This window comes from Pseudolactococcus piscium (assembly GCF_002441695.1).
Classification (GTDB): Bacteria; Bacillota; Bacilli; order Lactobacillales; family Streptococcaceae; genus Pseudolactococcus; species Pseudolactococcus piscium.
This window is the reverse complement of the sequence record NZ_JXJW01000010.1, coordinates 1-57,671: the sequence shown is the minus strand read 5'-3', so window position 1 is coordinate 57,671 and position 57,671 is coordinate 1. Positions and strand designations below refer to the sequence as shown.

General features: G+C 39.7%; 54 protein-coding genes and 1 pseudogene (1 of these 55 running past the window's edge). 47 read left to right on the top strand and 8 right to left on the bottom strand.

Annotated features, from left to right (window positions below):
* The 5 genes from RU86_RS06005 to RU86_RS05990 all read left to right on the top strand — a co-directional run.
* Positions 1-89: the 3' portion of an EpsG family protein gene (locus RU86_RS06005; protein WP_096814514.1), read on the top strand. Its footprint begins 1,057 nt before the window's first position; 89 of the gene's 1,146 nt are visible here — the last part of the coding sequence; the start codon falls outside the window, past its left edge; the stop codon is at positions 87-89.
* 15 nt (positions 90-104) lie between these two features.
* Complete coding sequence (locus tag RU86_RS06000; RefSeq protein ID WP_096814513.1) at positions 105-1,004, top strand: glycosyltransferase family 2 protein; 900 nt, start codon at positions 105-107, stop codon at positions 1,002-1,004.
* A 22-nt stretch (positions 1,005-1,026) separates the two neighbouring features.
* Positions 1,027-1,140: a glycosyltransferase gene (locus RU86_RS12495; protein ID WP_143468096.1), complete on the top strand. Its 114-nt coding sequence runs from the start codon at positions 1,027-1,029 to the stop codon at positions 1,138-1,140.
* Positions 1,115-1,606, top strand: a complete 492-nt coding sequence (locus RU86_RS05995) for a glycosyltransferase (protein WP_096814512.1) — start codon at positions 1,115-1,117, stop codon at positions 1,604-1,606. Before RU86_RS12495 ends, RU86_RS05995 begins: the two co-directional genes overlap by 26 nt.
* Positions 1,607-2,226: 620 nt before the next feature.
* Positions 2,227-3,129 (top strand): phosphodiester glycosidase family protein, encoded by a 903-nt coding sequence (locus RU86_RS05990; protein ID WP_096814511.1) that lies wholly within the window; start codon positions 2,227-2,229, stop codon positions 3,127-3,129.
* 202 nt (positions 3,130-3,331) lie between these two features.
* Here the strand turns inward: RU86_RS05990 and RU86_RS05985 are convergent, their stop codons facing one another.
* Positions 3,332-4,234, bottom strand: a complete 903-nt coding sequence (locus RU86_RS05985) for an LCP family glycopolymer transferase (RefSeq protein ID WP_096814510.1) — start codon at positions 4,232-4,234, stop codon at positions 3,332-3,334.
* Between the two features lie 215 nt (positions 4,235-4,449).
* Here RU86_RS05985 and RU86_RS05980 point away from each other — a divergent pair, with 215 nt between their 5' ends.
* The 9 genes from RU86_RS05980 to RU86_RS12315 all read left to right on the top strand — a co-directional run bounded on the left by RU86_RS05980 (position 4,450) and on the right by RU86_RS12315 (position 13,673).
* Complete coding sequence (locus RU86_RS05980) at positions 4,450-6,564, top strand: penicillin-binding transpeptidase domain-containing protein (RefSeq protein ID WP_096814509.1); 2,115 nt, start codon at positions 4,450-4,452, stop codon at positions 6,562-6,564.
* Positions 6,565-6,668: 104 nt separating this feature from the next.
* A complete protein-coding gene (gene recR, locus RU86_RS05975) occupies positions 6,669-7,268 on the top strand; it encodes a recombination mediator RecR (protein WP_096814508.1) in 600 nt (199 codons plus the stop codon).
* 231 nt (positions 7,269-7,499) lie between these two features.
* Positions 7,500-8,549 carry a D-alanine--D-alanine ligase gene (locus RU86_RS05970; protein ID WP_096814507.1) on the top strand — a complete coding sequence of 350 codons (1,050 nt, stop codon included), beginning with the start codon at positions 7,500-7,502 and terminating at the stop codon, positions 8,547-8,549.
* A gap of 53 nt (positions 8,550-8,602) precedes the next feature.
* Positions 8,603-9,370 (top strand): MurR/RpiR family transcriptional regulator, encoded by a 768-nt coding sequence (locus RU86_RS05965; RefSeq protein WP_096814506.1) that lies wholly within the window; start codon positions 8,603-8,605, stop codon positions 9,368-9,370.
* 148 nt (positions 9,371-9,518) lie between these two features.
* Positions 9,519-10,823 (top strand): PTS sugar transporter subunit IIC, encoded by a 1,305-nt coding sequence (locus RU86_RS05960; protein WP_096814505.1) that lies wholly within the window; start codon positions 9,519-9,521, stop codon positions 10,821-10,823.
* A 54-nt stretch (positions 10,824-10,877) separates the two neighbouring features.
* Positions 10,878-12,302: a 6-phospho-beta-glucosidase gene (locus RU86_RS05955; RefSeq protein ID WP_096814504.1), complete on the top strand. Its 1,425-nt coding sequence runs from the start codon at positions 10,878-10,880 to the stop codon at positions 12,300-12,302.
* A 12-nt stretch (positions 12,303-12,314) separates the two neighbouring features.
* Entirely contained in the window at positions 12,315-12,629 is a 315-nt protein-coding gene (locus tag RU86_RS05950) for a PTS sugar transporter subunit IIA (RefSeq protein ID WP_096814503.1), read from the top strand.
* Positions 12,630-12,840: 211 nt separating this feature from the next.
* Positions 12,841-13,119 carry an ATP-binding cassette domain-containing protein gene (locus tag RU86_RS12320; protein WP_245810485.1) on the top strand — a complete coding sequence of 93 codons (279 nt, stop codon included), beginning with the start codon at positions 12,841-12,843 and terminating at the stop codon, positions 13,117-13,119.
* Between the two features lie 53 nt (positions 13,120-13,172).
* Entirely contained in the window at positions 13,173-13,673 is a 501-nt protein-coding gene (locus RU86_RS12315; protein ID WP_245810484.1) for a hypothetical protein, read from the top strand.
* A 67-nt stretch (positions 13,674-13,740) separates the two neighbouring features.
* Here RU86_RS12315 and RU86_RS05940 read toward each other — a convergent pair whose 3' ends face one another.
* A complete protein-coding gene (locus RU86_RS05940) occupies positions 13,741-14,685 on the bottom strand; it encodes a phosphatase PAP2 family protein (RefSeq protein WP_096814502.1) in 945 nt (314 codons plus the stop codon).
* Positions 14,686-14,965: 280 nt separating this feature from the next.
* On the opposite strand from RU86_RS05940, the gene RU86_RS05935 reads away from it, so the two are divergent.
* The 7 genes from RU86_RS05935 to RU86_RS05905 all read left to right on the top strand — a co-directional run bounded on the left by RU86_RS05935 (position 14,966) and on the right by RU86_RS05905 (position 22,256).
* Positions 14,966-16,324, top strand: a complete 1,359-nt coding sequence (locus tag RU86_RS05935) for a UDP-N-acetylmuramoyl-tripeptide--D-alanyl-D-alanine ligase (protein WP_096814501.1) — start codon at positions 14,966-14,968, stop codon at positions 16,322-16,324.
* Between the two features lie 249 nt (positions 16,325-16,573).
* Complete coding sequence (locus tag RU86_RS05930) at positions 16,574-17,626, top strand: phosphate/phosphite/phosphonate ABC transporter substrate-binding protein (RefSeq protein ID WP_079505026.1); 1,053 nt, start codon at positions 16,574-16,576, stop codon at positions 17,624-17,626.
* A 213-nt stretch (positions 17,627-17,839) separates the two neighbouring features.
* Positions 17,840-18,580 (top strand): phosphonate ABC transporter ATP-binding protein, encoded by a 741-nt coding sequence (phnC, locus tag RU86_RS05925; RefSeq protein WP_047914895.1) that lies wholly within the window; start codon positions 17,840-17,842, stop codon positions 18,578-18,580.
* 1 nt (position 18,581) lies between these two features.
* A complete protein-coding gene (gene phnE, locus RU86_RS05920) occupies positions 18,582-19,397 on the top strand; it encodes a phosphonate ABC transporter, permease protein PhnE (RefSeq protein ID WP_096814500.1) in 816 nt (271 codons plus the stop codon).
* Between the two features lie 10 nt (positions 19,398-19,407).
* Complete coding sequence (phnE, locus tag RU86_RS05915; RefSeq protein ID WP_079505030.1) at positions 19,408-20,217, top strand: phosphonate ABC transporter, permease protein PhnE; 810 nt, start codon at positions 19,408-19,410, stop codon at positions 20,215-20,217.
* A gap of 16 nt (positions 20,218-20,233) precedes the next feature.
* A complete protein-coding gene (locus RU86_RS05910) occupies positions 20,234-21,736 on the top strand; it encodes a bifunctional metallophosphatase/5'-nucleotidase (RefSeq protein WP_179296219.1) in 1,503 nt (500 codons plus the stop codon).
* A gap of 229 nt (positions 21,737-21,965) precedes the next feature.
* Complete coding sequence (locus RU86_RS05905; protein ID WP_143468095.1) at positions 21,966-22,256, top strand: hypothetical protein; 291 nt, start codon at positions 21,966-21,968, stop codon at positions 22,254-22,256.
* 255 nt (positions 22,257-22,511) lie between these two features.
* Here RU86_RS05905 and RU86_RS05900 read toward each other — a convergent pair whose 3' ends face one another.
* The 3 genes from RU86_RS05900 to apf form a co-directional block, all read right to left on the bottom strand.
* On the bottom strand, positions 22,512-23,192 hold the full coding sequence (locus tag RU86_RS05900) for a hypothetical protein (protein ID WP_096814497.1): 681 nt from the start codon (positions 23,190-23,192) through the stop codon (positions 22,512-22,514).
* Positions 23,193-23,195: 3 nt separating this feature from the next.
* Positions 23,196-23,462, bottom strand: coding sequence for a PadR family transcriptional regulator (locus RU86_RS05895; protein WP_096814496.1), 267 nt, complete (start codon positions 23,460-23,462; stop codon positions 23,196-23,198).
* 195 nt (positions 23,463-23,657) lie between these two features.
* A complete protein-coding gene (gene apf, locus RU86_RS05890) occupies positions 23,658-24,287 on the bottom strand; it encodes an aggregation-promoting factor (protein WP_096814495.1) in 630 nt (209 codons plus the stop codon).
* Between the two features lie 182 nt (positions 24,288-24,469).
* Here apf and RU86_RS05885 point away from each other — a divergent pair, with 182 nt between their 5' ends.
* The 15 genes from RU86_RS05885 (at position 24,470) to RU86_RS05820 (ending at position 46,114) form a co-directional block, all read left to right on the top strand.
* A complete protein-coding gene (locus RU86_RS05885) occupies positions 24,470-26,026 on the top strand; it encodes a peptide chain release factor 3 (protein WP_096814494.1) in 1,557 nt (518 codons plus the stop codon).
* Between the two features lie 132 nt (positions 26,027-26,158).
* On the top strand, positions 26,159-26,617 hold the full coding sequence (locus RU86_RS05880; protein ID WP_096814493.1) for a LytTR family DNA-binding domain-containing protein: 459 nt from the start codon (positions 26,159-26,161) through the stop codon (positions 26,615-26,617).
* The gene (locus RU86_RS05875) at positions 26,614-27,018 is read left to right on the top strand and encodes a hypothetical protein (RefSeq protein WP_096814492.1); all 405 of its coding nucleotides are present in this window, start codon (positions 26,614-26,616) and stop codon (positions 27,016-27,018) included. Before RU86_RS05880 ends, RU86_RS05875 begins: the two co-directional genes overlap by 4 nt.
* 152 nt (positions 27,019-27,170) lie before the next feature.
* A complete protein-coding gene (locus tag RU86_RS05870; protein ID WP_096814491.1) occupies positions 27,171-28,064 on the top strand; it encodes an ABC transporter ATP-binding protein in 894 nt (297 codons plus the stop codon).
* Positions 28,061-28,921 carry an ABC transporter permease gene (locus tag RU86_RS05865; RefSeq protein WP_096814490.1) on the top strand — a complete coding sequence of 287 codons (861 nt, stop codon included), beginning with the start codon at positions 28,061-28,063 and terminating at the stop codon, positions 28,919-28,921. The genes RU86_RS05870 and RU86_RS05865 overlap by 4 nt, the downstream gene beginning before the upstream one ends.
* Before the next feature lie 273 nt (positions 28,922-29,194).
* On the top strand, positions 29,195-30,772 hold the full coding sequence (gene cshA / locus RU86_RS05860) for a degradosome RNA helicase CshA (RefSeq protein WP_096814489.1): 1,578 nt from the start codon (positions 29,195-29,197) through the stop codon (positions 30,770-30,772).
* Positions 30,773-30,900: 128 nt separating this feature from the next.
* On the top strand, positions 30,901-31,800 hold the full coding sequence (gene era / locus RU86_RS05855; protein ID WP_047914906.1) for a GTPase Era: 900 nt from the start codon (positions 30,901-30,903) through the stop codon (positions 31,798-31,800).
* Positions 31,801-31,815: 15 nt separating this feature from the next.
* Positions 31,816-33,441: a putative polysaccharide biosynthesis protein gene (locus RU86_RS05850; protein WP_096814488.1), complete on the top strand. Its 1,626-nt coding sequence runs from the start codon at positions 31,816-31,818 to the stop codon at positions 33,439-33,441.
* A 37-nt stretch (positions 33,442-33,478) separates the two neighbouring features.
* Positions 33,479-33,625 carry a hypothetical protein gene (locus tag RU86_RS12045; protein ID WP_179296218.1) on the top strand — a complete coding sequence of 49 codons (147 nt, stop codon included), beginning with the start codon at positions 33,479-33,481 and terminating at the stop codon, positions 33,623-33,625.
* Positions 33,622-34,221, top strand: a complete 600-nt coding sequence (gene nrdG, locus RU86_RS05845; protein WP_079505056.1) for an anaerobic ribonucleoside-triphosphate reductase activating protein — start codon at positions 33,622-33,624, stop codon at positions 34,219-34,221. The genes RU86_RS12045 and nrdG overlap by 4 nt, the downstream gene beginning before the upstream one ends.
* 196 nt (positions 34,222-34,417) lie before the next feature.
* Complete coding sequence (locus RU86_RS05840) at positions 34,418-35,449, top strand: Gfo/Idh/MocA family oxidoreductase (RefSeq protein ID WP_096814487.1); 1,032 nt, start codon at positions 34,418-34,420, stop codon at positions 35,447-35,449.
* Entirely contained in the window at positions 35,442-37,325 is a 1,884-nt protein-coding gene (pepO, locus tag RU86_RS05835; protein ID WP_096814486.1) for an endopeptidase PepO, read from the top strand. The genes RU86_RS05840 and pepO overlap by 8 nt, the downstream gene beginning before the upstream one ends.
* A 547-nt stretch (positions 37,326-37,872) precedes the next feature.
* Entirely contained in the window at positions 37,873-41,457 is a 3,585-nt protein-coding gene (gene rpoB, locus RU86_RS05830; protein WP_096814485.1) for a DNA-directed RNA polymerase subunit beta, read from the top strand.
* A 204-nt stretch (positions 41,458-41,661) separates the two neighbouring features.
* On the top strand, positions 41,662-45,288 hold the full coding sequence (rpoC, locus tag RU86_RS05825) for a DNA-directed RNA polymerase subunit beta' (protein ID WP_179296217.1): 3,627 nt from the start codon (positions 41,662-41,664) through the stop codon (positions 45,286-45,288).
* 214 nt (positions 45,289-45,502) lie between these two features.
* Positions 45,503-46,114: a superoxide dismutase gene (locus tag RU86_RS05820; RefSeq protein ID WP_096814484.1), complete on the top strand. Its 612-nt coding sequence runs from the start codon at positions 45,503-45,505 to the stop codon at positions 46,112-46,114.
* A 179-nt stretch (positions 46,115-46,293) separates the two neighbouring features.
* Here RU86_RS05820 and cysK read toward each other — a convergent pair whose 3' ends face one another.
* Complete coding sequence (gene cysK, locus RU86_RS05815; protein ID WP_096814483.1) at positions 46,294-47,220, bottom strand: cysteine synthase A; 927 nt, start codon at positions 47,218-47,220, stop codon at positions 46,294-46,296.
* A 104-nt stretch (positions 47,221-47,324) separates the two neighbouring features.
* On the opposite strand from cysK, the gene RU86_RS05810 reads away from it, so the two are divergent.
* A complete protein-coding gene (locus RU86_RS05810; protein WP_096814482.1) occupies positions 47,325-48,329 on the top strand; it encodes a 4-hydroxy-3-methylbut-2-enyl diphosphate reductase in 1,005 nt (334 codons plus the stop codon).
* Positions 48,330-48,436: 107 nt separating this feature from the next.
* Here RU86_RS05810 and RU86_RS05805 read toward each other — a convergent pair whose 3' ends face one another.
* Positions 48,437-49,279, bottom strand: a complete 843-nt coding sequence (locus RU86_RS05805) for a MurR/RpiR family transcriptional regulator (RefSeq protein ID WP_096814481.1) — start codon at positions 49,277-49,279, stop codon at positions 48,437-48,439.
* Positions 49,280-49,596: 317 nt separating this feature from the next.
* Between RU86_RS05805 and gnd the strand changes: the two genes are divergently transcribed.
* Both gnd and RU86_RS05795 read left to right on the top strand, forming a co-directional pair.
* Positions 49,597-50,493: a phosphogluconate dehydrogenase (NAD(+)-dependent, decarboxylating) gene (gene gnd, locus RU86_RS05800; protein ID WP_096814480.1), complete on the top strand. Its 897-nt coding sequence runs from the start codon at positions 49,597-49,599 to the stop codon at positions 50,491-50,493.
* Between the two features lie 116 nt (positions 50,494-50,609).
* Positions 50,610-51,449: a PTS mannose/fructose/sorbose/N-acetylgalactosamine transporter subunit IIC gene (locus RU86_RS05795; protein ID WP_179296224.1), complete on the top strand. Its 840-nt coding sequence runs from the start codon at positions 50,610-50,612 to the stop codon at positions 51,447-51,449.
* Here the strand turns inward: RU86_RS05795 and RU86_RS12490 are convergent.
* Positions 51,411-51,518: pseudogene (locus RU86_RS12490) on the bottom strand (hypothetical protein); the annotation flags it as partial. The gene RU86_RS05795 and the pseudogene RU86_RS12490 sit on opposite strands and share 39 nt — an antisense overlap.
* Here RU86_RS12490 and RU86_RS05790 point away from each other — a divergent pair.
* The 8 genes from RU86_RS05790 to RU86_RS05755 all read left to right on the top strand — a co-directional run bounded on the left by RU86_RS05790 (position 51,475) and on the right by RU86_RS05755 (position 57,316).
* Complete coding sequence (locus RU86_RS05790; RefSeq protein ID WP_096814546.1) at positions 51,475-52,350, top strand: PTS system mannose/fructose/sorbose family transporter subunit IID; 876 nt, start codon at positions 51,475-51,477, stop codon at positions 52,348-52,350. The pseudogene RU86_RS12490 and the gene RU86_RS05790 overlap by 44 nt on opposite strands.
* A 27-nt stretch (positions 52,351-52,377) precedes the next feature.
* Complete coding sequence (locus RU86_RS05785; RefSeq protein WP_079505111.1) at positions 52,378-52,887, top strand: PTS sugar transporter subunit IIB; 510 nt, start codon at positions 52,378-52,380, stop codon at positions 52,885-52,887.
* The gene (locus tag RU86_RS05780) at positions 52,884-53,336 is read left to right on the top strand and encodes a PTS sugar transporter subunit IIA (protein WP_096814478.1); all 453 of its coding nucleotides are present in this window, start codon (positions 52,884-52,886) and stop codon (positions 53,334-53,336) included. Before RU86_RS05785 ends, RU86_RS05780 begins: the two co-directional genes overlap by 4 nt.
* Positions 53,323-54,018 (top strand): HAD family hydrolase, encoded by a 696-nt coding sequence (locus RU86_RS05775; protein WP_096814477.1) that lies wholly within the window; start codon positions 53,323-53,325, stop codon positions 54,016-54,018. The genes RU86_RS05780 and RU86_RS05775 overlap by 14 nt, the downstream gene beginning before the upstream one ends.
* 363 nt (positions 54,019-54,381) lie before the next feature.
* Positions 54,382-55,809, top strand: a complete 1,428-nt coding sequence (locus tag RU86_RS05770) for an NADP-dependent glyceraldehyde-3-phosphate dehydrogenase (RefSeq protein ID WP_425435914.1) — start codon at positions 54,382-54,384, stop codon at positions 55,807-55,809.
* Between the two features lie 143 nt (positions 55,810-55,952).
* Positions 55,953-56,549, top strand: a complete 597-nt coding sequence (locus RU86_RS05765) for an ATP-dependent Clp protease proteolytic subunit (protein WP_047914926.1) — start codon at positions 55,953-55,955, stop codon at positions 56,547-56,549.
* An 85-nt stretch (positions 56,550-56,634) separates the two neighbouring features.
* Positions 56,635-57,021 carry a hypothetical protein gene (locus RU86_RS05760; RefSeq protein ID WP_096814475.1) on the top strand — a complete coding sequence of 129 codons (387 nt, stop codon included), beginning with the start codon at positions 56,635-56,637 and terminating at the stop codon, positions 57,019-57,021.
* Complete coding sequence (locus RU86_RS05755; protein ID WP_047914928.1) at positions 56,993-57,316, top strand: DUF2129 domain-containing protein; 324 nt, start codon at positions 56,993-56,995, stop codon at positions 57,314-57,316. The genes RU86_RS05760 and RU86_RS05755 overlap by 29 nt, the downstream gene beginning before the upstream one ends.
* Positions 57,317-57,671 lie beyond the last annotated feature (355 nt).

The following is a 57,671-nucleotide window of genomic DNA, read 5'->3' as shown; positions in this document are numbered from 1 at the left end:
TCGTTTTTATTAACTCAACACTTCATCAGCCAATAGGAGGAAGTGGGTATGGCATTTATCCATATAGTTCTATATTGTTTGCTCATTAATTAGGAGAGGAAAAAATGAAAATAGGGATAGTTATACTTAATTATATTGTTTATAAGGATGTCTTTGGATGCGTAGATTCGCTAACAAATCAGTCATTTAAAGACTATGAAATAGTGATAGTTGATAATGGTTCTCCTAATGACTCTTTTTACCAGTTAAAAGAAAAATACAAAGATAGAACTAATATTAATGTCATAAAAACTGATGGAAACATTGGTTTTGCAAGAGGCAATAACGCAGGTATTAAATATTTGAAAAATAAAAATATTTTTAATATTTTCGCGATAAATGCAGACACTTTCATTGAAGATGAAAAATATCTTGAAAAATTGGTTAATATGCCTATTGATAATAACTGTGCATTTATTGGAACATCAATTATCGGAAATGATCTGAATAACCAAAATCCTTATAATGTAATGGGAGAAGCGTTTTCAAATATAAAAAAAATAAGAAGATACTATATTAAGAATACGATTTACCTATACCTTATTCCTTTGAGAATGTGGGATAGGATTAAAAGTATCAAATCTTTATTTATAAAGAAAAAACCAGAAAAAAAAATAACTAGTAAAAGTGTCTATTTAGATTTACAAAAAAATGGACTACACGGAGCAGCTATTTTTTTTACTGAAACATATCTAAAGACATATAAAGGATTTTATCCTGACACATTTCTTTATACAGAAGAAGATTATTTAAATTTAATTTGTAGAAGATTAAATTTTTCTCAATTATATATTCCAGAATTGGAAATTTATCATAAAGAGGGAAGTTCCAATTTTGCAGCACAAGATAAATCTGAAAAAAAAGCTCAACTAATAAAGAATAAGAGAATATTGAAAGCAATTTCCAATTATAACGCAGTAGTCAAAAAGGAAACTGATTTTATTGTGAATAAAATAATTGACTGAGTTATAGAAATGAGAGAAAAGAATGATTAGTGAAAATAGTTTGGTTTCAGTAATAATACCATTATATAACAGGGAAACTACCATCATAGAAGCAATTCGTAGTGTATTAAATCAAAAAGAATGGAAAACGATTTAATATCGAATTAGTAATTGTGGATGACTGTTCAAAGGATAAATCTATTGAAGAGGTAGAAAAATTAGATGATAGCAGAGTAACACTTATTAAGCTTCATCAAAATTATGGGGCAAATTACGCAAGTAATATTGGAATTAAAGAGTCTTTAGGAGACATAATTGCATTCCAGGATAGTGATGATTTATGGAGAGAAGGCAAGCTTTTAGCTGAAATTATTAAGATGATTGAAGAAAAAGCTGACTTAGGAATTAAAAAAGTAGTCATTTTTCGTGAGGAAGGCTGGATTAATATTAAAGATTTACTATACGTCAATATAATAAGTACTCAGACGATTGTTTCTAAAAGAGAAGTATTTGAGCACAACAAGTTTAAACTAAATCTATCAAGATTCCAAGATTGGGAATTTGCATTGAGAATATCAGATAAGTATAATTTTTTTTACCTCTCTGACGTTTTAGTTGATTAAAGAATTCAAAAAAATAGTATTTCAAAGAGTGATCATTCAGCAAAGATGGAGCCCATTTACTTAGCATGTTAGGAGTTTCAAGTTATTCCTCTAGCTACTATTGTAGTGATTACCTAAAAGATTCACTGAAGTATCGTTTTAATGTTAAGGAATTTATTGAATATATTTGGGAAAAAATTAAGATTAGAAAAGTATTAGGTCCTTTAGAAAATAAATAATACAAAATAAAATCCTAAAAATTCTTTTAATAGTCGGCAGTAATTAGGATTATTTAGTAAGAGAAACTGATTTGAGTTACTATTAATCTTGGAAATATGTCGATTGAAAATTAGTTTATATATATTTTTTCAAAAATTTACAAATTGAGTTAGTAAAGTAGATCAGATAAAAAATTTAGTTTCATATTTTGTGTGAATAAAATTTTTATAAAGACTCTCGTGAATAACTAAGTTTTTTTCAAATATTGATTAAAAATAATATGATTAATCAATAGAAATATCAATTTGATATCAAAAGAATTTAAAACATTTACCGATATGCCAAAGAACTAGAAGATGTTAAAGCAAAGGTTTATACGAGAGATATATTTGGTCTTGATTAAAGAATAGGTGGAGGTTAAGTTGGAACGCACAAGAAAGAAAAAGAAGAAGAGTTGGCCAGTTTACCTGGCAATAATCATTATTTTAATAGCTATTGGTGCAGGTGCATATGTCCTTAAAGGGAAGTTTTCGTCTGCTGATAAACCAAGGATAAGTAGCGCTGATCAGCCTAGTAAAACGTCAGCTTCAAATGGCTATATCGAGCAAAAGGGGGCACCAGCAGCGGCTGGCAGCATGGAAGTGGTAGATGATGCCGAAGATGCAGCATGGGTCAAAGTGCCATCAAAGGTAAAATTAGATAAATTTACAGACATGTCAGCAAATAAGATCACGATTTATCGGATCAATAATCCTCAAGTCCTCAAAACAGTGACCAATCTTACTGATCAACGGATGAAGATGGCTGAAGTTATCGCTAAATATCCAAATGCCTTAATTATGAATGCCTCAGCATTTAACATGCAAACAGGTCAGGTTCTAGGCTTCCAAATTAATAATGGCAAGTTGATCCAGGATTGGAGCGCAGGTACAACCATTCAGTATGCTTTTGTGATCAATAAAGATGGCTCATGTCAGATATATGATTCAAGGACGTCTGCTGCTACCATTATTAAAAATGGTGGGCAACAAGCCTATGATTTCGGGGGAGCGATGATTCGAGATGGCAAAGTGCAACCGAATGATGGTTCAGTAGACTGGAAAATTCATATTTTTATTGCGAATGATAAAGATAATAATCTCTATGCGATCATGAGTGATACAGGTGCAGGTTACGATAATATTATGAATACGGTATCAAAATTGAATCTCCAAAATATGTTGTTGCTGGATAGTGGTGGGTCAAGCCAACTTGCAGTAAATGGTCAAACAATTATTGCAAGTCAGGATGATCGTGCAGTGCCAGACTACATTGTGATGAAGTAAGTAATCAAGCAAAATGGTACTATGGTCTACGGTGGGGAAGCAATTCCATCATCGTTTTTTTACAGCAAAAAAAGCCATGAATCAACTAAAATGGATGAGTACACAACACATTTTATCGATTTATGACTGTGCTTACAGCCTTGCTTAACTTAAAAACTGGACCTGTTTACTGCTTACTTAGCATGATAAGTTTTTTGAGCCCTTATTTTAATGATTTCTCAAAAAGTGATTTAACAGTATCTAGTTCAGCCTGAGATACACCTTCTTTACCAGCTACATCTGTTGTATGGAGATTTAGCTTGCTTGTATGCATGAGTGCTTGATTATATTTCAGGCCAATCGTTTTTGCATCGTCAAGAGTCACATTTGTTTTGGACATATTTGTAAAAGCATGGAGAATGTTACGATAGTAATTGATATTTTCGATTTTTGTGTTACGTAACCCATTTTGAACGTTGCCGTAAAGTGCCATCGAGACATTTTGGATACGTGTAATCGATGCATCAAGATCGTTATCGCCAAGTTGTGTCAGATAAGCTTGGACTTGGTCAGCGGTCTTTAAACTGATCGTGCCTTGCTTGAATTGATAGCCTTCTGCATTGAAGGCTCTGGGATTTTGCATCGATACGCCACCTGTTGCTTCTATTAGCGAGCCAATTTTATCAATATCAATTTGAATGACTTTATTAACTGAAACATGCATCAAGTCTTTGATCGATTGGATAATACCAACAGTACCTTCGCTACTATAGATATCGTTGATCGTCTTTGTATTAGGCAATGTTGCAAAAACTGGGAAATTCATAAAAGTCGTTTGCTTTGTTGCTTTATTTGTAGAAGCTAAAACAGCAGCATAAGCGATGTTTTTTGAATTATTTGTCCCCGTTTCAATGATGAGTGTTGTAAACGGTTGTGCATTTTTAAAATCAACCTGCGTTGTTTTTGGAAAACGCGTGTATGAATTTGAAAATGTTGTGTCAACATTTTTATAGAGTGTATAGGCGATTGCTGAAATAGCAATGATAAGTAATGCAACTAGAATTAAAATCACTTTTAACACAGGATGCTTTTTCTTACGATCCGGCTGTCTTCTTTTTTTACTCATAATATGCTCCAATTGTTTAATAAATATGTTCATATTATATCATGTTTTATGAAAAAAAATTAGAGTATGTCTGACTGAATATAGGAAACAAGAGCTTTTCTACAGGATTTATTGTCAATAAAAAAAATAAACAACTACTCATCTGCTTTTGAAAAAGATCGGCTTATCGAGATTAGCAGTTTTTTTTTACTATAAATTATCGTATAATGGTACTAATGAAATCGAAAAAAAAGTTAAAAAATAATAAAACTCCCCAAGTGTTAGAGAATCCATCAAAAGCTATATTGAAGCGTATAAATGTCCTGTTCTTTATCATTTTTGCCCTATTTTTAGTATTAATTGGTAGACTTTATCAGATGCAAATCGCAGATAAAGGCTTTTATGATAAGAAACTTGCGACGTCGGGTTCTATGTCGACTGTGACAGAAGGGACAGCAAGAGGACAAATCTTTGATGCGACTGGCAGCCCCATGGTCAGCAACAAGTCAGTTCAGACGATAAACTTTACACGTACAAATATGATGTCGGCAGAAACGATGCGCCAGGTTGCCATCAAGTTAGTCAGTGTGATTCCAGAGTCTGTCTCAACAGACAGCTTAACTGAGCGTGATCGGATTGATTTCTTCCTAGCGGATCCAGAGAACTTTGCTAAAGTACAAAGTCGTGTCCCTGATAAAGAGCTTATCGACAAGAAAACTGGCGAGAGATTAGATGAAGGCAAACTTTATGCAAAATATGTAAAAAAAGTGACACAAGCAGAGAGTACATTTGATTTGAATACCCAGATTGCTGCCATGCTCTATAAAAAAATGAATGCGACATCTAATTTTGCGACGACGATCATCGCATCAGGTGATTTTACAGCTGAACAGCAAGCCAAAATTGCTGAAAATGAACGTTACTTTAAAGGCATCTCAGTCGGTAGCACTTGGGAAAGAGAATACCATGACTCAACGCTGACCAGTATTTTAGGTACGGTGACAAGTGAAAAGACAGGGATTCCAGCTGAAGATTTAGCGGCTTACCTTAAAAAAGGTTACTCACGTAACGATCGTGTAGGGACCTCTTATCTGGAAAAAGGCTATGAAGATGCCTTACATGGAACGAATGCTGTTAAGCGCGTCATAGTAGATAAACAAGGGAATGTTAAGAAAGAGGAGACGCTTGTAAAGGGTGAGGCAGGTAGTAATCTCAAACTAACACTTGATTCAAAATTTCAGCAAGGTGTACAAGATATCTTGAAACGTAATTTTGATGCCTTACAGCGTGAAGGCTACGGTGCACTTTCTCAAGGTGCCTATGCAGTGGTGATGAATCCCTCAACAGGTGGTATTTACGCCATGGCAGGGATTGCGCATGACAAAAAAACGGGTCAAATTACCGACGATGCACTAGGGACAATTCAAAGTGGCTTTCCACCGGGTTCTGTGGTCAAAATGGGTACAATTACTGCGGGATGGGAAAACAATGTCCTGTCTGGTAACCAAGTCCTGAACGACCAACCGATTAATATACTAGGCTCTCCATCCAAACAGTCTTGGTTTACAAACGGCCGAGTAACACCCATTACCGCTGTTCAAGCCCTAGAGTATTCTTCTAATACCTATATGATTCAAACAGCGTTAAATATAATGGGTCAGCCTTATCAACCAGGTATGACAATATTTACCTCTAAACTAGATGACTCATTTAAGAAAATGCGGACAACTTATGGAGAGTATGGGCTAGGTGTGACAACGGGTATTGATATACCAGGGGCCTCAAATGGTTTTATTGGACAAGATGCAGATGCAGCCAACTATCTGGATGAAAGTTTTGGACAGTATGATACGTATACACCGATGCAATTAGCACAGTATGCTGCAACGATCGCAAACGATGGCAAACGCGTTACCCCACGTCTTGTCGATGGGATTTATGGGAGTACAACAGCTGGCCCATTGGGCAAATTAGAGAAAACAATTGCCTCAAAAACGCTCAATACCATTCCTATCTCTCAGGATAATATTAAATTACTGCAACAAGGGATGTATCAAGTAACCCATGGTGGTAGCATGGCAACTGGTAAAGATGTCATGAATGGTGCTAGTGTGAGTATTAATGCTAAGACAGGGACATCAGAGACCTTCACATTAGATGCAGCTGGCAACCAAGTTTATACATCAGTCAATAATGTGGTTGCCTATGCCCCATCAGATAAGCCACAAATTGCGATTGGTGTCATGATTCCAGATACAATCATCAAAGACGGTGGGGTAACTACCCATGCCAATCAAGATGTGACAAGAGACATCGTTAACCTGTACAATACAATGTATGGGTTCAAATGATAGGTAACGCAGCTAGTGTATGACTAAGGCGTGCAAATATTTAGCGACTAATATTTTGAAAGAAAAAATTTCAGCAGATGTGTTTGAAATTTAAGAGGACAAGGATGGCTTATTATCCAGAACCAATTGCTAAGCTCATCGAGTCTTATGCAAAACTGCCAGGTATTGGTCAAAAAACAGCGACTAGACTGGCATTTTATACCATAGGGATGTCAGATGATGACGTAAATGCCTTCGCGGCAAATCTCTTGTCAGCGAAGCGAGATCTTCATTTTTGTAGTATCTGCGGTAATCTGACGGATGCGGATCCTTGTAATATCTGTACGGATGATGCAAGAGATAAGACGACTATTTTTGTAGTAGAGGAATCAAAAGACGTCCTTGCTATGGAAAGAATTAGGGAATATACTGGTCTATATCATGTCTTACATGGCACGATTAGCCCCATGAATGGTGTGAGTCCAGATGATATTAACGTCAAAACTTTGATTACAAGGCTAATGGATAGTGAGGTAGCAGAGATTATTATCGCGACAAATGCAACTAGTGATGGTGAGGCTACGGCCATGTATTTGGCTCGGATGATCAAGCCTGCAGGGATTAAAGTGACACGCTTGGCAAGAGGGTTAGCTGTTGGGAGTGATATCGAGTATGCTGATGAGGTGACGCTAAGCAAGGCAGTTGAAAATCGTCAGGAAATATAAGCTGTTTAGGCAAGTCTCACTGAATAACTGGAAAAACAAGAGAGTTGGTAAGCCCACTAAGCGGGCTCACCACTTTTTTTATAGCGTAAACCTTATTTGATTTACGCTGATGATCCCTACTTAACAAGGTTTATCATGGCGTAGAAAGTAATGATTATCTGTAGGGCGTAAAAGATAGCACGATTGTTTTATGATATAATAAGAAAGACGATATGATTTCAAGGAGATAAGATGACAAAACAAGTTTTGATTTTACTATATGGTGGGCGTAGTGCTGAACGAGAGGTATCCGTACTATCAGCTGAGAGTGTTATTTTTGCTATAAATTATGCTAAATTTGTAGTGCATACTTTTTTTATCACACAAGCAGGTGACTTCATCAAAACACAGTCTTTTACTGAGACACCCCAAGTTGGGACCAAGTTAATGACGAATGCGACAAGTGGTGCATCTGATTTTGTGTCACCGGCTAGTATTTATGAAAAAGATGCCGTTGTATTCCCAATCCTTCATGGGCCGATGGGCGAAGATGGGTCTATTCAAGGCTTCCTCGAAATTCTTAGGATGCCTTATGTGGGTCCTAGTATCACATCAGCTAGCGTGACCATGGATAAGATCATGGCCAAACACGTTTTTGAGTCCGTTCATGTCCCACAGGTACCTTATGTGGCACTGACTGATTTATCTGAGATAGAGCAGAAGATAGCAGAAGTTAATGATAAGCTAAATTATCCTGTCTTTGTTAAACCAGCTAACATGGGGTCATCTGTCGGCATTTCAAAAGTTGAAACAGCGGCAGACTTACCGAGCGCAATCGATGAAGCCATCAAATTTGATAATCGGATTCTGATCGAGCAGGGGGTTAACGCGCGTGAAATCGAAGTGGCCATACTTGGCAATTCAGATGTGTCGTCGACATTGCCAGGTGAGGTGGTTAAAGACGTCGCCTTTTATGACTATCAGTCCAAGTATATCGATAATCAAATTACCATGGCCATTCCTGCAGAAATTCCTGACGAAACGATAGCAAAAATGCGGGAGTTTGCGGAGATCGCCTATCGTGCAGTTGCTGGGACAGGCCTATCGCGCTGTGACTTTTTCATGACACCTGACAATCAACTCTATTTGAATGAGATTAATGCCATACCAGGCTTCACTCAGTTTTCAATGTACCCCCTTTTATGGGAAAATATGGGCTTAACTTATGGTGATTTGATTGAGAAATTAGTTGCGCTAGCAGTGGCAGCATTTGACAGTCGTGAAAGTAAATTACAAAGTTAATGTTAGCTTAAAAATTGATACTCGATAGCAAGCTAGCCTCGGGAAAAAAGGGGATGTTTGTGTTTCAAATCGAGAAAATCAAAAAACTAAATGAGACTGAGTTTCAAATTTACAACTACTTGACAGATCATATGACTGAAGTGAGTCAAATGACTATAAGAGAGTTTGCACAGTTGACCCATGTATCAACGGCAACGATTGTTAGATTCTGTCGACATTTAGGGTTTACTGGATTTTCAGAGCTTAAATTCTATATCCTGCAGCCTAATCAGGTTGAGACCTCTTTGGAAAGCTATTATGCCAATTTCTTACAGTTAAATGCTTTTTTAAAAGGCCTAACTGGCGATGCATTTCAAGAAAAGTTGTCACAGGCTTGTCAACTGATTGAAGCTAGTCACTATACGACCTTTATGGGGATAGGGACTAGTGGCGCATTAGCAGCATATGGGTATAGATATTTTAATAACGTGGGGATCCAATCCTTCGTCATTACAGACCCGTATTTACCAATTCCTAGGGATAGTTATCAACAGTCTTGCATGATTGTCCTATCAGTTTCAGGTGAAACGAGCGAAGTGATCGAACAGCTAGATCGTTTTAAAAAGAATGGGGCGAAGATCATATCGATAACGAATGACGATGCATCGACGATTTCAAAAATGTCGGATTTTAACTTCTCCTACTATATGATAGATGAGTTTGCCTATGCAAGAGAAATTAAATTAACAACACAACTACCAGTCCTTGCCTTACTGGAAGTAATGGCACATCATGTTAAGACGGAAAACGTCGATCAATCAAAAAAGTTAAGCTCAATTTGAGTAGCTTAACTTTTTTTGTTTCAATCAGTGTAACGCGTTTCAAGATGGACAAATCCTATTTATTATTTCTAGAAGATAAGTTATACTGATAATCAAGTAAGCGCTTACCATCTAGCTATCGTTAATTAATTTAAGAGGAGTATCTATCATGAAGGAATTTATCAATGAGACATTAATACCAAAGGTGATGCGGTTTGTCTCAACTAAGCCCATGGTTGGCTTTAGAAATGGGATGCTTTACACCATGCCCTTTTCCATTATTGGCTCAATCTTTTTACTACTCGCCAATTTTCCAATCAAGGCCGTCAGTGTTGCCCTAGATAATGCTGGCTTAACGCCTTACTTTAATCAAGCATATGGTGCCACATTTGCCTTGATGGCAATTTTTGGGGCAATGGGTATTGCTATTTGTTACGTAAAAGAACAGGGGATTCAAGAAAGTTTACCAGCAGGGATGATCGCGATGGCATCCTTTATCTTACTCATGAGTTCAGAAATGACAGAGACCAAAAGTGGTAACATCATTGAGAATGTCATCAATAAAGAGTGGACTGGCGGTAAAGGCATGATCGTTGGGATTATTGTCGGTCTATTTGTCGGTGCGACCTATGCTTGGTTTATTAAACATGACATCCGCATCAAAATGCCTGAGGGTGTACCACCCAATGTGGCGGGGTCATTTACAGCCTTAATACCAGGTGTGGCGATTGTCTCGATCACATTAATTGTTTACATCATCTTTGATAAATTTCAAACGACATTCTTTGACTGGATTTATAAAGTGTTACAAACACCATTACAAGGTGTCACCTCTTCTCTACCAGGGGTAATTATCATGGGGCTACTCATTCCCCTGTTTTGGTTCCTAGGCATTCATGGCTCAACGATTGTTGGTGGTATTATGGGACCATTATTAACAGCTAATTCAGTTGATAATAAAGTGATTCTAGATTCTGGTAAAGCTTTGACGCTTGCAAATGGTGGTAAGATTGTAACGCAACAATTTCTTGATCAGTATATGACTGTAACTGGAGCAGGTATGACAATAGGCTTGGTCTTGTTCATGGTCACGTTAGCAAAATCAAGTCAATATAAAGAGCTTGGCAAATTATCAATTGTCCCTAGTCTTTTCAATATTAATGAACCAGTGATATTTGCTGCGCCGATTGTAATGAATCCAATCATGTTCTTGCCATTTGTAGTTGCACCAGTCGCATCAGGATTATTGACATATTTTGCGATTTATATCGGATTGGTACCGATGTTTGGTGGCGTGGTTGTCCCATGGACAACACCACCAATTATTTCTGGATTTTTAGTAAACGGTTGGCAAGCAGCAGTTTTACAAACAGTTTGTCTGGTGATGACTTTCTTCATTTACTTACCATTTGCTAAAAAAATGGATCAAATTACTGTTAAACAAGAGCAAGAAAATGCAGCAGCAAATAATTAAGTATCTCGATAGTCAATTTTAAAGAAAATGAGCATCATTTAGATGGAGGAAAAAATGGCATTAAGAAAAGATTTTTTATGGGGTGGTGCCGTAGCAGCTCACCAACTCGAAGGTGGCTGGCAAGCAGGCGGTAAAGGTATTTCAGTCGCTGATGTGATGACGGTCGGAGCAAATGGTGTGGCACGTCGTATTACAGATGGTGTCTTACCTGGTGAAAACTACCCCAATCATGAAGCGATTGACTTTTATCATCGCTATAAAGCAGATATTGCCTTATTTGCAGAACTTGGTCTCACCTGCTTTCGGACATCTATCGCCTGGACGCGTATTTTTCCAAAGGGAGATGAAGCAGCACCTAATGAAGCAGGCCTACAGTTTTATGACGACTTGTTTGATGAATGTTTGAAACATGGTATCGCACCAGTCATTACCCTATCACACTTTGAAATGCCTTATCATTTAGTCACTGAATATGGTGGCTGGCGCAATCGTAAAGTGATCGACTTCTTTGTTCATTTTGCAGAGACTGTATTTAGACGCTACAAAGATAAAGTCACTTATTGGATGACATTTAATGAGATTAATAACCAAGCGAATTATGTAGATGACTTTGCACCATTTACAAACTCAGGCTTAAAATTTGAAGCAGATGAAGAACGTGAACCTGTCATGTACCAAGCAGCCCACTATGAGTTGGTTGCCAGTGCACGTGCCGTCAAAATTGGCCATGAGATTAATCCTGATTTCCAAATTGGTAGCATGATTGCCATGTGCCCGATTTATCCAGCAACGATGAAGCCACGGGACATCATGAAAGCACAAGTTGCCATGCAACGACGCTATTGGTTTAGTGATGTGCATGTTCGAGGACATTATCCAAGCTACATCACAGCTTACTTCAAGCGTCGTGGTTTTACATTAGATATGACTGAGGCTGATAAGCAAGATCTTGCAGTGGGGACTGTTGACTATATCGGTTTCTCTTATTACATGAGTTTTGCTGTCAAAGATACGGATAATGGCGCTGGATTTGACTATGATGAAGCTAAAGAACTCATTCGAAATCCCTATGTTGAGGCGAGTGACTGGGGCTGGCAAATAGACCCCCTTGGTCTACGTTACGTTATGAACTGGTTCAACGAGCGATATGAACTCCCCCTTTTCATCGTCGAAAATGGCTTTGGTGCTGTAGATGAGATAGTAGATGGTAAGATTCAAGATACTTATCGCATTGCCTATCTGAAGGCGCATATCGAGCAGATGAAAGATGCAGTGGATATCGATGGGGTTGAGCTTATCGGTTATACACCTTGGGGCTTTATCGATCTTGTGTCTGCTGGCACAGGTGAGATGAAAAAACGCTATGGCATGATTTATGTTGATAAAGACAATGAGGGAAATGGCACATTAAACCGCAGTAAGAAAGCATCATTTGATTGGTACCAACAAGTGATTGCATCAAATGGCGAAGTATTATAAGGAGGGAACACGATGAACGACGAACAGATGGCTGTCATTATGCCACTGATTATGTATGGTGGAGAGGCAAAGTCTTCAGCGATTGAAGCGATTCAAGCCGCTAAAGTAGGTGATTTTACAAAAGCTGATACTGCTATTCAAGCAGCAAATGAGGCTATCGTCAAAGCGCATCACGGTCAGACAGAGCTGTTAACTAAAGCAGCAAATGGGGAAGCAGTTGATGTCTCTATTTATATGGTACATGCCCAGGATCATTTGATGACAGGCATCGCTTTCGTCGATTTGGCCAAAGAAATTATTACCCTCTATCAAGTAATTCAGGGATAGTGGGTTCGGGATAAGAGCAGCTTTATTATAGAAGGCTTGCTTATTTTAAATAGATAATAAGACCACTAGTCTAGGTTGATAGTGGTTTTATTGTTTATAGGCTATCAATAGCTTGAAATAAAAGAATTTGTTATAATGAAGAAGTTTAATAGACTAATGATAGGATAATAGCATACAAAACTGACTAGTAAGCTAGGTAAGGTAGCAGAAAATGATTGAGCTAAGGCATGTAACGAAAGCATTTAATGGCAGAATGGCAGTTGAGGATATCAGTTTTACCATCTCCGAGGGAGAGATATTTGGTTTTTTAGGGCCATCTGGATCTGGTAAATCAACAACGATAAATATCTTGACTGGCCAGTTGACACAAGATAGTGGACAGGCCTGGGTATTGGGTAAAGATAGCAGACAGATAGGAAGTGATGACCTCCTTGACATTGGGATCATGTATCGTTTATCCCGCAATATCAAGGTAAATTGTTGTTCTTAAACTTTGTTTTAAATTTCATCTATAGCATGACATCGGGTTGCTTTGTGTCGATCATGGTAAGTGAGGAAAAGGAAAAGAAAAATTTACGAACGCTTATTTTAGCTGGTGTAACGTTAAAAGAATACATTATCTCCATCATTATTTTTCCTTTTATCCTATCGATAGGGTCATGCCTTATCTTCCCTTTTCTGATTAGAGTTAGTCTGCCAAACTGGCCCCTTTATTTATTCATCGCCATAGGCACCTGCGTCATATTTATATTAGCTAATCTATCTATCGCACTGTTCACTAAAAATCAAACCCAGGCTACACTCTTTGGATTCGGGATAACGATGATTGCGCTAGTACTAGCCATGTTACCAGATTTTGTTCAAAATACTTACTTATCACACCTGATTAGTCTATCTTTTGTTGGTGCAAATACGAATATATTTATGAATTCAGGTCACTTAGCACTCACTGATATCAGTATTTTAGCGATGTTAGTTTGGGTTGTTGGTTTACTGATTTTAACTAGGTATGCCTTTATCTGGAATAGAAAAAATCATGCCTGATAAGGCTCTCAAAGAAAGACAAAAAACCGTGCCTATTGACATCGGTTTTTTTCTTACTAGCTATTGATTAGTGGAGAGGATCTCCCATGAGTTTTTCGTTTAAGAGTCTAGCGGTTGCATAGATGACAACAATCGAGATAAATGACCCCATTGTCACATCACTTAGGAAATGCGCACCAAGTCTCAGTCGTGAAATAGCGACTAGAGAGCCAAAGATAACAGCGAAGATAAAGGTGTTGCGGCGCTTATTACCCAGTTTTGGTGAAACGAACAAGGGAAGGAGAAGGGCTATCCAGCCTTCTTGTGAATGGCCTGATGGGAATGATTTATGACCATTTTCACCATTAATTTGTAACCATGAGGTGAAATTAGTCCAGCCCTGATTCATTTCATAAGGTCGCATACGTCCCCATAGTGCCTTCATGCTGTTAACGATCGTATCGGCTGCAAATACAGCAACGATAGCCGCTATGGCAACATAAGTGAGACGTTGCATTTCTGCTTCATCCTTGGCTACAAGCCATTTATGGCATAAAGCGAAACCGATGATGACAAGGATAAGCGTTAAGATAATTAGTGTAGGTAAATACCAGGTTGGTGAAACTGCCTTGCCACCACCGTCGTTATTAGCAGCACCAATAGGTGCTTTATGTTTTATGTTATTAAGTGAAGCAATCGTATAAAAAAGGGCGGTTTTAACTGCTTGCCATGTTTCATAAATCGCAGCAACGCCTGTTAAAAACATGACTGAAAATTTGCCGATAGCATTGCTTTCTAATTTTTGAATGCGATAAAATAAAACTTGGGCAGCCATAAAAATAATAATACTAGGAAAAATCAGGCTATAGTTTTGGAATATGGTACCAAAAATTGAGTTTTGATCCATGAGTGTGCGAGAAATCGGTTTATCAAAAATTGCACCAATGATCAGTAATAAAACAACGATGCCAAGAACAATCTTCTCGATTTGGAAGCGTGGTTTTGGGGTAGGCTGTGACTGTGTGAGTGCCATTTGGCAGTCTCCTTTTTATGATTAGCGTGATGTTGTGTGGTATGAGTTGGCCGCCTCACTTATTAGTTTAACACTGTTAGTTATCTCCTTATGTAAGTTTTATGTAAAAAAAAGGTAAAAATGAGATAGATGCATGGGATGGATGAAGGAATCGTGAGCTGTCATGCTGCTTGATCATTAGCACAACTTCACTAATATGAGTTACAAATAACAAGTAAAGCAAGAAAAATAGTTGTTTTTTTGCTAAAATATAAGATATGAAAAAGAATCAGGTAACCCAATGAATTTAACCTTACATGAACTTGCACGTGTCGTTAGCGCACAAAATGACCTTTCTGCTTATCCTAACCTTATACTAAAAAATATTGAATTTGATAGCCGGTTAATCCAAGACGGAGACATTTTCTTGCCGTTAAAAGGTGCACGCGATGGCCATGAGTTTATCCCAACAGCCTTTGATAAGGGAGCTGTTGTGACACTCTCTGAGAAAAAAGTTGCCTTTCCTCACATACTCGTTACGAATACTGAACAAGCATTTCAAGTATTGGCAGCCTATTATTTAGAGAAAACAAAAGTCGATGTGATTGCGATTACCGGGAGTAATGGTAAAACAACAACTAAAGACATGGCGGCACAAATCCTTGAGACAACCTACAAAACGTATAAAACCCAAGGAAATTATAATAACCAAATCGGTTTGCCTTACACTGTTCTTCATATGCCAGAAGGCACGCAGAAGCTTGTCCTAGAAATGGGACAGGACCATATGGGAGATATCCATCTCTTATCGACCTTAGCAAAACCTAAACTGGCTGTTATTACCTTAATTGGGGAAAGTCATCTCGAATTTTTCGGCACACGAGATAAAATCGCAGAAGGTAAGCTACAGATTGTTGACGGATTAGTCCCTGGTGGGGAGTTGATTGCCCCAGCAGATAAAATCATTAATGCTTACTTACCTGAAAATCAGAAAATTACACGCTTTGGCGCGGATTCAGATATCCATATTGTTGACTTGTACGAGTATAAAGATGCCTTACGGTTTACGGTGAATTTTCTGGATGAACAGCTAATGATCCCGATTCCTGGTAAATTTAATGCGACCAACGCCATGGTTGCAGCTTACATCGGGATGTTAGAGGGTGTAAGCCCAGAGAACATCAAGCGGGCATTAGCAGATTTGAGTCTCACTAAAAACCGGGTTGAGTGGCTCAAATCCTCAAATGGCGCGGATATCTTATCAGATGTCTATAATGCCAATCCGACTGCCATGCGCTTAATACTAGAAACATTTCAAACAATAGATCGTAATCCTGATGGCAAAAAAATCGCTGTCCTGGCTGACATGAAAGAGTTAGGTGAGCAATCACCGCAACTCCATGCTCAGATGATAACAGCACTGGATCCTCAAAAACTAGATTTACTTTATCTTTATGGTGAAGAAATCGAACCACTTGCATCAGCTGCCAAGACTGTATTTGAACCTGATGCTATCAAATATTTCCGAAAAGATAATGAAACAGATGACTTAGATGAACTTCTCAAAGACTTGTTAAACACCTTAGCGCCTCAAGATCAACTCTTGCTAAAGGGAAGTAACTCCATGAAGCTATCAGCACTTATAGAAGGTCTTTGCTAGGAACCTGCTAGTCATATCAGTTATATATAGAGAGGACACTTGTTTGAAGACAGGTGTTTTTTTATAACTTGAAATATAACATGGGAGATAATTTAGATGGATTAAGCTATCTGAAAATTATCAAAAAAATTTTGAAAAAAAAAGATACCAAAACCTCAAAAGTATGATATATTAGACAAGTAGTCATATATGAGGCAATTGTTTCTCATATAAAATCATACAAAAAAACATTGAGGAGTATCCATTTTCATGAAAAAAGGACTTACACGTGGTCTCGTTACAGCAGGCGTTGCTTTGTTTGCGGTCGCAGCACTAGCAGCTTGTGGTAGCAAAACTTCTGATACAAAATCAGAGAGCAAGACAATCGATGATTTGAAAATTTCGTTTGTGCCATCTAGAAACCCTGATGATATTGCCATTGCAACAAAACCGATGGCATCATTGTTGAAAGATGAGCTTAAAAAACAAGGCTATACTGTAAAAAAAGTTGATGTGACAGTCGGCACGAACTATGAAGCAGTTGGAGAAGCACTAGCTTCTGGCGCTGCTGATGTTGGTTATGGTGTCCCTGGCTCTACTTTTGCTTTATATAAAGATGACGTAAATGTGATTTTAACAGCAACACGTGCCGGTCTTAGCAAAGACTCAAGTCAGGCAAAAGATTGGAATGATGGCAAAGCAACTGAAAAGACTGACAAACAAGCAACAAGCTATCGGTCTATTTTGGTGACAGGCCCATCAGAAAAAGGACAAGCCTTAGCTAAAAAAGTCAATGCCGGTGAAAAATTAACTTGGAATGACCTTAAAGATGCTAACTGGGGACTTTCTTCAACAACTTCAGCTGCTGGCTATGTTTACCCATCACTTTGGTTGAATGAAAATGTTAAACATACAGTGACTGATTTGACACATAGTGTGACGATCGATTCTTATGGTTCTGGTCTTGCACGTCTTGCTTCAGGTCAAATCGATGTGTTACCAATGTATGCTGATGCGCGTCGTGATTACGCCAATGCTTGGACAACAACTTATGGTCAAAAAGAGTCGATTTGGGCTGAAACAAATGTTATCGGTGTAACACCAGCGATTTATAACGATGGTATCCTGGTTTCAAAACAATCAAAAGTAATGACATCAGATTTCCAAAAAGCGTTGAAAGCAGCGGTTAAAGAGATGGCTAAGACTGAAGATGGTAAGAAAATTCTTGCTGTTTACTCACATGAAGGATATAAAGATGCAAAAGAATCTGATTACAAATCAGAATTTGCAGCAGAAAAATTGTTGCAAAAAAACGCTAAATAAGCTAAGCGCTAGCGTTCATATCTAAACACAAGAAAAACAAGCAGTCAGGCAGATGTAGGCTGTTTGTTTTTCGTGTTTACTTGCGTTTTGGCAGGTTGTTGATAGCCTTATGATGAAAAATATGTCGATATGTGATAGCAATCAAGCATCGTAAAACAAAGCTAGAAGACAAGTACACCGCCAAAACACTGTAATATAAGGAGTAATCACTAAATGATTAAGTTTGAAAATGTTTCAAAAGTGTATCCAAATGGTACCCGTGGTCTTGAAGATGTGAATCTTGAGATCCAACAAGGTGAATTCATCGGGATTATTGGGACGTCTGGTGCCGGTAAATCGACACTCATTCGGACGATTAATGGTCTAAATAATGTGACTGAAGGTACACTCATGGTCAATGAGACAAATGTTGCCCAATTAAAAGGGAAAGCACTTCGTGAATTCCGAAAAAATGTTGGGATGATCTTCCAATCTTATAATCTGGTACCACGTGTGTCTGTTATTCGCAATGTACTCAGTTCTCGTGTGCCTAATATGTCCTTTTTAAGCGTTTGTTTTGGCTTATTTTCTAAAGCGGACAAACTCAAAGCACTTGATGCCTTAAACCGCGTTGGCATTCTTGATAAGGCCTATATTAGAGCCGATCAGCTCTCAGGTGGGCAACAGCAACGTGTGTCATTAGCCCGTGCTTTGGCACAAGATGCAGATATCCTCTTGGCAGATGAACCAGTTGCCGCACTTGATCCTGTAACGGCACGTGAAGTGATGGACGATTTTAAACGCATTAATAAAGAGTTAAATAAAACCGTCTTGATCAATATTCACCATGTGGAGTTAGCGTTGGAATATACAGATCGTATCATCGCTGTTAAAAAGGGCAGAATTGTTTTTGATGGACCATCTAGTAGTGTGACACAGCAAGTCTTAGATGATGTTTACAGAAAAGAGGCTTAATATGTATGATAAAATTTTCAAGCCTAAAAAATTAGTCTTGGATACAGGTGAAGTGGTCTATGAAAAGGCAACGCGTACACCGATTGTCTGGCTGATTTTCCTAGGACTTTTGATTTTTTCTCTGAAATTTACCAATTTTCAGTTTTCTGTGCTCATCGAAAGAGGGGCGAATTTCTTTGATATGCTCAAAAAAATGGTCCCACCTGACACAAGCTATCTACCCAAAGTCGTCAAACCCTTATTAGATACGATTAAGATGAGTTTTATCGGCTCTATTTTAGGGAGTGTCTTTGCCATTCCTTTTGCTATTCTAGCATCTAGTAATATCGTCCACAATCAAGTCATTAATAAAGTGGTTCGCATCTTATTTACCTTTCTTCGGACGCTACCAACCCTTGTGACGGCACTTATCGCGACATATATCTTTGGACTAGGTACCTTTGCAGGGACACTTGCCATCTTTATTTTCTCATTTTCTTACATGGGAAAACAAATGTTTGAAGTGATCGAAACTGTCGATATGGGTGCTTTTGAAGCGATGGAGTCAATGGGTGCAACAAAACTCAAAGCCTTCACAGTTACCATAGCACCACAAATCATGCCGATTTATTTGTCAACTACCCTGTTTAACTTCGAAGGGAATGTCAGATACGCTGCTATCCTTGGCTATGTTGGTGCAGGTGGTATCGGATTGATTCTCAATGACCGAGTCAATAACCGTGATTATCCAAGTGTTGGGATGATTTTACTGACCCTACTTATCACCGTTATTGCGATTGAGCTGATCAGTCAAGTGATCCGTCGTAAGTTAACCTAAGGAGGATGTGATGACAGATTTAATAAAAGCAAAATATGAACAAAGTCCTCGCCGCTGGCCCTATTATTTAGTGATATTTGCCGTGATATGTGGTGTCTTCATCTGGTCGATGACCGTGATGAATATGTCTGGTATGTCTGAAAAAGGCACAGCAATTGCAGGCAATATCTTTAAAGGGATTTTCCATCCGGATTTAAAATTTTTATTTGCACTAGATACGTCAGGTGTCGGCTATCTCTTGTTGCAAACAATCGCGATTGCGATTTTAGGGACGCTTGTTGGTGCAGTCATTGCAGTACCTTTATCCTTTTTATCTGCAACAAATATCATGCCATCTTGGATAGCCTATATCATTCGTTTATTTATCATGACGATCCGGACAGTGCCACCTTTTGTATATGGGTTGATGTTTATTCGGGTGACAGGCCCTGGCCCATCTGCTGGTGCGCTTACCTTGGGACTCATGTCAATCGGTATGATTTCCAAACTATTTATCGAAACAATCGAGGATTTAGATACAGGCATTATCGAGTCTATGGAGGCATCTGGTGCGACGACCTTCCAAAAAATACGGTTTGGGATTATCCCCCAACTGATGCCTGACTTCCTATCTATCTTACTTTACCGTTTGGATATGAATTTACGGGATGCCAGTATTTTAGGTCTTGTTGGGGCTGGTGGTATCGGTGCGCCGATGATTTTTGCCATGAGTGCCTACAAATGGCCACAAGTTGGCTCAATCTTAATCGGACTCTTTGTCTTGATTCTTGTGATTGAACAAATTTCTGATCATATCCGCTCATATCTATTGAAAGGCTAGTTGTCTGATGAAAAAGATGAAGATTTATTATACAAGTGACGTCCATGGCTACCTCTATCCGACTGATTATTTGTCTGATAATGTACAAGCCATGGGCCTCATGCAAGTAATCGACGCATTTGATAAAGACGATAATACGCTTGTGATTGATGGTGGTGATATTTTTCAAGGCTCACCATTTATTAACTATTATCAAAATCAGAAGCGCTCAGATAATGGGATTGCGAAAGTGATGAATGCGGGTGGCTATGATGTCATTACCCTAGGGAATCATGATTTTAACTATGGTTTTTCATTTTTAAAAGAGAATTTAGCACAGCTGAATGCTAAAGTGACAGCGGTAAACGTATTAGACCAGGCAGGGAAACAGCTGTTTCCAGCTCAAATTAAGACACTTGCAAATGGCTTAAAAATTGGCCTCATAGGTGCTGTGACAGACTATGTCAATATCTGGGAAAAACCTGAAAATATCTCCGATATTCAAATCATGCCTGTTTTTCCAGCCATGAAGCAAGAACTTGAACGGTTGAAATCACAAGTCGATTTTGTGATTGGGATTTATCATGGCGGCTTTGAGTCTGATTTAGAGACTGGTGAACGCTTGTCAGATACAGGTGAAAATGTTGGGTATGAACTCCTAGAAGCACTTGATTTTGATTTGTTACTAACAGGTCATCAGCATGCGACGATCGAGGGACGCGATGTTCATGGCACCTACACCTTGCAACCGCCCAATATGGCTCGCAAGTATTTTGACATTACCGTTGCCTTTGATCAAAATTTAAAACCGACTATCACAAGTGAGCTAAAAACGCCAGGGATTACACAATCTGCTGAGTTAAAAGCTGAACTTGATGATCTGCAAGCTGAGGTTAATACCTATCTTGATCAACCAATCGTCCATTTAGATCAAGTCGTTGCAGCCCAAAGCCATCTTGAGTTGGCACAGACAAGTAATGCCATTCTTGCCTTAACTGCGCATGTTCAAAGACAGGTAACAGGTGCTGATATCTCTATCGTTAGCATGAATAATAATACGCTGTCTCTACCAAATGATGTAAAAGTACGTGATATTTTGCGGAATTATCCATTTGATAATACCCTTTTCCATGTCAAGTTGACAGGTGCACAAGTCAAACAAAATATTGAGAAAACAGCTGAGTATTTTGCCTTAGAAAATCAACAACTAGTCATTAATCCTAAGTGGTTGATACCGAAAACAGAGCATTATAACTATGATTTTTATTATGGACTTGCTTACACGATAGACGTCTCTAAACCTGTCGGTAGTCGTGTGACTAAGGTCAGCTATCAAGGCAAAGCACTTTCAGATGATCAAGTTTTAACCATTGCACTGAATAACTATCGTGCTGTAGGTGGTGGGGAATATAATGCCTATAAAAAAGCAGAAGTCATTCAAGACACTGGATTAACGATTCAAGACTTGATGATTGCCTATTTAGAGGAAACGGGACAATTAGCAGTCGATGAACCATTAGACTTTAACATTACCTATTAAAAAGGCTGAGTGAGAACTCAACCTTTTTTGCTTACAGTTAAGCATTAGCATCCAGCTTTATCTATTTGTGAAATGAGTAAAAGACACCGTATCGTGCACATTAAACTAGATTAGCTTAAGGTAATAGGTCATCCCCTGTAAATGTTCGACAAAATGAAAGCGATTTCGTATACTGATGTCGAGGTATAAGGACCTTGTATAGCTAAAGTTAGCCTTGTGAAGGAGAAATATGATGTATTATGTTACTAAAATTGATGATGAAGCCTATCTTGGTCGTATTTTGTTTAACGCTAAATCGCAAGAAGCCTATTTTCATCAAGCTAAAAAAATGATTGATGTAGCCTTTGGAGAAGATGCGGTTACTTTTGTCACGCTGAATGGTTTATATCAGACGCTTGGGACCAGTGACACGAAAGAGACGATTTTATTATCTAAGTATGCCAAGGCATATGAAAGTGCAATAGCGACTAAGTATCCTTCAGCAACGGTTGAAAACTATGATGTTATTGGAACGATATGAAGCTTAAAATAGAAACAGTTAAAATCAAGTATGATGATGTGACCCGCAAAATATAAACTTTTGAAATCAAGTATTCTGGGGTTCACATCATGATATGCTTGATTTTTTTGTTAATTGGCTAAAGAAAGACGACATTGAACTGAAATGCCAGTTCAATGTCGCAAATAGTGACTATAAATTACTTGACTATAGATATTAAGTCAGTAGGAGGCATATTTATGAATAGCTAGGATTACTTATATTAGCTGGAGGCAGTTAGACTTTTTGTTGTTTGTTAACGATCCAAAAATAATAGACTAGACTAATCAAGTAGAGTAGTACGGCGATAAGTTGACCTGTTTCCAAAATAAGAGGCACTTCAAAACTTAACCAGTATATTGGTCTGCTAAAAAGAAAAGATGATAAGTAAACTATCCCAAATGTACAAATAAAAAGACATAATCCTTTGATTAAACGACTCTTAAATGCGGAAAAATTGATTAGTTTTAAAGCGATAAAAATGAGGCAAGCGATTATTAAGGGTGTCAGGAGTGCAGATATAATTGAAAAATATGCTTTATCAATCCCATTTATGTTATGTATGCCAATACTAGATAGGAAAATCACAAAAATTAAGGTGATACAAAATAGTGTCAAATTTTCTTTGATAAGCGTCCCTATTTTTTTGTTTGGCATAGCGGCTAAAATAGCTTTTGCGACTTTTTTAGGGTCAGTTCCTAAGAGCATTTGGGCAGTATAGCCATCTTTTTCAGCCTGAGCGATATCGTTGATCACTTCAGCTAATTTTAATTGGACAATCGTCTCATCTTTTAACAAGATATCACCAGTCATCGTCAATAAAAAATCAGTGACAAATAATTGGTTGTTCTTAGACAATGCTTTTATTACAGAACGGGTCTCTGTACTTAGTAGGTTCGTGTATTGCTGACTTGCCATTTCTTACCTCAAACTTTCAAAAATATCAATAAACTTATTAAATCGGTCACTAAAATCTACTTGTGCCAATCTACCATTAGGAGAGAGTGTATAATATTTTCGACTTGGTCCCTCATCAGATTTTCTGACTTCTGTTGTGACCCAGTCGTTTTTTTCAAACTTTGTTAGTATAGGATAAATTGTTCCCATTGAGACGTCTTTGAGGCCAAAGCTACTAAACTTGTTTGAAATTTCATATCCATAGAGATCATCAGATTGACCAATAATCATTAGTAAAAACCCCTCAACTATGCCTTTTCGCAGTTGACTTTCATTTATATAGTCTATTTTTCACACATCCTTTACTATTATGTATAACGTAATAGTATCATATATTTTGCTATTGTGCAATGCATAATAGGTGAACGGACATAAAAAAAGCACTTCACAAAGAAGTACTTTTTAGTTTAGACTAGCTGAGTAAGTTTAATACCAACCGTGAGATAAATGGAACTGCCAAGCAGCTTCCCATGAGCCATAACGTCCTGCGACATAGTTATCTGCCACACGTTCTTGGTTAGCAGGAGAGAAGTCTCCACCTAAGTAAGAAGACGTCAATTGGTAACGACCGTAATACTGACCATTTTGAGCAGAATATGAACCGCCTGATTCAGTCATAGCAATCGCTTCTTTAGCCGAGTTTGCAGTGAAACCATTACCTGTTGCGATAGATGCTGTAGGTGCAGGTGTTGCAGCAGGAGCTGGTACAGCAACAGCTGGCGCTGCAGCTTGGGCTACTACTGATTTAGCGGGTGTTTCAGTATCAGATGTTGCATCTGTATTAAATGTCAATGATTCGCCGACATAGATCATCGCGATGTTGCTAATATTGTTTGCTTTGGCAATACTTTGAATATGCGTTTGATCATTATAAAATTTATCTGAGATTTGAGATAGTGTATCTCCCGGTTTAACAACGTAAGTCACTTCGTCAGCACTTGCTGTTGTCGCTGTAGCAAAAAGGCCAGCAGCAATGAGAGTAGTGGCTAAGAAAGCCACCGATTTTTTAGACAGGGTAGCAGTCAAATTAGACTGCTTAAGATTAAATGTTTTCATGAGACTTATTCTATCAGACAAATACCCGAGTAATATGAAAATAACATGAAAGTTTTATGACAAAATGTTACGAATTATTACAAATAGCTTTTTATAAGTGTGATATAATAGGAGGTATTGAGTAAAATATACAGCTGAAAGCAGGCTAAACCCACTTGTAGCTGCGGTTTAAAGGAAAACAAATGACATTAGAATCAGAAATTAAGCGTAGACGGACCTTTGCAATCATCAGTCACCCGGATGCTGGTAAAACGACGATAACAGAACAATTGCTTTATTTTGGCGGAGAAATTCGTGAAGCAGGTACTGTAAAAGGAAAGAAAACAGGGCATTTTGCTAAATCAGACTGGATGGATATCGAGAAGCAACGTGGGATTTCGGTGACCTCTTCAGTCATGCAATTTGACTATGCTGGAAAACGTGTTAACATCCTTGACACACCAGGGCATGAGGACTTCTCGGAAGATACTTATCGGACCTTGATGGCAGTAGATGCTGCTGTCATGGTGATTGACAGCGCCAAGGGTATTGAAGCGCAGACGAAGAAGCTGTTCCAAGTTGTCAAACAACGCGGTATTCCAGTCTTTACCTTTATTAATAAACTTGACCGTGATGGTCGTGAACCACTTGATTTATTAGCTGAGTTAGAAGACGTGTTAGGTATCTTATCTACGCCAATGAACTGGCCGATTGGAATGGGGAAAAATTTTGAAGGCCTCTATGATATGCATAACACGCGTTTAGAGCTTTATAAAGGAGACACGCGTTTTGTTGACTTTAATCAGGGAGATCAAGTCTTTGCACAAAATCCTTTCTACCAACAAGCCAAAGGTGATATTGAGTTAATGACAGAAGCGGGTAACCCTTTTGATGCGGAAGCTGTATTAGCAGGGGAATTAACACCTGTCTTCTTTGGGTCGGCCTTGACTAACTTTGGGGTACAGACTTTCCTAGATTCATTTTTAGAGTTTGCGCCAGAGCCTCAAGGGCATAAAACACTAACTGAGGAAGTAGTGTTACCTACAGTTCCAGAATTTTCAGGATTTGTCTTTAAAATCCAAGCCAACATGGACCCGCGTCACCGTGACAGGATTGCCTTTGTTCGTATCATCTCAGGTGAGTTTGAACGTGGTATGTCGATCAAGCTTGCCCGTACCGGAAAAGCAGTTAAGTTGAGTAATGTGACGCAGTTTATGGCTGAATCACGTGAAAATGTCGAAAATGCAGTTGCAGGTGATATTATCGGGGTTTATGATACGGGGACTTATCAAGTCGGTGATACACTGACAACTGGGTCACTGAAAATAGAATTTGAACCACTGCCTACCTTTACACCAGAATTATTCATGAAAGTTTCAGCTAAGAATGTCATGAAACAAAAGTCATTCCATAAAGGGATTGAACAGTTGGTACAAGAAGGTGCGATACAACTATATAAAAGTTACCAAACAGGTGAGTATATGTTGGGTGCAGTAGGTCAACTCCAGTTTGAAGTCTTCCAACACAGAATGGTTGGCGAATACAATGCTGAAGTGGTCATGACACCGATGGGTAAAAAGACTGTCCGTTGGATTTCACCAGATGACTTGGATGAACGTATGTCTAGTTCACGTAACATCCTAGCTAAGGATCGTTTTGATAATCCCTTGTTCTTGTTTGAAAACCAATTTGCTGAACGCTGGTTTGCAGATAAATATCCTGATGTGGTCTTGTCTGATACGCCGTTTGTTGAAAGATAATAGCATATAGAAGATTCCTGCGCCTACGTGGGGATTTTTGCTAGCATGGGCCGCCTTGTCTAGGTCATCATGAGGGGCCATATAGCTGCTGCTGACTTTTTAGGGTGAATAAGATGAGAGAAATGGTGATAAATGAAGGTTGTTGTTGCGCTAGTTCCTAAAACACAAGAGGAACAGATCGTGTTTAACATTCATGCCTTAACAGATGAACATCGTGCTTTGATGGCACGTGTCAAAGCTGATGAGCAGCATGATATCATCGCTACAAAAGGTGAAAAATACTATCGGATATTGATCAAAGGCATTTTATATTTTGAGTCAGTAGATAAAAAAACATTTGTCTATACACAAGATGATGTCTTTGAAGTGAAAGACAAACTCTATCAGATAGCAGAAAAATTAGCAGAGCAAAAGTTTATCCGGATTTCTAAGTCGATGATTTTGAATCTCAAAAAGGTTGAAATGATTTATCCTACATTGAGTGGCCGGTTTGAGGCAGAACTTGATAATCATGAACGTGTTACAATTTCTAGAAAGTATGTCTCAGAGTTAAAACACATGCTTGGTATGAAAGGACGGATTGTAGATTGAAGAATAAACTCATCCTATTTTTTGCCACGTTTTCAATGGCGACAACAATGATTCTAGTTATCAATATACTAGGTGGCACCTCCCTGACTAATTTTATTGTCTTAGAAGTGATGGCGGTCTGTGCCCTTAGTACCCTATTTTGCACCTTGTTTTTAACCTATGTTCAGACTGATTTTAAAAACTATCTGGCAGTTGTTGGTGTTGTTCTGATTGTCAGTTTAGGTAGCTATGTCTTTAACTGGCAGCTATCACTAGTGGGGCTCTTGTTGTCAGCAGGTGTCACACTCGTGCTTATTTTTATCAGTTATGAATTAGACAAGCAGGCTGCAAAAGAGATGAATCAGTTACTCAAGTCATTAAAATCAGACGATGGCAATGACGATGACAATAAAGAAGCCTAGCATACAGCAAGAAATCAATAGCAAAGAGAGCATGACGTGTCAGTAATGACAGCTTATGCTCTTTTTTTTACACCTTAGTCACCGATACCTATATTTATCATAGACAGTTTGATATGCTAAGGTTATTAAAAGAAGAGCGTGAGGGAATCAGAATGCAAACAAGACGATTAACAGCTAAAAACCTATCAAAAAAATATGGAACTCGAGAGGTAGTGAGTCAGCTAGATATATCAGTCGAAGCGGGGAGTTTTACAGCACTTTTAGGGACAAATGGTGCTGGCAAATCGACGACTATCGGTATGCTGACGACTTTAGTTCAGCCGACCAGTGGAGAGATCTACTATGATGACTTAGCGAGCAAAGAGCATCTATCACAGGTGCGTGCTAAGGTTGGTATCGTCTTTCAAGACAGTCTATTAGATGGTGCCTTGTCTGTTTTAGATAACCTAAAAATTCAAGCAGGACTTTATCAAAACATCCCCAAGGAAAGAATTGACCAAGTGATCAAACTCACCCAGTTGACAGCCTTGTGTAAACAAAAGGTAGATCATTTGTCAGGTGGTCAGAGGCGACGTGTTGACATTGCAACTAGTATCTTACACCAACCAGACATTTTATTTTTGGATGAACCAACGACAGGACTGGACATTCAAACACGATTAGCTATATGGGAGATGCTTGAAGGCATGCGTCAAACAGAAAACTTGACGATTTTCTTGACAACCCACTATTTAGATGAGGCAAATTTTGCTGATAATGTTTATATTATTGATGATGGCAAACTTATTGCAAATGGGTCAGCTCAAGCACTCATCCAAACGTATACCAAAGAAAATTTGCAGATAGAAGCAGGTCAGTTAAGCGATATCTGCCGTGTGTTAGGGAGATCGGAAAATAGGTTTCCGGTTATCGTGCCAGTTGCCGATGCCCAGGCTGCTATTTCGATTTTAAACATGATTCAACCCTATGTGACGACGTTTACCTATCAGCATGGGACGATGAATGAGGTGTTTGTCGCGCTTACTGGAAAGGAAATGACATCATGATAACCATAATGAAACGCAATTTAAAACTGTATTTTAGTGAACGAAGCACGATATGCTACTCACTCCTGACGTCACTGATTGTACTCGTCCTTTATTTCGCTTTTTTAAAGCAAAACTATATAGAGTCGCTTAAGTCTTTTCGTGAAGGCGTTAAATTCGCTGATATTTGGGTGCTATCCGGCATATTATCAGTAACAGGCATGACAGCCTGTTTTCATGCAATCTCCCAATTAGTAGTAGATAAGAGTTCAGGGCGAATGAATGCCTTTCGCCTGACACAAACATCGACGTTTGCTATTTACATGGGCTGCTTTTTATCCAGTGTGATCATCGGTATTATCATGCAACTGGCGGTTTTCGGTATCGGATTAGGCTTGTTTGCTCAGATGGATGGTGTGGTCATTTCGCTAAAATCCCTTGGTCTAGCTTGTGGTGCGCTTGTCTTAAATAGTGTGGTCAGCTCAGCCTTGAGCCTGGCTATCTTGAGTGTAACTCGAAATCGGTCAAGCTTAACGTCCCTTGGGACACTGGTCGGTACCTTATCTGGCTTTCTATCCGGTGTCTACATTCCGATGGGGGCACTGCCTGAGATTGGTCAAACGATCATGAAGTGCTATCCAGGTGCCTATAGTGCCTCGCTTTTTCGGCAGATTTTGTTAGATGAACAGCTTAAAACAACGTTTGGACAGGTGTCCAAGTCAACATTGACAGAATACAAAGCTACTTTTGGTATTGGCTTGTCTCTAAATGCTCAGTTGACGACAGCAGCTCAAGATAGTCTGATTTTAGCTATCTTTAGCATTGGTCTAATTGGGGTCGTCGCAGGCGTTTTGAAGGTAAGACGTGCTGAAAAGTAAAGACGAATTGCTATTTATCTCAATGAAAACGTATTCCCAAATATCAGCCTACTATTTTCATGAAAATTGTGCTATACTAAATAAGTTGTCCAATTGGGGCAATTTTAACTCAATGGAGTATTTGGATTTAGCGTTTTAAGCTTGTTTGCTTGAAATGCAGACAAGTTTTTTATATCACGATATTTATATCTGAACTGTTTGATTAACACCATTTTTTTACAGAAAAACTAGAAAATAACCGAAAATGCCATTTCTATTTGAATGGAGATATATTTGAAATTTACAGAACTTGGTTTATCAGAAGACATCTTATCAGCAGTAAGTAAAGCTGGTTACGAAACACCAACACCTATCCAAGAACAAACGATCATGCTTGCCTTAGATGGTAAGGACGTGATTGGTCAAGCCCAAACTGGTACTGGTAAAACAGCTGCCTTTGGCCTACCGACACTTGATAAAATTGATATCAATGGTGGCTTACAAGCTTTGGTGATTGCACCAACTCGTGAGCTAGCTGTTCAATCTCAAGAAGAATTGTTCCGATTTGGCCGTGACAAAGGCGTTAAAGTACGTTCAGTCTTTGGTGGTGCTAGTATTGATAAACAAATTAAAGCACTTAAATCTGGTGCACACGTTGTTGTTGGTACACCAGGACGTATGGTTGACTTAATCAAACGTCGTGCCTTGCAACTTGGGGATATCGAAACATTAATCCTTGATGAAGCAGATGAAATGCTTAACATGGGCTTTATCGATGACCTCGAGTTCATCATCAAAGCAACACCAACAGCAACACGCCAAACTCTCTTGTTCTCAGCTACAATGCCTGATGCAATCAAGAAAATCGGCGTGAAATTTATGAAAGAACCACAACACGTTAAAATCGTATCAAAAGAAATGACTTCTGATTTGATTGATCAATACTACGTGAAGACTAAAGAATTTGAAAAATTTGATGTTTTAACACGTTTAATCGACGTACAAAAACCAGAATTAGCAATCATCTTTGGTCGTACAAAACGTCGTGTTGATGAAATTACACGTGGTTTAAAACTTCTCGGCTACCGTGCTGAGGGTATCCATGGCGATTTAGCACAACAAAAACGTTTAGCAGTATTGCGTGACTTTAAAAATGATAACTTAGATGTGCTTGTTGCGACTGACGTTGCAGCGCGTGGTCTTGATATCTCAGGTGTAACACACGTTTATAACTACGATATCACACAAGATCAAGAATCATACGTTCACCGTATCGGCCGTACTGGTCGTGCTGGTAAATCAGGTCTATCTATTACGTTTGTATCTAACAACGAAATGGGTTACCTACGTGCAATCGAACGTTTGACTAAGAAAGAAATGAAAGGCATGAAGCCACCAACACGTGAAGAAGCTTACCAAGCTAGCCTCGCTGTTGCTTTCGATGAAATCAAACGTGATTTAACTGATGAAAAAATCTCAGCTAAATTAAACAAATTTGATGAAGATGCTGATAAATTACTAGCTGAATACGATGCTAAACTATTAGTTTCATTGTTACTTCAAGCTAAAGTCAGCGATCCTGATACACGTCCTAAAGTGGATATCGCACCTGAAAAACCATTACCATTTAACGGTGAGGGTGGTAAAGGCGGCGGCGGAGGCCGTGGTGGTAATCGTGGTGGCGGTAGTCGTGGCCGTAATGATCGTCGTGGCGGCGGTGGCGGTTTTAACCGTGACAAACGCAGCGGTGGTGGTCGCGATCGTGATGACCGTAACAAAAAAGATTATTACAAAAAAGATAAACAAAAAGTGCATCCGCATGCGACTGAAAAGAAACCTGGTTTCGTAATTCGCAACAAGGGTGATAAGTAACAGAAATGAAAAGTCGGCAACGGCTTTTTGTGTTATAATGAAAACAGTTATGTCCAATTTAGGGCGCGTCGTTAATCAGCATAGTCGTTGGCAAGATTGCCAAGATCACCTCATATAGAAAGAAAAATATGACATTTAAATCAGGATTTGTATCTATCATTGGTCGCCCAAACGTCGGGAAATCGACCTTACTCAATCACGTCATGGGGCAAAAAATTGCCATCATGAGTGATAAAGCACAAACAACTCGAAATAAAATCCAAGGGATTTATACAACAGAGACTGAGCAGATCGTCTTTATCGATACACCGGGTATTCACAAACCACATAATGCATTAGGTGATTATATGGTAGAATCTGCTTATTCTACCTTACGCGAAGTGGATACAGTACTATTTATGGTCCCTGCTGATGAAACACGTGGCAAGGGTGATAATATGATTATCGAACGCCTGAAGCAAGCTAATGTACCCGTCATTTTAGTCGTCAATAAGATCGACAAAGTACATCCCGATAGACTTTTAGCACAGATTGATGATTTCCGCACACAAATGGACTTTAAGGAAGTCATTCCAATCTCTGCCCTAGAAGGTAACAATACAGATAAATTACTTGATATCCTGAAAGGTAATCTTGAGGAAGGCTTTAAATACTTCCCAGATGATATGATTACAGACCATCCAGAACGCTTCCTAGTTGGGGAAATGATTCGGGAGAAAGTACTCATTTTAACGCGTGAAGAAATTCCACATTCGATCGCTGTTACAGTTGACTCGATGAAACGTGATGAAGAGACTAATAAAATACATATCATGGCAACGATTTATGTCGAACGTAAAAGTCAAAAAGGGATCATTCTTGGCAAAGGCGGAGATATGATTCGTAAGGTAGGTAAAATGGCACGTCGTGATATTGAACTCATGCTTGGTGATAAGGTTTATCTTGAAACATGGGTTAAAATCAAGGCAAATTGGCGTGATAAGAAGGTCGATATCCAAGCAATGGGCTATCGTAAAGATGATTTTTAAGGACGACGATATAAAATGGAAAACGCAGAATCTTTAGCAGATATGTCTAACTCACAAAACCAGCAAAGTAAGATGTTGGCGGGTGCCTTTTGGAGAACGGGAGCCGATTTTTTATCTAAGATACTAGGGGTGGTCTATTTGATTCCCTGGTATGCCTGGATGGGGACGCATGGTGACCAAGCCAATGCAGTATTTTCCATGGGGTATAATGTCTATGCCTTATTTCTCCTCATTTCAACAGCAGGTATTCCTGTGGCGATTTCCAGAGAAGTCGCTAAGTACAACGCGCTTGGCGACCGAAACATGTCTTATCGATTAGTTCGGCAGATGTTATTTTTTATGTTGTTAATGGGTGTCGTTTTTGCAGGAATTATGTATTTTCTTGCCCCTTTCTTTGCGTCATTATTAGGTGGCGGCGATGAGTTGATCCCGGTCATGAAAAGTTTGTCTTTAGGGGTCCTTATTTTTCCGGCAATGTCAGTCATTCGTGGTTATTTTCAAGGGCTCAACAATATGAAGCCTTATGCACTTAGTCAGCTGTTAGAACAAGTTTTTAGAGTGATCTGGATGCTAGTTACTGCCTACACAATCATGAAATTAGGGTCGGGAAATTGGGTGGAAGCAGTCACGCAATCTACTACAGCAGCTTTTATTGGTATGATTGCAAGTTCTATTGTTTTGATCATCTCCTTGATGAAACAAGGCGATCTTGAGAAAATCATGAATCCTGGTCCATCTAAGCACCAGATTAATGCCATAAACTTGATGACACAAACCCTAACACAGGCGATTCCGTTTATTATCATTGGGTCAGCGATTCAGATTTTTAAATTAATTGACCAGTCGACGTTTCCACATATCATGAGACTGGTGTCAAACTATTCTGATACACAGTTGAAAATATTTTTTGCCTATTTTTCAGCTAATGCGGATAAATTAACCATGGTATTACTTGGCGTCGCAACGACCTTAGGTGGCGTAAGTATTCCTTTAGTGACAGCAGCCTATGTCCAGAAACAGCAGAAAGACCTAGCGCAGTTAATTAGCTATAGTATTCAACTCTTTGCAGTTTTTATGATTCCAGCAGTTGTTGGGTTGGCGTTATTAGCACGTCAAATTCACACTATTTTTTATGTTGCACCAAGTCAACTGCAACTTAATTTGTTTGTATTTGCTTTCTTACAGAGTATCTTATTGGCTGGCTATGCCATGCTATCACCGATGTTGCAAGCTTTGCATCATAGTCGGATATCTATGCGTTATTTCGGTATTACACTGGGTATTAAACTCGTACTTCAAGTGCCAGCTATCTTATTGTTTGAAACGTATGGTCCCATGATTTCGACAACGCTTGCCTTTGGTGTTGGTGCTTATTTATTTTTACGTAAGATTCAACAAGTCTCGCAGTTTTCAATCAAAGCAACTTATAGAGGGATACTTGGTATTCTTGTGATGACCTTGATCATGGCACTTGTCGTGAGTCTTGTAAAATGGCTATTACCGGATAGGGTGCTTTTGACGACAGTTGTTGCTGGAGGTGCTGGTTTGGTAGCCTATGTTGTGATGGCGGCTAAACTCGGTTATTTAGACAAGTTACTAGGTGAAAAAGGTGCATCTCTAAGACGCAAGTTACATATTTAAAAAATAGGAATAGGCTATTAATGTGAAAGGGGAAATGATGGGTAAATTCCAGCTAGATAATAAAGGACAGCAATCGGTTCAAAAGTTTCATGAAAAACTTAAAGTCGAAAAAACAGATAAGCAAAGTAAACTTGAGATGATAAAAGCGCAATATCTTGAGAAAAAGAAATCAGGCAAAAAATGAATCATCCAAAACCACAAGAATGGCGAGCACAAGATATGTCAAAGGGCTATATTGCTGACTACAAGCCCTTAAATTTCGTAGATGGGGAAGGGGTTCGTAATAGCCTCTATGTCAGTGGCTGCCCCTTCCACTGTGAAGGGTGTTATAACGAAGCGACTTGGAACTTTAGATTCGGGACACCTTATACAAAGGAGCTAGAAGACCGGATTATGTCAGATATGGCCTTGTCTTATGTCCAAGGACTTACCTTGTTGGGTGGGGAACCATTTTTAAATACTGGCACCGTCTTGCCACTAGTCAAGCGGATTAGACGTGAGTTGCCAGATAAAGATATCTGGTCCTGGACTGGCTATACTTGGGATGAGTTGATGCTGGAAACGCCTGATAAACTAGAGTTGCTGGACAACATTGACATCCTAGTTGACGGTCGTTTCGATCTCTCTAAAAAAAATCTCTTGTTACAATTTCGGGGGTCAAGCAATCAGCGTATCATCGATGTTCCCAAGTCTTTAAAGGCTGGGCATGTTGTCATTTGGGATAAGTTAAATGATGCTGAAAACGCCGTCGTGCAGTTCCACAAAGAAAAAATGATTTAAGCGCCTGGCGCTTTTTTTGTTAGGTAGATTTAGGTACGGATGTCGACGCTAACTGAAAAGGTGGCACGTTTTGATGTTGTCATCGTCTTGCTAGGTTTACCTGTAAGTGCGTTTCTCAGTCATCTATGTCGAGGGTGGGATATCGTCATATCCCAATTGATTGAGTTATGTCTAGGTTGTATGGTAAAATGAAGACATGAAAAAAATGAAAATAGCTTATGTCGGATTTGGTAAATCTACTAATCGTTACCATATACCATATGTACAAGAACGTGAAACGATCGAGATAGCTCGTGTCGTGACACCGACTTTGATGAAAAATCCAGATGCACAACATCGCATGGAAGCTAGTGGGACAAGCTTCTCCACTGATATCGCTGACATTATCAATGATCAAACTCTTGATCTTGTTGTCGTCGTGACCCCAGCTAAAACCCACTTTAACTTAGCCAAACAGCTGTTAACAGCTGGAAAAAATGTCTTGCTAGATAAGCCTGCTGTTGAAAAAAGTGCTGAAATGCAGGAGCTAGTCGCACTTGCTGCAGCCAATAACTGCTTCTTCATGCCCTTTCAAAATAGACGCTTTGATAGCGACTATCTAACGATTAAAAAAGTGATTGAGACGGGCTATCTAGGTCGGATTATCGACATTCAAGTCCACATGGATCATTTTAGACCGAATGATGCAGTGTTAACAGGGACGCATTTGGATGGCTCTTTCTATGGTCATGGTGTGCATCTCATCGACCAAATGATTGCCTTATTTGGTGAGCCTGAACGTGTCGCCTATGATATTCGCAGTACGAGAAACCCGGATAGTCCAGTGGATGATCATTTTGCAGTTGATCTTTATTATCCAAATCAGATGAAAGCAAGTGTTCATGCGACTGAGTCGGCACTTGTCCCTTATCACAAATGGCTGATTCAAGGGACTAAAGGTACCTTTATCAAGCAAGATGTAGATCAGCAGGAAAATGATCTTAAGGTCGGCATCATGCCAGGTGCTATCGGTTTTGGACAAGATAGTCCCCAAGCTTATGGGCAATTAACCTATCATAATCAAAATGGCGATCGGATCGAAAAGACAATCCCATCAGAGCTTGGTGATTATGGTCGTGTCTATGATAGCATCTATGAGACACTCATAAATGGATCTGATAAATTAATCTCAGATCATCAGATGCTAGCAGTCATTCAAATTTTAGAAGGTGGATTTACAAATGGTTAGACTACAAGATGATTTATTTGAAGCAGTTAATGCTGACTGGTTAACACACACTGACATACCGTCAGATCGCCCTAGAATTGCTGCTTTTGATGAGTTGGTGATTCATAACGAACAAACGTTGATGCACGATTTTTCGACGATTGATACCTTTGATGAGCCTGTCATGACTGAGTTTGCTAAATTCTATAAAAAAGCTGGTGATTTTATAGAACGCTTTGAGTTTGGGACGGATCCTGTCAGACCCGAAATCGACAAAATTGAGAAACTATCAGATTATGCCGCGCTGGTTGCAAGTTTACCGGAGCTCATTTTGAACTCTCAAGTCCCAGTGCCTTTTGGTCTGTCAGTTGATACCGATATGAAAGATGCTGTCCACTATGCCTTGACTTTTAGTGGTGCTGGCTTGATTTTACCAGATACAACTTACTATGCCGAGGATCATCCGCGTAAGTCGGAACTACTCGACTTTTATGTCGCAAATACGGTAAAGATTTTATCTGATTTTGGCTATGAGCAGGCAATCGCGCTAAACCATGCAGAGAATATCGTTAAATTTGATGCCATTCTTGCACAATATGCTAACACTTCAGAAGAATGGGCTAAGTATGCTGAGCTTTATAATCCGGTGCCGATTAAGGCATTTATAGAAGCGCTCACAACAGTTCCTTTTGCTGACGTAATTGAGGGATTACTTGGTAAGCTACCAAATCAAGTTATCGTTTATGAAAAACGTGTCTATGCCAATTTCGATGCTATCATGAATGAGGCAAATTTTGAGCTGATCAAATCTTGGATGTTAGTAAAAATAATCAGAAGTTCGACGCATTATTTATCTGATGACTTACGGATATTAGGTAGTGAATTTTCTAGAAAATTATCAGGGACATCTGAAGCACGAAGCCAAGAAAAACATGCCTTTGATTTAGCGACGGACCAATATTCACAAGCAGTTGGCCTCTACTATGGTCACACCTATTTTGGTGAATCGGCTAAGGCAGACGTCAAACGGATGACGACGGAGATGATTAAAGTTTATCAAGAACGATTGGACAAAAATACTTGGTTGAGCCGCCCGACAATTGATAAAGCCATCAAAAAATTAGATGCGATGACCGTGTTTATTGGTTTCCCAGATAAACTCCCAGACATCTATAAACAATTTACAGTTACACATGAAAGTATTTATAGTCTGGTTGCGCGTTTTAACGTGGTACGTAGTCACCGTCACTATGCCAAATTTAATGAACCTGTTGACAAGACAGAATGGCATATGCCAGCCCACATGGTCAATGCTTACTTTAGTCCAGATAGCAATACGATTGTTTTTCCAGCGGCTATTTTACAAAAACCATTTTACTCAGAAACTGAGCAAACGAAAAGTCAAAATTATGGTGGTATCGGTGCGGTTATTGCACATGAAATTTCACACGCATTTGACAATAATGGGGCCTTGTTCGATGAATTTGGTAACATGAACAACTGGTGGACGGATGAAGATTTTAAAGCTTTTGAAGCCAAGCAGGACTTGATGATTGCTGAGTTCGACGGGCTTGACATCGCTGGCGCTAAAGTAAATGGCAAACTGGTTGTATCAGAAAATATCGCGGATGCGGGTGGCTTAACAGCAGCAATGACAGCGGCGCTTCGTGAAACTGATGTTGACTTAAAAGCCTTCTTTACACAATGGGGCGAGATTTGGCGGATTAAAGCGTCACAAGAATACCAACAAATGTTGCTATCGATGGATGTCCATGCACCAGGTAAACTCCGTGCAAATATCCAAGTCAGTAATTTAGATGAATTCTTTGACACATTTGATGTCAAGGAAGGTGATGGCATGTGGCGTTCAGAGTCAGATCGTGTCAAAATTTGGTAAGGTATCAGGTTAAAAAAGCATTTAGGTGCTTTTTTGTTTTTTCCCAGTTATGCTGGTGGAGTAGCTGCACTATTTTTCGCTTACCGACGCCGTCAAATTGGCGATGCAGAATTGCCTAACCTATACAATTTTTAAAAGCAAAAACTAAGCGAAAGGAAGCTGTATTTCTCTTATCAAAGAACACGTCATCTGAGGACTTGTATAGGTAATGCTGTTCGTTTTTTTCTTGAGTTCAAGGCTTAAATATGGTATAATTGATTAAATAGTTTGTCGGCAAAATGCTAGGAAATATTGTCCCTAGTGCTTTGTGAGCAACGAGAAGATGTATTTTCGTTGCTTTTTTTTGACGTCTTGGGTGCTTGAAAATAGCATTTGTAACAGAAAAAAAATCTTTCTGAAAATTCTTTGTTTTTCATAAAAAGAGTATAACGACAAACCAAAGGATGGTCAAGCCTATCAACTTGACCGTATTGCACAATCCACTGTAAAGGTGATGTTTAGCACTTTCGTGTTTTAGACATAACCATAAGTATTAGAGGAGAAGATCTTGGCAGGACATGACGTAGTATACGGTAAACACCGTACTAGACGCAGCTTTTCGCGAATCAAAGAAGTACTTGATTTACCTAATTTGATCGAAATTCAAACTGACTCATACCAACGTTTCTTAGATCAGTCTTTGGCTGATGTATTTAAAGAAATGTTACCAATCGATAACTTTGCAGGCACTAAAGACCTGGAATTTGTCGGTTATGAGATGAAAGCACCAAAATACACTATTGAAGAAGCACGCGCGCACGATGCGAACTATTCTGCGCCTTTATTTGTGACTTTCCGACTTGTAGATAAAGAGTCTGGTGAGTTAAAAACGCAAGAAGTCTTCTTTGGTGATTTCCCAATCATGACAGAGATGGGAACCTTTATCGTAAACGGTGCGGAACGGATCATCGTTTCTCAATTAGTACGTTCACCGGGTACTTATTTCCATCCAAAAGTTGATAAAAATGGCGTAGAATCTTATGGTCATACAACGATCCCTAACCGTGGCGCTTGGTTCGAATTGGACACTGATGCTAAAGGGATTGGCTATGTCAGAATTGACCGCACACGTAAATTACCATTTACAACGATTTTACGTGCCTTAGGTTTTGGTTCTGATGATGATATTTTTGAAATCCTTGGTGATAGCGAGTTAACACGCGCAACCATCGAAAAAGATATTCATAAATTTGCAAATGATACACGGACAGAAGAAGCCCTCAAAGACATCTATGACCGCCTTCGCCCTGGTGAGCCTAAAACTGCAGACAGCTCTCGTAGTCTTTTAACAGCGCGTTTCTTTGATCCACGTCGTTATGATTTTGCGCCAGTTGGTCGTTATAAAGTTAACAAAAAACTAGCCCTTAAAAACCGCCTACTCGGCTTCACTTTAGCTGAAGCGCTTGTTAGCAGTGAAACTGGTGAAATCTTAGTTGATCAAGATGTTGAGTTGACACGTGATGTATTAGACTCAATCGAAACTGAACTTGACAATGGCCTAAACACTGTAACGCTTTATCCATCAGATGATGCTGTGTTAACAGAACCAATCGAGATTCAAATGGTTAAAGTTTACTCGCCTAAAGATCCAGAAAAAGTTGTTAACGTGATTTCAAATGGTCAAATTTCACCAGAAGTACGTCACTTGACACCTGCTGATATTATTGCAAATGTGAACTACTGGTTGACGCTTAATGAAGGCGTTGGTAGAGTAGATGATATCGACCACTTGGGAAATCGTCGTATTCGCTCTGTAGGTGAATTATTACAAAACCAAGTTCGTATCGGCTTGAGCCGTATGGAACGTGTCATTCGTGAACGCATGAGTTCAGCCGATGATGAAAACATGACACCTCAGTCATTGATCAATATTCGTCCTGTAACTGCAGCAATCAAAGAATTCTTTGGTAGTTCACAGTTATCACAGTTCATGGACCAACATAATCCACTTTCTGAGTTATCTCACAAACGCCGTTTGTCAGCCCTCGGACCTGGTGGATTGACACGTGACCGTGCAGGATATGAAGTACGTGACGTACATTATACGCATTATGGTCGCATGTGTCCGATTGAAACACCTGAGGGTCCTAATATCGGGTTGATCAATAACTTGTCATCATTTGGTAAAATCAATGAATATGGTTTCATCATGTCACCATATCGTCGTATTGATCGCAGTAATGGTGTTGTCACAAGCGATATTCACTATTTAACTGCTGATGAAGAAGATAACTACATCGTAGCGCAAGCTAATTCACCATTAACAGATGACAATCAATTCGCTGGCGAAACAGTTATGGCCAGAACACGCGGTAACAATATCGAGGTAGAATCTGATAAAGTCGACTTTATGGATGTCTCTCCTAAACAGGTAGTTGCCGTTGCGACAGCATGTATTCCTTTCTTGGAAAACGATGACTCCAACCGTGCCCTCATGGGAGCGAACATGCAACGTCAAGCTGTGCCACTGATTGATCCACATGCACCATATGTCGGTACAGGGATGGAACATCAAGCTGCCCATGATTCAGGTGCAGCGATTCTATCAAAACATGATGGAACAGTTGAGTTTGTAGATGGTGCGGAAATCCGTATTCGTCGGACAACAGGCGAACTTGACAAGTACACTGTCACAAAATATCGTCGCTCTAACTCAGGTACATCATACAATCAACGTCCGCTTGTTGCCGTAGGCGACAAAGTGGCTAAAGATGAAATCATCGGTAATGGTCCTTCTATGGAAGGTGGAGAAATGGCCCTTGGTCAAAATCCACTTGTTGCTTATATGACCTGGGAAGGGTATAACTTTGAGGATGCGGTTATCATGAGTGAACGTCTTGTTAAAGATGATGTTTACACGTCGATCGCTATCGAAGAGTACGAATCTGAAACACGCGATACAAAGCTTGGACCAGAAGAAATTACACGCGAAATTCCAAACGTTGGTGAAGAATCGATGCGTCATCTGGATGAATTCGGGATTATCCGAATTGGTGCAGAAGTCAAAGAAGGCGATATCCTTGTCGGTAAAGTAACCCCTAAAGGGGAAACAGATCCAACGCCTGAAGAACGTTTATTACGTGCTATCTTTGGTGAAAAAGCGCGTGAAGTTCGCGATACCTCACTTCGTGTACCACATGGTGCCGATGGTATTGTACACGATGTAAAAATCTTCCGTCGTGAAAATGGCGATGAACTACAAACAGGTGTGAATATCCTTGTCCGTGTCTTTATCGTTCAAAAACGTAAAATTCATGTCGGGGATAAAATGGCCGGTCGTCACGGTAATAAAGGGGTTGTATCCCGTATTTTACCAGTTGAAGATATGCCTTACTTACCAGATGGCACACCAGTTGATATCATGTTGAACCCACTCGGTGTACCATCACGGATGAATATCGGACAAGTAATGGAGCTCCATCTTGGTATGGCTGCTCGTACACTTGATCTGCATATTGCAACACCAGTCTTTGATGGTGCAAGTGATGAAGATATCTGGAATACCGTTAAAGAAGCAGGCATGGCTGATGATGCTAAGACTGTCCTCTATGATGGCCGTACAGGTGAAGCCTTCGATAACCGTGTGTCAGTTGGTGTCATGTACATGATCAAACTTCACCACATGGTAGATGATAAACTTCATGCCCGTTCAGTCGGACCATACTCACTTGTCACACAACAACCACTTGGTGGTAAAGCACAATTTGGTGGACAACGTTTTGGTGAGATGGAAGTTTGGGCATTAGAAGCCTATGGTGCTGCTAATATCCTTCAAGAAATCTTGACGTATAAGTCAGATGACGTTGTAGGCCGTACTAAGGCTTATGAAGCAATCGTTAAAGGTGAAAAAATCCCTGCGCCAGGTCTTCCAGAATCATTCCGAGTTTTAGTTAAAGAATTACAATCACTTGGACTAGATATGCAAGTATTGGATGCAGATGATAACGTCTTAGAACTTCGCGAATTAGATGATGATACAGATCCACATAATGCTGAAAAAGTTGAAGTGACAGTAGATATGCTAGAAGCAAAAGAAGCAGCTGTTGCACAAGCAATCGAAGCAGAACAGACAGCAATTGATATCGCTAAATAACAAGGTCATCAACGCTCTGATCTTTTCTTGATAGCCATCATAACCGTAACTTTCATGGCTTAAATGCTCATATGTAGGCTCATGAAATTTACTGGTGATAGGTCTAGTATCAAGTAGACGTCAGAACATAAAAACCAGAACAAAAGATTTTGATCAGTAAGTAAAAGCTTCTGACTGAAAATCTTCTCGATTACAGGAGAAAAAATGGTAGATGTAAATAAATTTGAGAGTATGCAAATTGGGATTGCATCCCCTCAAAAAATCCGTTTTTGGTCTTTTGGTGAAGTCAAAAAACCTGAAACAATTAACTATCGGACACAAAAACCAGAACGTGAAGGCCTTTTTGATGAACGTATCTTTGGTCCATCTAAAGATTGGGAATGTAGCTGTGGAAAACTTAAAGGTGTTTTCTATAAAAACCAAGTCTGTGAACTCTGTGGTGTACAAGTTACACGTGCAAAAGTACGTCGTGAACGTATGGGGCATATTGAATTAGCAGCGCCAACGTCACATATCTGGTACTTTAAAGGTATCCCATCACGTATGGGTCTAGCCTTGGATATGAGTCCACGTTCTCTTGAAGAAATTATCTATTTTGCAAGTTATGTGGTCATTGATCCAAAAGAAACAGCACTTGAGAAGAAACAATTATTGACTGAGCGTGAATATCGCGAACAAATGCTCAAGAACGGTTTCGGTTCATTTGTTGCTAAAATGGGTGCTGAAGCGATTCAAGACTTGTTGATGGCTGTTAACTTACCTGCTGAAATCTCAGCACTTAAAGAAGAATTACAAACAGCAACTGGTCAAAAACGGGTTAAAGCGATTCGTCGTTTGGACGTTTTAGATGCCTTTAACAAATCAAGCAATAAACTAGAGTGGATGGTCCTTAACGTCTTACCAGTTATCCCACCGGACTTGCGTCCGATGGTACAACTTGATGGTGGCCGTTTTGCGACGTCAGACTTGAATGATTTATACCGTCGTGTTATCAACCGGAACAACCGTTTGAAACGCTTGATGGAATTAAATGCACCGAATATCATTGTTCAAAATGAAAAACGGATGCTACAAGAGGCCGTTGATGCCTTGGTTGATAATGGTCGTCGTGGTCGTCCAATCACTGGACCAGGTAACCGTCCACTTAAATCACTTAGCCATATGTTAAAAGGGAAACAAGGTCGTTTCCGTCAAAACTTACTTGGTAAACGTGTCGACTATTCTGGTCGTTCAGTTATCGTCGTAGGGCCAACACTCAAAATGTATCAATGTGGTGTCCCACGTGAAATGGCGATTGAATTGTTTAAACCATTCGTCATGAGCGAAGTGGTTAAACGTGATATGGCGCCAAATATCCGTGCTGCAAAACGTAAAGTTGAGCGTCAAGATCCAGATGTTTGGGATGTATTGGAAGATGTGATCAAAGAACATCCAGTATTGCTTAACCGCGCACCGACACTTCACCGTCTCGGTATCCAAGCCTTTGAACCAGTATTGATCGATGGTCGTGCGATTCGTCTTCACCCACTTGTATGTGAAGCCTACAATGCCGATTTCGATGGTGACCAAATGGCGATTCACTTACCACTTTCTGAAGAAGCCCAAGCAGAAGCACGTATTTTAATGCTTGCTGCTGAGCATATTCTAAACCCGAAAGACGGTAAGCCAGTCGTTACACCATCACAGGATATGGTCTTGGGTAACTACTACATCACCATGGAAGAAGCGGGTCGTGAAGGCGAAGGCATGGTATTTGCTAACGCTGATGAAGCCGAAGTAGCTTGGCGCAATGGGTTCGTTCACCTGCACACACGTGTTGGTATCGCAACCAAATCATTGAACAAGCCTTGGACTGATGACCAAAAAGATAAAATCATGGCGACAACTGTTGGTAAAGTACTTTTCAACGCGATCATGCCTGAAGAATTCCCTTACTTGAATGAGCCAACACAAGATAACTTAACAGCGCAAACTGATGACCGTTTCTTTATGGCACCAGGCGAAAATGTTAAGACCTTTATCGAAAATCTTGACTTGGTACCCCCATTTAAGAAAAAACATTTAGGAAATATCATCGCAGAAGTCTTCAAACGTTTCCGTACGACATTGACTTCTGAAATGCTTGACCGTTTGAAAGACTTAGGGTACCATCACTCAACTAAAGCTGGTTTAACTGTAGGTATTGCAGATATCCCTGTTGTTGAAGACAAGCATTTGATTATTGATGCTGCCCATGATAAAGTTGCCATGATCACCAAGCAATTCCGTCGTGGTTTGATCACTGATGACGAACGATATACGGCAGTTACAGATGTATGGCGTGGTGCTAAAGAAGAGCTTGAGCATCGATTAATTGATGCCCAGGATATGTCAAATCCGATCGTTATGATGATGGACTCTGGTGCCCGTGGTAATATCTCCAACTTCTCCCAACTTGCGGGGATGCGTGGATTGATGGCAGCGCCCAATGGTAAAATCATGGAGCTCCCAATCATCTCTAACTTCCGTGAAGGCCTATCCGTTTTGGAAATGTTCTTCTCTACCCATGGTGCCCGTAAAGGGATGACCGATACGGCCCTTAAAACAGCCGATTCTGGTTACTTGACACGTCGTTTGGTTGACGTTGCCCAGGATGTTATCATTCGTGAAGACGATTGTGGCTCTGACCGTGGTCTTGTCATTAGCGATATCGCGACTGGTAAAGAAATGGTTGAACCATTGTCAGAACGACTTAACGGTCGTTATACACGTAAATCACTCGTGCATCCTGAAACTGGTGAATTAATCATCGGTGAAGATGAGTTGATTACTGAAGCAATTGCTGCACAAATCATTGCAGCTGATATCAAAGAAGTAACGATCCGTTCAGTCTTTACATGTAAAACACGTCATGGTGTATGTAAACATTGTTATGGTGTCAACTTAGCAACAGGCGATGCTGTTGAAGTTGGTGAAGCAGTTGGTACAATTGCAGCCCAATCTATCGGTGAACCTGGTACACAGTTGACAATGCGTACCTTCCACACGGGTGGTGTTGCATCATCTGAAGATATCACACAAGGTCTCCCTCGTATCCAAGAAATCTTTGAAGCGCGTAACCCTAAAGGGGAAGCAGTCATTACTGAAGTAACCGGTGAAGTCATCGAAATTACTGAAGAAGCTGCGACACGTAAAAAAGAAGTGACGGTTAAAGGCGAAACAGATACAAGAACATACGAAGTGCCATTTGCATCACGTATGCATGTTGAAGTTGGCGACTTTATCCACCGTGGGACACCGTTAACTGAAGGCTCTATTCAACCTAAACACTTGCTTCAAGTTCGTGATACACTTTCAGTTGAAACGTATCTCCTTGGAGAAGTGCAAAAAGTTTATAGAAGTCAAGGGGTTGAAATCGGCGACAAACATATCGAGGTTATGGTGCGTCAAATGCTCCGTAAAGTTCGTGTGATGGATGCTGGTGATACAGATCTCTTGCCTGGTACGCTCATGGATATTGGTGATTTCGAACAGGCCAACCAACAAATTCTATTTGATGGTGGTGTACCTGCGACATCTCGTCCTGTCCTTATGGGGATTACTAAAGCATCTCTTGAAACAAATTCATTCTTATCTGCTGCATCATTCCAGGAAACAACTCGAGTGCTTACAGATGCTGCGATTCGTGGTAAGAAAGACCCATTACTTGGTCTTAAAGAAAATGTTATCATTGGTAAAATCATCCCAGCTGGTACTGGTATGGCACGCTATCGTAATCTTGAACCACTAGCAAAAAAAACTGAAGCGCCAGTTCTTGAAACAGAGGCTGTTGTTGAAGAAGTAACTGATTAAACAAACAAACACTTATGATGTAACTGATCATAAGTGTTTTTTGGTGGCAATAAGGCCTATCAACTCGCTTGAAATATCGGGTAAGTTGTATGCGCATGCTGGAAATTTGACTAGTTAGCTGATAATTTATAGACAAAATAGTAGTTAATTAATCGGTTTTGGGTTAGAATAGACTTAGTAAAGAACCTATTAAGGATTATAAGGAGAACTCATTATGGTACACACACTTCCAGAACTTCCCTACGGATACGATGCACTTGAGCCATTTTTCGATGAAGCAACAATGAAACTACACCATGACAAACATCATGCAACTTACGTAGCGAATTTGAACGCAGCAATCGATAAGCACCCAGAATTGGCTGAGAAATCAGCACTAGACTTGGTTAAAGACTTAAGTTCAGTTCCAGAAGATATTCGTACTGCTGTACAAAATAATGGTGGTGGACATGTCAACCACAGTTTCTTCTGGGAAATCTTAGCAGCTAATGCTGGTGGCAACCCAACTGGTGCTATCGGTGAAGCAATCGTCGCTAAATTTGGTGATTTTGATGCCTTCAAAGAAGCCTTTAAAACAGCAGCAACTGGTCGTTTTGGTAGCGGTTGGGCATGGTTAGTCGTTGACGCAAGTGGTGAACTTAAAGTTACGTCTACAGCTAATCAAGATAACCCAATTACTGATGGTGAAACACCAGTGCTTGGTCTTGATGTTTGGGAACATGCTTACTACCTTAAATATCATAACGTGCGTCCTGACTATATTGCGGCATTCTTTGACCTTGTCAACTGGGATAAAGTTAACGAACTCTACGCAGCTGCAAAATAATTAGTTTTAAAACATATAAAATGGCCTACATGATAAATAGTTGGTCGAAAAGCTAGATGATTTATAGTTGTTTAGCTTTTTTTTATGATCCATTTACATCTGTTTTTATTTAAAGACGACTATTTTATATATAAAAAAACCGTTGGCTAAACGGTTTTTCCTTGTCTAGTTATCACAGACTATTCTCCAAAATCATAGAGGAAGGTTGAGAGATAGCGTTCGCCATTATCTGGTGCGATGGTTAAGACTTTTTTGCCTTTCCCTAGTTTTTTAGCGACCTGTTTGGCTGCAAAAATAGCTGCCCCGCCAGAGATGCCAAGTAAGAAGCCTTCTTCATACCCAACTGCACGTCCAGCAGCAATCGCATCGTCTGAGCTGACGCGAATGATTTCGTCGTAAGCTTTTGTATTCAGTGTACCTGGAATGAAACCTGGTGAGATCCCTTGTATTTTATGTGGGCCTGGTTTTTCACCAGAGAAGACAGCAGACTCGTCAGCTTCGACAACATAAATCCCAATCTTTGGATTCGCTTTTTTTAGAACGGGTGAAACACCAGAAACAGTCCCGCCAGTGCCTGCTCCAGCAACAAAAGCATCTAAGCCAGTTTCGCCAAATGCAGCGATGATTTCAGGACCAGTCGTCTCTTCATGGATGCGGGGGTTGGCTGGATTTTCAAACTGTAGTGGTAAGAAATAGCCGTTGTCTTCAGCCAACTCTTTTGCCTTTGCGATGGCAGCTCCCATACCACCTGCAGCAGGTGTTAGGACGAGTTCAGCGCCATAAGCTTGTATCAGTCTACGGCGTTCGATAGAAAAGGTTTCAGGGAGGACGATGATGACTTTATAGCCAAGCGCAGCACCGACAAAGGCGAGGCCAATACCGGTATTACCAGAGGTTGGCTCAACGATTGTCCCACCAGGTTTTAATGACCCATCAGCTTCAGCCGCGCGGATCATGTTCAGTGCAATCCGGTCTTTGACTGAACCGCCCGGATTAAAGGCTTCAAGCTTGACATAAACATCAGCAGAATCATCATCGACGTGACGTAATTTAACGATTGGTGTCGCGCCAATCAGCTCTGTAATGTTATCGTAAATTTTTGACATGTAAGTATCCTCCAAAAAGTCTTGTAAATAGTTTATAATACTATTATACTATCGAAAAAAAATTCGGTATTATCAAAAAATGAAACCGGGTATAAAAATATCTTATGAAGATTAAACATATTACACCTATGGGCTATTGCTATGGTGTTGTGGACGCTATGGTCATCGCCAAAAACGTGTCTAAAAGTCCAGATTTACCACGCCCAATCTATATTCTAGGCATGATTGTCCATAATCATCATGTAACGGAAAGTCTTGAAAAGATTGGTGTCAAGACGATTGATGGCGAAAATAGATTGGCAATTCTAGAGCAAATCGATCATGGGACTGTCATTTTTACAGCACATGGTATTTCAGATGCTGTCAGAAAACGCGCTGATGAAAAGGGGTTGACGGTAGTAGATGCTAGTTGTCCTGATGTTCTGATTACCCATGAGATCGTGAAAAAACGCTTAGCAGATGGCTATCAAGTTATCTATATCGGTAAAAAAGGTCACCCAGAGCCTGAAGGGGTGTTGGGGATTGATCCTGAAAAAATTCACCTCTTGTCAACCTTGAAAGATTTAGAAAATCTTGAGTTGACCGGCAAGCTATTTATGACCAATCAAACCACCATGAGCATCTGGGATGTGGGCGACATCATGCAGGCCGTACATGTAAAATTTCCGCAAGTGGTTGAGCATAGTGACATTTGTCAGGCGACGAATGAACGTCAGCTAGCTGTTGCTGAACAGGCAGTCGGATGCGATCTGACCATCGTTGTTGGTGATCCACGGTCAAACAATACCAATCGACTTGCTGAAGTTTCTGAGAAGCAAGCAGGTGTTCCAGCGCACCGGATAGCCGATGTATCAGAAATCAAAGCTGACTGGTTTGACGGGTTTGATGCTACATCTACAGTAGCTGTAACTGCTGGTGCCTCAACGCCAACGGCCATCGTCAGGGAAGTGATGGCCTATTTAAAACAGTTTGATGGGCATATTCCAAGCAGTCAAGTCACCTTTGAGGATATCATTCCGCGTGGTGCTGTCCGTGATTTGACTAAGAAACGTGAAAACAGATTAGCTGAACTAAGAAAGCAAGCGTTTGAAGGTAGCAGTCGAACTTAAAGGAAAAAATAAGTGATAAACTAGCTCCTACCAAAGTATTCCCTGATAAAAACAAAGAGCCCTCTTTTGTAGGTGCTTTTTTGATACGATCAACTCAAGTCAACTCCCTATACTCGTGTTGTCTTGATGACTTCACGGATTTTTTCAATCGTTTTAACAGCATCTGCCTTTTGATGGCTAGCATAAAGCATGAACAAGGCGTCAACAATCGTTAATTGGGCGACTGTAGAGGAGATGGATTCTGGTCTATAGTTAGTCTCCTCAGAAATGGATAGGAGTGTAACGGTGCTTTTTTGAGCAAGGGGTGACGAAGGCGAACTTGTGATGGAAATAATGGGGACCTGGTTACTCTGCAAAATACTAACAATCTCCAAAATCTCTCTATTGCGCCCAGTATGAGATACGACGAGGGCAACATCGTTTTCATTTAATGTCGCAGCGCTCATCAGCTGGATGTGATAATCTTGGTTGTAAAAACATTTAAGTGGTGTTCTCAGAAATTTATGATAGGCTTCCAGTGTCACGACACTTGAGCCACCAAGGCCGAAAAGGGCCAGTGTATTGGCATTTTGCAGTAGTTTATAGGCCTTTTCGAGGATGTTTTCCGATAGCATGCTGCCTGTTGCTTGCAGAGAGGCGATATTCGTATTAAAGGTTTTACTGGCGATATTCAAAAGTGTATCATCTTCATTGATCGAGGTGAAGAAAGAATGACCTGCAGATTTGTTATTACTGAGAGACAGTCGCATCTCTTGAAAATTTTTATAGCCTATTTTCTTAGCGAACCGTGATGTTGTTGCGACTGAAATGCCGATTTTAGCTGATAAGTCATGGATAGACTGTCTACTGGCAATTTCACTTTCTTTCAATAAATAATCAGCTAAGGATTTCTCCTTGTTACTCAAATCGTGATAATAAATTTTAATTCTACTTTGAAATTCGATACTCATAACAGCTACCTCTTATTTTTCTATTTTATCTGATGTTTATATTATACACTTTTGTAATTAAATTTATCATAAAAGATACTTAATTACATCATTTAATGATGGGATTGAATAGCCAGGATAGATTATAGATGTATAGAAATTCAGATAAAACTTTTTATTTAAAGCTTCTTTTGACGTATTTGATAGTAACAAGAATGATATAACTAATCATTAAAGATATTTTTTTACAGTTAATGTAAAATAGTTACAGTAAATGCTTGACAAATGTAATAAAATTACTTATACTTGAATTATCAAATAAGGAAAGCAGGTACATCATGAAAGTAGGCATGATTGGTCTAGGAAAGATGGGATTAAACCTTGTAACAAATTTACATAGTAATGACGTGCAAGTTGTAGCTTATGACATTTCTGAGCAACTTGTATCAGAAGCAGAAGCGATTGGTGTAACAGGTAGTCGTAGTTTAGATCAATCAATGAAAGCGTTACCAAAACCGCGTGTTGTCTGGTTGATGGTACCAGCAGGAAAGATCACAAAGCAACTGGTGCTTGACTTGCTAGACTTAATGTCTGCTGACGATATCCTCATCGATGGTGGAAATTCATTTTACCAGGATTCTATTGACAACTATCAATTAGCTGAGGCTAAAGGCATTCACTTCTTTGATGTTGGTAGCTCAGGTGGTCAGGAAGGTGCCTTACATGGCGGTAACTTTATGATTGGTGGGAATGAGGCGATTTTTCCAAGAATTGAACCCATTTTTGAGAAAATCTCTCAGTCAGAAGGTTATTTATTTACGGGTGCTCCAGGAAGTGGCCACTACTTAAAAATGGTTCATAATGGGATCGAGTATGGCATGATGGGCGCTATCGGTGAAGGATTTGAGCTGTTAGAAAAAAGTCCTTATACCTATGATAATGCTCAAGTAGCGAATATGTGGAATCACGGGTCAGTGATTCGGTCATGGTTAATGGAATTGGCTTACTCGGCTTTCAGTAAAAACAATAAGCTATCAAATATCGATGGGGTCATGTATAGCTCTGGCGAAGGACGATGGACAGTCGAAGAAGGGCTGAGATTAGGTGTACCGATGCCGATTATTACCTCTTCCTTGATGATGCGGTATAGATCCTTAGAAGCGGATACCTTTACTGGGAAAGTCGTTGCGTCCCTCAGAAATGAATTTGGTGGTCATGCGGTGAAAATGAAGTGACTGGATTAAGTATACTGGCTCATGCTAAAGTTAATAGACATTACAGGAATAGCTGAGTTATTTTTATAGCAATTATTATAATAAATGTAAGCGATTTTAAAAGTCGCGAGGAGGAAATTATGCACGTTACAGTCTTTCAAGCACTTGCAATTGCCCTTTGGATAGCGGCGATCATGTCTCGGTCATTCTTTGGTGGTGCAACAACGACCCTTCGTTTCACACCGATGATGACAGGTTTAGTCGTCGGGATCGTTTTTGGTCAGGTTGCGGATGCAATGATCACCGTTGCAGCAATTCAGCTGATCTATATGGGTGTCTTCTCACCTGGTGGTCAAATGCCGAGTGAGCCTGCGATTGCGGCAGCAGTTGCTGTAACAGTTGCCTTACTTGGTGGTCTGAAACCAGAAGCTGCTATTGCTATCGCAGTACCAGTTGGTTTATTAGGGTCTTATCTTTATCAATTTAGGTTCTTCATTAATACGATCATTCAACAAAAATACACTGAAAAATATGCAGCAGCAGCAGATACAAAAGGCATGTTTCGCTCAATTATTTTGATGCCGATTATCGTTGCTTTCCTACTTTATGTGCCATTTATGTTTGTCACATTGTATTATGGTACACCAGTCATTGCCGATATTGTTAAATCCAACTCAGGTGGTATTATCTTTCATATCTTAGAAGTAATCGGTGGTGGTTTGGCTGCGATTGGTATCGCGGTAACGGTTTATGTAATCGGTAAAAAAAGTTACATTGCCTTCTTCATGCTTGCCTACTTTATGGCAACTATGCTGAAAAGTCTTGGCATTACAATGGTAACGTATGCGATTGTTGGTGCAATTATTGCCTTCATTTATGTCCTCGTAACTACAGAAGCTAGAAGTAAAACAGCCGTTGCGACTTCAGATGCTGGTGGTTCAGGCGTTGCGTTTGATGAAGATGACGATGATTATTGATGAAGAGGAACGAGGAGGTTTTAAAATGACAAATGAGCTACAAACACCAGAAAAATTAGTACCAGAAAAATTAGCACCAGAAAAGTTAACTAAAAAAGATGTCAGAACCGCTTGGGTCAGATTCTACTTTGCGCAAGAAATTGCCCACTCTTTTGATAAATATTTGGCACCAGCACTTACCTGGGCCCTAACACCTGTTCTCAAAAAACTCTACAAGGATCCTAAAGATCAGGCAGAAGCTTATCAACGCCATCTGCTATTCTTCAATACACAGCTATCCTGGGGTGGTGGGACAATCACCGGTATCATGGCGTCACTAGAAGAAGCACGGGCACAGGAAGTTTATAAGCAAGAAGAGATTACGATCGATGACGATTTGATCTACAATACAAAATCAGGCTTGATGGGTGCGCTCGCAGGTATCGGAGATGCCATTGATTCCGGGACAATTCAATACATTTTGATTGCCATTGCACTTCCTTGGGCGCAAGCTGGTAATGCGATTGGTGCACTCTTTCCCTTTATTGCTTTTTCACTCTACCAACTTGGCATCGGTAATTATTTTGCGCAACTTGGCTATAAACTTGGTCGGACAGCAGCGGGTGAAATCGTTGGTGATAAGATGAAGGGCATTATTGAGGGTTTATCTATCATGGGACTATTCATGATGGGGATTCTCGCTTCAAGTTATGTCAAAGTCAGCTCAAGCTTGAAATTCAATCTATCAGGTAAGGAATTTGTCATTCAAGACATATTAGATAAAATCATGCCTGGCCTCTTGCCGTTAGCAGTCGTTGCTGGTGTTTATCTCTTCTTCACACGTAAAGGGATGAACGTGACCAAGGCCTTGATTGGTCTGACAATCATCTTAGGTGTTTTAGCTGGTATCGGTATCTTATAATTAAAAAAGAAAAATGGAGAAATAATCATGGGTAAAGTTGTAATTGCGCGTGTTGATGCACGCTTGATTCATGGACAAGTAATGACGAATCTATCAAAATCGGCTGGTGCTAATGCCATATTCGTGGCCGATGATGCTGCGGCGCATGATGAGTTTACAAAAAATATCATCTTAGGCGCTGGAGGGCGGACAGGACTAAAAGTTCGTGTACTGAAGGAAGAAGGCGCTGTTCGCTATTGGCAGGATCGGCAATATGATAACTATAACGTCATTCTTTTAACCAAAACGATAGAAGCCATGGCAACACTTATTGAAAGTGGCGTACCGATTGATGAGCTAAACCTGGGTGGGATTCCACAACGACCAGGGTTAATCCCAATTATCAAAGAGGTTGCCATTACGCGAGAGCAATTGAATCGTTTGCTTGATATCGAAGCGAAATTTGGCACACATATTTATTTTCAAGCGATTCCGTCTTCTAAAAAGGTATCGCTCAAGGATGCGGCTAAAATTGTGGAAAGTGGGGAAAAATCATGATTGGGATGATTGTCGTGAGTCATGGCAAAATGGCTGAAGGCGTTAAAGATAGTGTTGAGTTGATATTTGGTCAGCCAGAACAGTTTGAAACGAGTGCTTTGGTGGCAGGTCAAGCATTTGAAGCATTCAAAGAGGATGTTGCGGCTAAAATAAAAGCAGTTGATACAGGTGACGGGGTGCTGGCATTTGTCGATTTGTTTGGGGCTTCACCTTATAATGCGGCAATGAAACTTTATCCTGCTTTTAAGGCGGCTGACAGCGAAGTTCGGGTTGTGACAGGCCTAAATCTACCGATGATCATCGAAAGTCTGGGGATGCGCTCAGTAGAAACCTCTGTTGAAAATCTAGCGAAACAAGCAGTTTTGGCTGGTCGCGATGGCATTCAAGAGCCTATTTCAGACTTACTTGAATCACTTGACAATGGCGTGACAGAAGATGACGATTATTAATCAAACAAATTGTGAACATGGCAAACATCATCTAAGGGCAATCTGCTTTGACTTAGATGGTCTTTTGCTTGATACAGAACATACCTATCGTGATGGCTGGCTTGATGCCTTTGAAAAGATGGGGATTGATAAAAATGCTTATGATTTGGCTGCGTGGTCAGGCATGTCTTGGCTACAAACGCGTAAACTTTTAGCAGCAGACCTTGGTGACGCCATGGTAAGTGACATTCGGCAAGCGCGTGAAACCTACATTTTGTCACAGATGACTGCTGACAAAATTCCGATCAAATCAGGTGCGCATGCTGTTTTACAAGTGGCCAAGAAAAAAGGTTTGAAACTTGCGGTTGTCAGCTCAACCGTTAGTAGCAGAGCGATTCCCTTACTTGAAAATGCTGACTTATTGACCTATTTTGATGTGCATGTATTTGGAGATGAGGTGATGGCACATAAACCACTACCAGACCCTTATTTAGCAGCTCTAGCAAAATTAGGTGTTGAGGCTTCTCAAGCTCTTGCAGTAGAAGATTCTTTTACTGGCGCCCTTTCTGCCACAAAAGCGGGTCTAAGCGTATTTCTTGTACCAGATAAAAGTTTTAACGCGAAATTTTCTGATGCAGCACTAGCACAGTTGACGCTTTTTGGTGTCGGTAATGATTTGTATGAACTTGTTGATAAGTTGTGATTCGCAGTAGAGATATACCTATCGAAAAGGTAGGGATCCGTCAGGGGATAAGCCCATCTTCGGAGGAAACTACCAAGGCGTTGACACGACTGTCCTTATAAGTTTATAAACATCTCCTAACAAATCGCTAATAACATGAATTTTCAGACAATTACGTTGACAAAAGCTGTGAATTATTTTACAATAGCAGTTAATACCAAAATGACCGGTCATACCATAAGGGAGTTTTTTTGCCTGAATGCAGGCTTTAATGACCGCGAAATAAATGGCTAGATGAGACTTCAAGACTGTATTTGAAACAGTGTTGTTTTGTCGTCTAGACATGGGTAATTGGTAGATATAAAGGAGAAAAAAATGTCTGAAATTAACACATATAAGTATTATGTTGGTGGTAAATTTGTTACCTCAACTTCTGGGAACTTGATTGATATCGACTGTCCCTATGAGCAAAGGATTGTTGGTCGTGTGCAAGCTATTTCAAAAGCAGAAGCCGATTTAGCGATTGCTGCGACAAAAGAAGCACAAAAAGACTGGGCAGACCTTGATTTATTTAAGCGTGCTGACCTGTTAAACAAATGGGCAGACCAACTTGAGGTTGATGCACATGAGATTGCAGAAATCATCATGCAAGAAGTCGGTAAGACATGGAACGATGCGGTTAAAGAAGTCACCAGAACTGCGGAGTTTATCCGCTATACAGTACAAGAGTATATTCATACAAATGACACGTCGATGTCAGGACAAAACTATCCTGGTGGGTCAAAAAATAAGATTGCGATTATTAAACGCATTCCTTTAGGGACAGTGCTTGCCATTTCACCTTTTAACTATCCGGTGAACCTATCTGTTGCTAAGATTGCACCGGCCTTGATTTCGGGTAATGCAGTTGTCTTCAAACCAGCTACACAAGGTGCCATTTCTGCTGTCAAAATTATCGAGTCATTTGACAAAGTTGGCTTCCCAGCTGACATTTTACAGTTACTGACTGGTAAGGGGTCGGATATTGGGGACTATGTCAGTGAGCATGAGGGAATTGATATGATTTCCTTCACAGGTGGTGCGACAACTGGTCGTCATCTATCTAGCTTTTCAACGATGAAACCGATGGTCTTAGAATTAGGCGGTAAAGATCCTGCGATTGTCTGTGAAGATGCGGACATCGATAAGGCAGTGTTTGAAATCATGAGTGGTGCCTTTAGCTATTCTGGTCAACGTTGTACAGCAATCAAGCGCGTCTTGGTGAATGAAGCTGTAGCAGACGAACTTGTTGCCAAATTAAAAGATGAAGTTGAAAAACTGACAGTCGGTATGCCGATTGATAATCCAGTGATTGTCCCACTGATTAATAAGGGATCAGCTGATTATGTTGAAGGCTTGATAACAGATGCTATCGCTGATGGTGCGACCCTACTTGTTGGCAATAAACGGGAAGATAACTTGATTTATCCGACCTTATTTGACCATGTCACGCCAGATATGCGTCTAGCTTGGGAAGAACCATTTGGCCCAGTACTACCGATTATTCGTGTGTCATCGGATGCCAAAGCGATTGAACTTGCTAACCAATCTGAATATGGCTTGCAAGCATCAGTCTTTTCAAGAGACTTTTCACGTGCAGCAGCGATTGCAGAAAAAATAGAAGCAGGTTCTGTCCAAATTAATGGTAGAACAGAACGTGGCCCTGACCACTTCCCATTCTTAGGTGTTAAAAATTCTGGTATGGGTGTGCATGGTATTTCACGCACGATTGATGCCATGACGCGTGAAAAATTACTGATTATCAACCTCTAAAGTGCTGGGACAGAGAAAAAATCTTGTTTTTTGATATAATAGAGTGAGTTTAACTGAGGTTGGTGATTGCAAGTTAAATATTTGACCTTCACTGACCAATAAGATATAATGAATCTATTAATTAGAAAAAAGGAGCTTCTCACATGGTACTCATTCCTACAGTCATCGAACAATCAAGTCGCGGTGAGCGTGCTTACGATATTTATTCACGTCTTTTGAAAGACAGAATTATCATGCTTACAGGCGAAGTAGAAGACAATATGGCCAATGCTGTTATTGCGCAACTTTTGTTCTTAGATGCCCAAGATGCGACTAAAGATATTTATTTATACATCAACTCACCAGGTGGCTCGGTTTCGGCAGGTCTAGCTATTGTAGACACGATGAACTTTATCAAATCTGATGTACAGACGATTGTCATGGGTGTTGCGGCATCTATGGGTACAATCATCGCCTCATCTGGTGCTAAGGGTAAACGCTTCATGCTACCAAATGCTGAATACCTCATCCACCAACCGATGGGTGGTACTGGTGGTGGTACACAACAAACAGATATGCAGATTGTTGCTGACCATTTATCACGTACACGTAAAACATTAGAAAAAATCTTGGCTGAAAATTCTGGTCAAACAGTGAATAAAATTCATAAAGACGCTGAGCGTGATCGCTGGATGTCTGCTGAAGAAACCTTAGACTATGGGTTTATTGACGAAATCATGAACCGTAACGAATTAAAATAAGAAAAATGCCTAAGCACATCAGTTTTATGTGCTTAGGTATTTTATGTATTGGTCAGGCATCTAATTTTTTGATATAATATGAGTAATGTTGATAATAGATGAAAATATAATAGCCTTGGATGATTTGGCAGATGACTTAAGTCATCGATTTTTAGATTTGGCAGTTGTCAAGGCATATACAGCAAAAAAATTAGCTTTTGATTCTGATGATGCTTTACAGGGCAAATTACGGACTTTGACGGAGAATCAAGCCTATATCGCCCATAGACCAGAAATTAGGTCGTTACAGAAAGAACTTATGATGACTGATGAAATTTTTCAGCTTAAACTAGCTGAAAATGACGTGCAAGGTGCACTTTCAGAGCTCGTTATCAAAATTGCAGGGGTGATTTCTGCCGATATTTCTGTAGATGAACATCTCCCGCTGAAGAAAGGAGGACACCATGGCAAAAAGCATACCTGCGGTGGATAATGCTGATGTGCCGACGCTTGAAATTGTTGGCAGGACAGCTGTTTACATCTTCTATAGTAGCTACAAGCACGTGAGACAACTCAGCCGATTTGGCGAGATGGTATATAGCAGTAAAAAAGCAAGATATGCGCTTTTATATGTTGATACCGCATCGCTCGAATCTGTGCTACCTAAGCTAAAAGCGCTACACTTTGTTCAAGACGTGAAGGTTTCTGAATTTGATAACCTAGATAGAGATTTTTCAAGTGCGTTTCAAGAAACGGTAAATAGTGAGAAAAAAACAGCTGACGACTAGCCTAGGGATTTATAAAGAACGATAAGAAATGATGAAAGGAAAGCTGGTATTGGCCACTTTCCTTTTTATGATGTCGTATAATCTAATATCATACTCTGATAAGGAAACGGCAATCATTTTCTTGATTTGAGAAATGGGCATGTACTAGGATATCTTCCATTCGTTTGTCACAGTCTGCACAAATCATCAATACCTATAAAATAAAGGGGTAGTGTGCACTTTGAAGTAGACCGCATCAGAAAGACTTTCCAAAAAGGAAGGTCTTTTCTAATTTCAAAATAGTCATTGCCTCCATACCATAATGATCAACTGATTAGTCTTTAGGTAGCATTGATGTCGACATATTTTAAAATTT

Coding starts and splice junctions, on each gene's coding strand:
- RU86_RS06000 (WP_096814513.1), top strand. CDS start 105: ATGAAAATAGGGATAGTTATACTTAATTATATTGTTTATAAGGATGTC.
- RU86_RS12495 (WP_143468096.1), top strand. CDS start 1,027: ATGATTAGTGAAAATAGTTTGGTTTCAGTAATAATACCATTATATAAC.
- RU86_RS05985 (WP_096814510.1), bottom strand. CDS start 4,234: ATGAGTAAAAAAAGAAGACAGCCGGATCGTAAGAAAAAGCATCCTGTG.
- RU86_RS05980 (WP_096814509.1), top strand. CDS start 4,450: ATGAAATCGAAAAAAAAGTTAAAAAATAATAAAACTCCCCAAGTGTTA.
- recR (WP_096814508.1), top strand. CDS start 6,669: ATGGCTTATTATCCAGAACCAATTGCTAAGCTCATCGAGTCTTATGCA.
- RU86_RS05970 (WP_096814507.1), top strand. CDS start 7,500: ATGACAAAACAAGTTTTGATTTTACTATATGGTGGGCGTAGTGCTGAA.
- RU86_RS05965 (WP_096814506.1), top strand. CDS start 8,603: ATGTTTGTGTTTCAAATCGAGAAAATCAAAAAACTAAATGAGACTGAG.
- RU86_RS05960 (WP_096814505.1), top strand. CDS start 9,519: ATGAAGGAATTTATCAATGAGACATTAATACCAAAGGTGATGCGGTTT.
- RU86_RS05955 (WP_096814504.1), top strand. CDS start 10,878: ATGGCATTAAGAAAAGATTTTTTATGGGGTGGTGCCGTAGCAGCTCAC.
- RU86_RS05950 (WP_096814503.1), top strand. CDS start 12,315: ATGAACGACGAACAGATGGCTGTCATTATGCCACTGATTATGTATGGT.
- RU86_RS12320 (WP_245810485.1), top strand. CDS start 12,841: ATGATTGAGCTAAGGCATGTAACGAAAGCATTTAATGGCAGAATGGCA.
- RU86_RS12315 (WP_245810484.1), top strand. CDS start 13,173: ATGGTAAGTGAGGAAAAGGAAAAGAAAAATTTACGAACGCTTATTTTA.
- RU86_RS05940 (WP_096814502.1), bottom strand. CDS start 14,685: ATGGCACTCACACAGTCACAGCCTACCCCAAAACCACGCTTCCAAATC.
- RU86_RS05935 (WP_096814501.1), top strand. CDS start 14,966: ATGAATTTAACCTTACATGAACTTGCACGTGTCGTTAGCGCACAAAAT.
- RU86_RS05930 (WP_079505026.1), top strand. CDS start 16,574: ATGAAAAAAGGACTTACACGTGGTCTCGTTACAGCAGGCGTTGCTTTG.
- phnC (WP_047914895.1), top strand. CDS start 17,840: ATGATTAAGTTTGAAAATGTTTCAAAAGTGTATCCAAATGGTACCCGT.
- phnE (WP_096814500.1), top strand. CDS start 18,582: ATGTATGATAAAATTTTCAAGCCTAAAAAATTAGTCTTGGATACAGGT.
- phnE (WP_079505030.1), top strand. CDS start 19,408: ATGACAGATTTAATAAAAGCAAAATATGAACAAAGTCCTCGCCGCTGG.
- RU86_RS05910 (WP_179296219.1), top strand. CDS start 20,234: ATGAAGATTTATTATACAAGTGACGTCCATGGCTACCTCTATCCGACT.
- RU86_RS05905 (WP_143468095.1), top strand. CDS start 21,966: ATGATGTATTATGTTACTAAAATTGATGATGAAGCCTATCTTGGTCGT.
- RU86_RS05900 (WP_096814497.1), bottom strand. CDS start 23,192: ATGGCAAGTCAGCAATACACGAACCTACTAAGTACAGAGACCCGTTCT.
- RU86_RS05895 (WP_096814496.1), bottom strand. CDS start 23,462: ATGATTATTGGTCAATCTGATGATCTCTATGGATATGAAATTTCAAAC.
- apf (WP_096814495.1), bottom strand. CDS start 24,287: ATGAAAACATTTAATCTTAAGCAGTCTAATTTGACTGCTACCCTGTCT.
- RU86_RS05885 (WP_096814494.1), top strand. CDS start 24,470: ATGACATTAGAATCAGAAATTAAGCGTAGACGGACCTTTGCAATCATC.
- RU86_RS05880 (WP_096814493.1), top strand. CDS start 26,159: ATGAAGGTTGTTGTTGCGCTAGTTCCTAAAACACAAGAGGAACAGATC.
- RU86_RS05870 (WP_096814491.1), top strand. CDS start 27,171: ATGCAAACAAGACGATTAACAGCTAAAAACCTATCAAAAAAATATGGA.
- RU86_RS05865 (WP_096814490.1), top strand. CDS start 28,061: ATGATAACCATAATGAAACGCAATTTAAAACTGTATTTTAGTGAACGA.
- era (WP_047914906.1), top strand. CDS start 30,901: ATGACATTTAAATCAGGATTTGTATCTATCATTGGTCGCCCAAACGTC.
- RU86_RS05850 (WP_096814488.1), top strand. CDS start 31,816: ATGGAAAACGCAGAATCTTTAGCAGATATGTCTAACTCACAAAACCAG.
- RU86_RS12045 (WP_179296218.1), top strand. CDS start 33,479: ATGGGTAAATTCCAGCTAGATAATAAAGGACAGCAATCGGTTCAAAAG.
- nrdG (WP_079505056.1), top strand. CDS start 33,622: ATGAATCATCCAAAACCACAAGAATGGCGAGCACAAGATATGTCAAAG.
- RU86_RS05840 (WP_096814487.1), top strand. CDS start 34,418: ATGAAAAAAATGAAAATAGCTTATGTCGGATTTGGTAAATCTACTAAT.
- pepO (WP_096814486.1), top strand. CDS start 35,442: ATGGTTAGACTACAAGATGATTTATTTGAAGCAGTTAATGCTGACTGG.
- rpoC (WP_179296217.1), top strand. CDS start 41,662: ATGGTAGATGTAAATAAATTTGAGAGTATGCAAATTGGGATTGCATCC.
- RU86_RS05820 (WP_096814484.1), top strand. CDS start 45,503: ATGGTACACACACTTCCAGAACTTCCCTACGGATACGATGCACTTGAG.
- cysK (WP_096814483.1), bottom strand. CDS start 47,220: ATGTCAAAAATTTACGATAACATTACAGAGCTGATTGGCGCGACACCA.
- RU86_RS05810 (WP_096814482.1), top strand. CDS start 47,325: ATGAAGATTAAACATATTACACCTATGGGCTATTGCTATGGTGTTGTG.
- RU86_RS05805 (WP_096814481.1), bottom strand. CDS start 49,279: ATGAGTATCGAATTTCAAAGTAGAATTAAAATTTATTATCACGATTTG.
- gnd (WP_096814480.1), top strand. CDS start 49,597: ATGAAAGTAGGCATGATTGGTCTAGGAAAGATGGGATTAAACCTTGTA.
- RU86_RS05790 (WP_096814546.1), top strand. CDS start 51,475: ATGACAAATGAGCTACAAACACCAGAAAAATTAGTACCAGAAAAATTA.
- RU86_RS05785 (WP_079505111.1), top strand. CDS start 52,378: ATGGGTAAAGTTGTAATTGCGCGTGTTGATGCACGCTTGATTCATGGA.
- RU86_RS05780 (WP_096814478.1), top strand. CDS start 52,884: ATGATTGGGATGATTGTCGTGAGTCATGGCAAAATGGCTGAAGGCGTT.
- RU86_RS05775 (WP_096814477.1), top strand. CDS start 53,323: ATGACGATTATTAATCAAACAAATTGTGAACATGGCAAACATCATCTA.
- RU86_RS05765 (WP_047914926.1), top strand. CDS start 55,953: ATGGTACTCATTCCTACAGTCATCGAACAATCAAGTCGCGGTGAGCGT.
- RU86_RS05760 (WP_096814475.1), top strand. CDS start 56,635: ATGTTGATAATAGATGAAAATATAATAGCCTTGGATGATTTGGCAGAT.
- RU86_RS05755 (WP_047914928.1), top strand. CDS start 56,993: ATGGCAAAAAGCATACCTGCGGTGGATAATGCTGATGTGCCGACGCTT.